Origin of the sequence: Terrimonas sp., assembly GCF_003075435.1 — a bacterium.
In the GTDB taxonomy this organism is placed as follows: domain Bacteria; phylum Bacteroidota; class Bacteroidia; order Chitinophagales; family Chitinophagaceae; genus Agriterribacter.
This window is the reverse complement of the sequence record NZ_QCZJ01000005.1, coordinates 57672-115342: the sequence shown is the minus strand read 5'-3', so window position 1 is coordinate 115342 and position 57671 is coordinate 57672. Positions and strand designations below refer to the sequence as shown.

General features: G+C 40.1%; 59 protein-coding genes (2 of these 59 cut by a window edge). 24 read left to right on the top strand and 35 right to left on the bottom strand.

Annotated elements, in window-relative coordinates:
- From map to rpsJ, 23 genes are all read right to left on the bottom strand, one after another.
- Window positions 1-778 carry the 5' portion of a type I methionyl aminopeptidase gene (map, locus tag DC498_RS07745; protein ID WP_116873586.1) on the bottom strand. It extends 23 nt beyond the left edge of the window, so only the first 778 of its 801 coding nucleotides appear in the window; its start codon is at window positions 776-778; its stop codon lies off the left edge, out of view.
- A gap of 7 nt (window positions 779-785) precedes the next feature.
- Complete coding sequence (secY, locus tag DC498_RS07740) at window positions 786-2126, bottom strand: preprotein translocase subunit SecY (protein WP_116873585.1); 1341 nt, start codon at window positions 2124-2126, stop codon at window positions 786-788.
- Window positions 2127-2198: 72 nt separating this feature from the next.
- Window positions 2199-2648 (bottom strand): 50S ribosomal protein L15, encoded by a 450-nt coding sequence (gene rplO / locus DC498_RS07735; RefSeq protein ID WP_116873584.1) that lies wholly within the window; start codon window positions 2646-2648, stop codon window positions 2199-2201.
- A 136-nt stretch (window positions 2649-2784) separates the two neighbouring features.
- Entirely contained in the window at window positions 2785-2967 is a 183-nt protein-coding gene (gene rpmD / locus DC498_RS07730; RefSeq protein ID WP_116873583.1) for a 50S ribosomal protein L30, read from the bottom strand.
- Window positions 2968-2971: 4 nt separating this feature from the next.
- Window positions 2972-3490 (bottom strand): 30S ribosomal protein S5, encoded by a 519-nt coding sequence (rpsE, locus tag DC498_RS07725; protein ID WP_116873582.1) that lies wholly within the window; start codon window positions 3488-3490, stop codon window positions 2972-2974.
- Between the two features lie 43 nt (window positions 3491-3533).
- A complete protein-coding gene (gene rplR / locus DC498_RS07720) occupies window positions 3534-3887 on the bottom strand; it encodes a 50S ribosomal protein L18 (RefSeq protein ID WP_116873581.1) in 354 nt (117 codons plus the stop codon).
- A gap of 45 nt (window positions 3888-3932) precedes the next feature.
- Window positions 3933-4487: a 50S ribosomal protein L6 gene (gene rplF, locus DC498_RS07715; RefSeq protein WP_116873580.1), complete on the bottom strand. Its 555-nt coding sequence runs from the start codon at window positions 4485-4487 to the stop codon at window positions 3933-3935.
- Window positions 4488-4584: 97 nt separating this feature from the next.
- Window positions 4585-4983: a 30S ribosomal protein S8 gene (gene rpsH, locus DC498_RS07710; protein WP_116873579.1), complete on the bottom strand. Its 399-nt coding sequence runs from the start codon at window positions 4981-4983 to the stop codon at window positions 4585-4587.
- A gap of 67 nt (window positions 4984-5050) precedes the next feature.
- Window positions 5051-5320: a 30S ribosomal protein S14 gene (gene rpsN, locus DC498_RS07705; protein ID WP_116873578.1), complete on the bottom strand. Its 270-nt coding sequence runs from the start codon at window positions 5318-5320 to the stop codon at window positions 5051-5053.
- Between the two features lie 65 nt (window positions 5321-5385).
- Complete coding sequence (rplE, locus tag DC498_RS07700; protein ID WP_116873577.1) at window positions 5386-5955, bottom strand: 50S ribosomal protein L5; 570 nt, start codon at window positions 5953-5955, stop codon at window positions 5386-5388.
- 50 nt (window positions 5956-6005) lie between these two features.
- On the bottom strand, window positions 6006-6341 hold the full coding sequence (gene rplX, locus DC498_RS07695; RefSeq protein WP_116873576.1) for a 50S ribosomal protein L24: 336 nt from the start codon (window positions 6339-6341) through the stop codon (window positions 6006-6008).
- 94 nt (window positions 6342-6435) lie between these two features.
- The gene (gene rplN / locus DC498_RS07690) at window positions 6436-6804 is read right to left on the bottom strand and encodes a 50S ribosomal protein L14 (protein ID WP_116873575.1); all 369 of its coding nucleotides are present in this window, start codon (window positions 6802-6804) and stop codon (window positions 6436-6438) included.
- 97 nt (window positions 6805-6901) lie between these two features.
- Window positions 6902-7159, bottom strand: coding sequence for a 30S ribosomal protein S17 (rpsQ, locus tag DC498_RS07685; RefSeq protein WP_116873574.1), 258 nt, complete (start codon window positions 7157-7159; stop codon window positions 6902-6904).
- Window positions 7160-7163: 4 nt separating this feature from the next.
- A complete protein-coding gene (gene rpmC, locus DC498_RS07680) occupies window positions 7164-7370 on the bottom strand; it encodes a 50S ribosomal protein L29 (protein ID WP_116873573.1) in 207 nt (68 codons plus the stop codon).
- Between the two features lie 34 nt (window positions 7371-7404).
- Window positions 7405-7827, bottom strand: a complete 423-nt coding sequence (gene rplP / locus DC498_RS07675) for a 50S ribosomal protein L16 (RefSeq protein WP_116873572.1) — start codon at window positions 7825-7827, stop codon at window positions 7405-7407.
- Between the two features lie 74 nt (window positions 7828-7901).
- Window positions 7902-8699 (bottom strand): 30S ribosomal protein S3, encoded by a 798-nt coding sequence (gene rpsC / locus DC498_RS07670; RefSeq protein WP_116873692.1) that lies wholly within the window; start codon window positions 8697-8699, stop codon window positions 7902-7904.
- 25 nt (window positions 8700-8724) lie between these two features.
- The gene (gene rplV / locus DC498_RS07665) at window positions 8725-9066 is read right to left on the bottom strand and encodes a 50S ribosomal protein L22 (protein ID WP_116873571.1); all 342 of its coding nucleotides are present in this window, start codon (window positions 9064-9066) and stop codon (window positions 8725-8727) included.
- Window positions 9067-9120: 54 nt separating this feature from the next.
- Complete coding sequence (rpsS, locus tag DC498_RS07660) at window positions 9121-9393, bottom strand: 30S ribosomal protein S19 (protein WP_116873570.1); 273 nt, start codon at window positions 9391-9393, stop codon at window positions 9121-9123.
- A 102-nt stretch (window positions 9394-9495) separates the two neighbouring features.
- Window positions 9496-10332: a 50S ribosomal protein L2 gene (rplB, locus tag DC498_RS07655; protein WP_116873569.1), complete on the bottom strand. Its 837-nt coding sequence runs from the start codon at window positions 10330-10332 to the stop codon at window positions 9496-9498.
- A gap of 55 nt (window positions 10333-10387) precedes the next feature.
- Window positions 10388-10687 (bottom strand): 50S ribosomal protein L23, encoded by a 300-nt coding sequence (rplW, locus tag DC498_RS07650; protein ID WP_116873568.1) that lies wholly within the window; start codon window positions 10685-10687, stop codon window positions 10388-10390.
- Window positions 10688-10745: 58 nt separating this feature from the next.
- The gene (gene rplD / locus DC498_RS07645; protein WP_116873567.1) at window positions 10746-11384 is read right to left on the bottom strand and encodes a 50S ribosomal protein L4; all 639 of its coding nucleotides are present in this window, start codon (window positions 11382-11384) and stop codon (window positions 10746-10748) included.
- A 50-nt stretch (window positions 11385-11434) separates the two neighbouring features.
- Window positions 11435-12055, bottom strand: a complete 621-nt coding sequence (gene rplC / locus DC498_RS07640) for a 50S ribosomal protein L3 (protein ID WP_116873566.1) — start codon at window positions 12053-12055, stop codon at window positions 11435-11437.
- A 295-nt stretch (window positions 12056-12350) separates the two neighbouring features.
- Window positions 12351-12656 carry a 30S ribosomal protein S10 gene (gene rpsJ, locus DC498_RS07635; protein WP_116873565.1) on the bottom strand — a complete coding sequence of 102 codons (306 nt, stop codon included), beginning with the start codon at window positions 12654-12656 and terminating at the stop codon, window positions 12351-12353.
- A 207-nt stretch (window positions 12657-12863) separates the two neighbouring features.
- Here rpsJ and DC498_RS07630 point away from each other — a divergent pair, with 207 nt between their 5' ends.
- The 5 genes from DC498_RS07630 to DC498_RS07610 all read left to right on the top strand — a co-directional run bounded on the left by DC498_RS07630 (window position 12864) and on the right by DC498_RS07610 (window position 16255).
- Entirely contained in the window at window positions 12864-13367 is a 504-nt protein-coding gene (locus DC498_RS07630) for an ORF6N domain-containing protein (protein ID WP_116873564.1), read from the top strand.
- Between the two features lie 215 nt (window positions 13368-13582).
- A complete protein-coding gene (locus DC498_RS07625) occupies window positions 13583-14344 on the top strand; it encodes a class I SAM-dependent methyltransferase (protein ID WP_116873563.1) in 762 nt (253 codons plus the stop codon).
- A 664-nt stretch (window positions 14345-15008) separates the two neighbouring features.
- The gene (locus DC498_RS07620) at window positions 15009-15485 is read left to right on the top strand and encodes a hypothetical protein (RefSeq protein WP_116873562.1); all 477 of its coding nucleotides are present in this window, start codon (window positions 15009-15011) and stop codon (window positions 15483-15485) included.
- The gene (locus DC498_RS07615; RefSeq protein ID WP_116873561.1) at window positions 15482-15682 is read left to right on the top strand and encodes a helix-turn-helix transcriptional regulator; all 201 of its coding nucleotides are present in this window, start codon (window positions 15482-15484) and stop codon (window positions 15680-15682) included. Before DC498_RS07620 ends, DC498_RS07615 begins: the two co-directional genes overlap by 4 nt.
- A 93-nt stretch (window positions 15683-15775) precedes the next feature.
- A complete protein-coding gene (locus DC498_RS07610) occupies window positions 15776-16255 on the top strand; it encodes a hypothetical protein (RefSeq protein WP_116873560.1) in 480 nt (159 codons plus the stop codon).
- A 62-nt stretch (window positions 16256-16317) separates the two neighbouring features.
- Here DC498_RS07610 and DC498_RS07605 read toward each other — a convergent pair whose 3' ends face one another.
- Together DC498_RS07605 and DC498_RS07600 are read right to left on the bottom strand one after the other, a co-directional pair.
- Window positions 16318-16872: a hypothetical protein gene (locus DC498_RS07605; RefSeq protein ID WP_133176785.1), complete on the bottom strand. Its 555-nt coding sequence runs from the start codon at window positions 16870-16872 to the stop codon at window positions 16318-16320.
- 251 nt (window positions 16873-17123) lie between these two features.
- A complete protein-coding gene (locus tag DC498_RS07600; RefSeq protein ID WP_240627920.1) occupies window positions 17124-18380 on the bottom strand; it encodes an MFS transporter in 1257 nt (418 codons plus the stop codon).
- Between the two features lie 136 nt (window positions 18381-18516).
- Here DC498_RS07600 and DC498_RS07595 point away from each other — a divergent pair, with 136 nt between their 5' ends.
- Together DC498_RS07595 and DC498_RS07590 are read left to right on the top strand one after the other, a co-directional pair.
- Window positions 18517-19044, top strand: coding sequence for a methylated-DNA--[protein]-cysteine S-methyltransferase (locus DC498_RS07595; RefSeq protein ID WP_206197550.1), 528 nt, complete (start codon window positions 18517-18519; stop codon window positions 19042-19044).
- 235 nt (window positions 19045-19279) lie between these two features.
- A complete protein-coding gene (locus DC498_RS07590; RefSeq protein ID WP_116873558.1) occupies window positions 19280-20500 on the top strand; it encodes a TCR/Tet family MFS transporter in 1221 nt (406 codons plus the stop codon).
- Between the two features lies 1 nt (window position 20501).
- On the opposite strand, the gene DC498_RS07585 is transcribed toward DC498_RS07590, so the two are convergent.
- Window positions 20502-21536, bottom strand: a complete 1035-nt coding sequence (locus DC498_RS07585; protein WP_116873557.1) for a LacI family DNA-binding transcriptional regulator — start codon at window positions 21534-21536, stop codon at window positions 20502-20504.
- 129 nt (window positions 21537-21665) lie between these two features.
- On the opposite strand from DC498_RS07585, the gene DC498_RS07580 reads away from it, so the two are divergent.
- The 9 genes from DC498_RS07580 to DC498_RS07540 all read left to right on the top strand — a co-directional run bounded on the left by DC498_RS07580 (window position 21666) and on the right by DC498_RS07540 (window position 34302).
- Window positions 21666-22358: an orotidine 5'-phosphate decarboxylase / HUMPS family protein gene (locus DC498_RS07580; RefSeq protein ID WP_116873556.1), complete on the top strand. Its 693-nt coding sequence runs from the start codon at window positions 21666-21668 to the stop codon at window positions 22356-22358.
- A 112-nt stretch (window positions 22359-22470) separates the two neighbouring features.
- Window positions 22471-23496, top strand: coding sequence for a zinc-binding dehydrogenase (locus DC498_RS07575; protein WP_116873555.1), 1026 nt, complete (start codon window positions 22471-22473; stop codon window positions 23494-23496).
- A 210-nt stretch (window positions 23497-23706) separates the two neighbouring features.
- Window positions 23707-24501 carry an SDR family NAD(P)-dependent oxidoreductase gene (locus DC498_RS07570; RefSeq protein WP_116873554.1) on the top strand — a complete coding sequence of 265 codons (795 nt, stop codon included), beginning with the start codon at window positions 23707-23709 and terminating at the stop codon, window positions 24499-24501.
- A gap of 647 nt (window positions 24502-25148) precedes the next feature.
- Complete coding sequence (locus DC498_RS07565) at window positions 25149-28295, top strand: SusC/RagA family TonB-linked outer membrane protein (RefSeq protein ID WP_165813784.1); 3147 nt, start codon at window positions 25149-25151, stop codon at window positions 28293-28295.
- 18 nt (window positions 28296-28313) lie between these two features.
- Window positions 28314-29963 (top strand): RagB/SusD family nutrient uptake outer membrane protein, encoded by a 1650-nt coding sequence (locus DC498_RS07560; protein ID WP_116873552.1) that lies wholly within the window; start codon window positions 28314-28316, stop codon window positions 29961-29963.
- Between the two features lie 34 nt (window positions 29964-29997).
- Window positions 29998-31161, top strand: a complete 1164-nt coding sequence (locus tag DC498_RS07555) for a hypothetical protein (RefSeq protein ID WP_133176784.1) — start codon at window positions 29998-30000, stop codon at window positions 31159-31161.
- Between the two features lie 171 nt (window positions 31162-31332).
- Window positions 31333-32778 carry a Gfo/Idh/MocA family protein gene (locus DC498_RS07550; RefSeq protein WP_116873550.1) on the top strand — a complete coding sequence of 482 codons (1446 nt, stop codon included), beginning with the start codon at window positions 31333-31335 and terminating at the stop codon, window positions 32776-32778.
- 61 nt (window positions 32779-32839) lie between these two features.
- A complete protein-coding gene (locus tag DC498_RS07545) occupies window positions 32840-33490 on the top strand; it encodes a 3-keto-disaccharide hydrolase (protein WP_116873549.1) in 651 nt (216 codons plus the stop codon).
- Between the two features lie 206 nt (window positions 33491-33696).
- Window positions 33697-34302 carry a transposase gene (locus DC498_RS07540; RefSeq protein ID WP_116873548.1) on the top strand — a complete coding sequence of 202 codons (606 nt, stop codon included), beginning with the start codon at window positions 33697-33699 and terminating at the stop codon, window positions 34300-34302.
- A 125-nt stretch (window positions 34303-34427) separates the two neighbouring features.
- Here DC498_RS07540 and DC498_RS07535 read toward each other — a convergent pair whose 3' ends face one another.
- Window positions 34428-37703, bottom strand: coding sequence for a PVC-type heme-binding CxxCH protein (locus tag DC498_RS07535; RefSeq protein WP_165813783.1), 3276 nt, complete (start codon window positions 37701-37703; stop codon window positions 34428-34430).
- A gap of 131 nt (window positions 37704-37834) precedes the next feature.
- On the opposite strand from DC498_RS07535, the gene DC498_RS07530 reads away from it, so the two are divergent.
- Window positions 37835-39001 carry a cysteine desulfurase family protein gene (locus tag DC498_RS07530; RefSeq protein WP_116873546.1) on the top strand — a complete coding sequence of 389 codons (1167 nt, stop codon included), beginning with the start codon at window positions 37835-37837 and terminating at the stop codon, window positions 38999-39001.
- 269 nt (window positions 39002-39270) lie between these two features.
- Here DC498_RS07530 and DC498_RS07520 read toward each other — a convergent pair whose 3' ends face one another.
- From DC498_RS07520 to DC498_RS07490, 7 genes are all read right to left on the bottom strand, one after another.
- Window positions 39271-41199: a M1 family metallopeptidase gene (locus DC498_RS07520; protein WP_116873544.1), complete on the bottom strand. Its 1929-nt coding sequence runs from the start codon at window positions 41197-41199 to the stop codon at window positions 39271-39273.
- Window positions 41200-41318: 119 nt separating this feature from the next.
- Window positions 41319-41765 carry a PepSY-like domain-containing protein gene (locus DC498_RS07515; protein ID WP_116873543.1) on the bottom strand — a complete coding sequence of 149 codons (447 nt, stop codon included), beginning with the start codon at window positions 41763-41765 and terminating at the stop codon, window positions 41319-41321.
- A gap of 126 nt (window positions 41766-41891) precedes the next feature.
- Complete coding sequence (locus DC498_RS07510) at window positions 41892-44390, bottom strand: cation-translocating P-type ATPase (protein ID WP_116873542.1); 2499 nt, start codon at window positions 44388-44390, stop codon at window positions 41892-41894.
- Between the two features lie 64 nt (window positions 44391-44454).
- Window positions 44455-45120, bottom strand: a complete 666-nt coding sequence (gene rsmI / locus DC498_RS07505) for a 16S rRNA (cytidine(1402)-2'-O)-methyltransferase (protein WP_116873541.1) — start codon at window positions 45118-45120, stop codon at window positions 44455-44457.
- Between the two features lie 113 nt (window positions 45121-45233).
- Window positions 45234-45479 carry a phosphoribosylformylglycinamidine synthase subunit PurS gene (gene purS / locus DC498_RS07500; protein WP_116873540.1) on the bottom strand — a complete coding sequence of 82 codons (246 nt, stop codon included), beginning with the start codon at window positions 45477-45479 and terminating at the stop codon, window positions 45234-45236.
- A complete protein-coding gene (locus tag DC498_RS07495) occupies window positions 45476-46243 on the bottom strand; it encodes a CDP-alcohol phosphatidyltransferase family protein (protein ID WP_116873539.1) in 768 nt (255 codons plus the stop codon). Before DC498_RS07495 ends, purS begins: the two co-directional genes overlap by 4 nt.
- A gap of 37 nt (window positions 46244-46280) precedes the next feature.
- Window positions 46281-47570 (bottom strand): aminopeptidase P family protein, encoded by a 1290-nt coding sequence (locus DC498_RS07490; protein ID WP_116873538.1) that lies wholly within the window; start codon window positions 47568-47570, stop codon window positions 46281-46283.
- 290 nt (window positions 47571-47860) lie between these two features.
- Between DC498_RS07490 and DC498_RS07485 the strand changes: the two genes are divergently transcribed.
- From DC498_RS07485 to trxA, 3 genes are all read left to right on the top strand, one after another.
- Window positions 47861-50206 carry a PDZ domain-containing protein gene (locus DC498_RS07485; protein WP_116873537.1) on the top strand — a complete coding sequence of 782 codons (2346 nt, stop codon included), beginning with the start codon at window positions 47861-47863 and terminating at the stop codon, window positions 50204-50206.
- A 640-nt stretch (window positions 50207-50846) separates the two neighbouring features.
- Complete coding sequence (locus DC498_RS07480) at window positions 50847-51497, top strand: acetyltransferase (protein ID WP_116873536.1); 651 nt, start codon at window positions 50847-50849, stop codon at window positions 51495-51497.
- Window positions 51498-51568: 71 nt separating this feature from the next.
- Window positions 51569-51871, top strand: coding sequence for a thioredoxin (trxA, locus tag DC498_RS07475; RefSeq protein ID WP_116873535.1), 303 nt, complete (start codon window positions 51569-51571; stop codon window positions 51869-51871).
- Between the two features lie 117 nt (window positions 51872-51988).
- Here the strand turns inward: trxA and DC498_RS07470 are convergent, their stop codons facing one another.
- Window positions 51989-53128 carry a glycoside hydrolase family 5 protein gene (locus DC498_RS07470; RefSeq protein WP_116873534.1) on the bottom strand — a complete coding sequence of 380 codons (1140 nt, stop codon included), beginning with the start codon at window positions 53126-53128 and terminating at the stop codon, window positions 51989-51991.
- A gap of 183 nt (window positions 53129-53311) precedes the next feature.
- Between DC498_RS07470 and DC498_RS07465 the strand changes: the two genes are divergently transcribed.
- The 4 genes from DC498_RS07465 to DC498_RS07450 all read left to right on the top strand — a co-directional run.
- Window positions 53312-54439, top strand: a complete 1128-nt coding sequence (locus DC498_RS07465; RefSeq protein WP_206197549.1) for a Gfo/Idh/MocA family protein — start codon at window positions 53312-53314, stop codon at window positions 54437-54439.
- Between the two features lie 433 nt (window positions 54440-54872).
- Window positions 54873-55565: an NUDIX hydrolase gene (locus DC498_RS07460; RefSeq protein ID WP_116873532.1), complete on the top strand. Its 693-nt coding sequence runs from the start codon at window positions 54873-54875 to the stop codon at window positions 55563-55565.
- Window positions 55566-55695: 130 nt separating this feature from the next.
- Complete coding sequence (locus tag DC498_RS07455) at window positions 55696-56493, top strand: ribose-phosphate pyrophosphokinase-like domain-containing protein (RefSeq protein WP_116873531.1); 798 nt, start codon at window positions 55696-55698, stop codon at window positions 56491-56493.
- A gap of 50 nt (window positions 56494-56543) precedes the next feature.
- Window positions 56544-57671 carry the 5' portion of a nicotinate phosphoribosyltransferase gene (locus DC498_RS07450; protein ID WP_116873530.1) on the top strand. Its footprint extends 378 nt past the window's final position, so only the first 1128 of its 1506 coding nucleotides appear in the window; it begins with the start codon at window positions 56544-56546; its stop codon lies beyond the right edge, outside the window.

Genomic DNA, 57671 nt, shown 5'->3' with positions numbered 1-57671 from the left:
TATTCGCCTTCTCGTTTGCTTCTATCGCTGTAAATGATGAAAGTAAATCAGGTTTATTTTTTTTAACACAAACATTATGTTCATAATGCGCAGCAGGCTTGCCGTCTTTTGTTCTTACCGTCCAGCCATCAGTGTCATAATATACGTCTTTCTTTCCCAGGTTGATCATGGGCTCAATGGCAATCACCAACCCTTCTTTCATTTTTAAACCGGTTCCCCTCTTACCAAAGTTGGGTACCTGGGGATCTTCATGCAAATGCCTGCCTAAACCGTGCCCTACAAGTTCCCGAACAACACCATACCCGTACTGACGTTCGGTATATTCCTGTACAGCAAAAGCAATATCGCCAATCCTGTTGCCGGCCACAGCTTTTTCTACTCCTTTGTATAATGATTCTTTGGTAACCCTGAGTAGTTTTTTTACTTCATCCGGAATAGAACCTAGCGCAAATGTATAGGCGCTATCACCGTGGTAACCGTTCATGAATACACCCAGATCAACCGAAACAATATCTCCATCCTTTAATTCAATATTATTGGGAAATCCATGCACTACGGCATCGTTCACAGAAATACAACTCGTAAAAGGAAAACCTTTATAATTTTTAAAAGAAGGTACGGCGCCATTATCGCGGATAAACTGCTCCGCCATAGCATCTACCTGCAAAGTAGTGATACCGGGCTTTAAAAATTTTGCCACCTCAGCTAAGGTGGCACTAACTAATAAACTACTTTTCCGGATCAGTTCGATCTCTTCATTCGTTTTATAATAAACCATGATATCTTTATAAGGAAACGGGAGAAGAAGTTTGTCTTCCCTGTATACGTCCGCTCTTCATCAATCCATCATATTGACGCATGAGCAAATGCGTTTCTATTTGTTGTAATGTATCAAGTATAACACCAACCATGATCAAAAGCGATGTACCACCAAAGAATGTAGAAAACTGTGGTGTAACACCTGCCCTTTGAGCAAGCCCTGGCAATATACCTACCACTGCAAGAAATATAGCACCAGGCAATGTTATACGGTCCATTATCTGTCCTATATAATCAGTTGTTGGCTGCCCGGGCTTAACGCCGGGAATAAAACCATTGCTTTGCTTCAGGCTATCAGAAATCTGCTTGGGATTAAATATAAGCGCGGTATACAGGAAAGTAAATGCTACCACCATTACGCCATATATAACCATATACCACACATTACTATGGTCTGAAAATATTCTTGCAATACCCTGTCCTGACTCAAGAGAAGTAAAAGAAAACAATGTTGGCAGGAACATGATCGCCTGTGCAAAGATGATTGGCATTACACCAGCCGCGTTCACCTTTAAAGGAAGAAACTGCCTTGCACCGGTAAATTGCCTGTTACCAACAATTTGCTTCGCATAGTTTACAGGAATCTTTCTTACACCCTGCACCAAAATGATCAATCCAAGAATAATAGCAATCAGTACAGCTATTTCAATCAGGAAGAAAATCAAGCCGCCACCGCCTCTTACATTTTTTGCAGCAAATTCCTGCATAAAAGATTGCGGAAGACGCGCAAGAATACCCACCATGATAATAATGGAAGTACCATTGCCCAAACCTTTATCCTGTATCTTTTCGCCCAGCCACATTACGAATAATGTACCAGCAGTAAGAATAATTACAGTTGAAATCCAGAAATAAGGTTGGTATGCCGGGATAAGTGCATCCCTGTTTTGATTGGTAAGGTATGCAACAAAGGTACCAGCCTGCAATAAAGTAACAGCAGCCGTAAGATATCTTGTCCACTGATTGATCTTCTTTCTGCCACTGTCACCTTCCTTCTGTATTTTTTGCATAGATGGGACCAGGATGGTCATCAATTGCATAAAGATAGAAGCAGAGATATATGGCATGATACCCAGTGCAAGAATAGATGCATTGGAAAATGCACCGCCTGCAAAAGTATCAAAGAGACCTAATAGTCCTTTTTGAGAATTTTGTGAAAAAGTATTAAGCTTATTAGGGTCGATACCTGGTAATACAATGTGAGCACCTAAGCGATAAATAAATACAAGCAATAGTGTTACAAGTATCTTGTTCCTCAGTTCTTCAATAGTCCAGATATTCTTCAGTGTCTGAATGAATTTCTTCACGAATAGTGTATTTTAGTTTGAGCCCAAAATGAAAATAACGCACTTTAAATGCGTTACGCAAGGTAAGGAAAATTACTTTACTAACTCAATACTTCCGCCGGCAGCTTCTATAGCAGATTTTGCCTTTTCGCTTGCAGCGTTTACTTTGAAAGTAAGTTTGGCTTTTAATTCACCATTACCAAGAATCTTCACTATGTCGGTCTTTTTAATCAGCCCGTTTACATACAGGGTTTCAGCAGAAACTTCCTGTATATTATATTTTTGTGACAGCTGTTCAATCTGACCGAGATTGAATACAGCATACTCAACACGATGCGGGTTTTTAAAACCACGTTTAGGTAAACGACGCTGTATAGGCATCTGACCACCTTCATGCGCCATTTTAGACTTATAGCCTGTTCTTGATTGCTGACCTTTGTTACCTTTTGTAGATGTACCGCCATGTCCTGATGCTTCACCACGACCAAGACGTTTTTCTTTATGAGTTGCTCCTTTTGCGGGTCTTAACTGATGCAGTTTCATTGTTTATCTTTTTTACTCAACGCCCGGAAAACTTCGGGCTCGCTTTATTAATTAAGAATCTGAAATTTGAAATTTGAAATTAAGTGATCGGCGATCATCCAACATTTTCAAATTTTCAAATTCATACATTTTCAAATTATTTCACTTCCTCCACCTTCACCAGGTGATTAACCTTAGTAACCATACCCAGTATTTGTGGGGTAGCTTCAACTTCTACAGTAGCGTTTAACTTTTTAAGTCCAAGCGCTTCAATTGTCTTTTTCTGACGCTCCGATCTGTCGATCACGCTTTTTACCTGTGTTATTTTAATCTTTGCCATGATGTTATCCGTTAAATACTTTTTTAAGAGCTATCCTTCTTTCTTTTGAAACAACAACCGGTTCGCGCAACAAGCCTAATGCCTTAAAAGTTGCTTTTACCACGTTGTGAGGATTAGCAGAACCAAGAGATTTAGCCAAAACGTCTGTAATACCGGCACTTTCCAATACCGCACGCATGCTTCCTCCGGCTATCACACCAGTACCATGTGCAGCTGGTTTGATCAATACTTTAGCAGCACCTTCTTTTGCCCATTGGTCGTGAGGAATAGTTCCTTTCATGACAGGCACTTTAATCAGGTTTTTCTTGGCATCATCAATGCCTTTTGAAATAGCCTGCTGAACTTCTTTAGCCTTTCCCAAACCATGACCAACCACTCCGTTCTCGTTACCTACAACTACCAATGCAGAAAAGCTGAAAGCACGCCCGCCTTTGGTTGTTTTTACCACACGGTTAATCGCAACCACTTTTTCCTTGAACTCTATTTCACCGGCTTTTACCTTGTTTAAATTTACTTTTGACATTATAATACTTGTTATTGGTATTTATGATTTGTTATCTCCAACATTAGAGTGTTAATCCACCTTCACGTGCACCTTCTGCCACTGCTTTAATACGACCGTGATACAAATAACCTCCACGATCAAATACTACCGTTGTGATACCAGCAGCGATCGCTTTTGCAGCAATTGCTTTACCAACCAAACCACTCAACTCTACCTTAGGAGCTTTCTGTGCTTTAATATCTTTATCTTTTGTTGAAGCAGACAAAATGGTTTCGCCTTTCTCATCATTAATAAGTTGGGCATATATATCAGTATTGCTTCTGAATACTGATAATCTCGGCCTTTGTGCCGTACCAGATACTGTCTTACGGATGTTGTACCTGATCTTTTGTCTCCTGATAACTTTTGCGTCCATGTTTCTTTATTTTTCCTTCCGATTCTGCCGGAAGTAATATTAAAATTATTTACCAGCAGCTTTACCAGCTTTACGACGGAGCTGCTCACCAGCGTATTTAACACCTTTACCTTTATATGGCTCTGGCTTACGAAGGCTGCGCAATTTTGCCGCTACCTGACCAAGCAATTGCTTATCTGTTCCTTCCAGTGTAATGGTAGGGTTCTGACCTTTTTCCTGGGCAGTAGCTACTTTCAGTTCTTTAGGCACTTCAAACATAATATTGTGAGAATACCCTAAAGTAAGATCAAGCATATTACCCTGGTTAGATGCTTTAAAACCCACACCCACCAGCTCTAACTGCTTTTTATAACCTTCAGTTACACCCTTAACCAGATTAGCTGTTAATGCACGATACAAACCATGCAATGCGCGATGCCTGATCTGGTCAGTAGGACGTGTGAAATTCACTTCCCCGTCCTTTACTTCCACTTTAATATCACGATCAATCTCCTGTTTTAATTCGCCTTTAGGACCTTTAACAGTAATTACATTATCGTTTCCTACTGTAACAGTAACACCTGCAGGAACTACAACCGGTTGTTTACCTATACGAGACATAATAATTTGAAATTTAAAATTTTATATTTATTGTTACCGGCTGAAGGTGTTCAGCTCCGTATAGAGAGCTTAAATTATCAATCAGCCTCTTGCTTAATTAAGAAATATAACAAAGCACCTCACCACCTACATTCTGCAGTTTCGCCTGCTTATCGGTCATCACACCTTTTGAAGTGCTCACAATAGCAATACCCAAACCATTCATCACTCTTTTAAAATCTGCAGGTTTTGAATACTGACGTAAACCCGGGCGGCTGATCCTTTCCAAAGACCTGATAGCAGGTTGCTTTGTCTGGGCATCATATTTCAACGCGATCTTGATCACGCCCTGTTTGTTATCATCTTCAAACTTATATTTCAGAATGTAACCCTGATCGTACAGTATCTCTGTAATACGCTTTTTTAGATTAGAAGCGGGAATTTCCACAATACGATGTCCAGCCATCTGGGCGTTACGCACTCTTGTGAGAAAATCTGCAATAGGATCTGTTACCATTTTTATGAATTAATCTGTTGAAAATTTAATTTATCGAATTTCAAATCTGAAATTTCAAATCTGAAATTTACCAGCTTGCCTTTTTTACGCCTGGTATTATACCATTTAAAGCCATATCACGAAAAGCTACCCTTGACAATCCGAAGTAACGGATATAACCTCTCGGGCGGCCTGAAACCTGGCAACGGTTTTTTAAACGAACTTTTGATGAGTTTTTAGGTAACGCATCAAGCGCTTTCCAATCGCCTGCAGCTTTTAAAGCAGCACGCTTTTCAGCATAAAGTTCTACCAGGTGTTCTCTTTTTCTTTGTCTGGCTTTTACTGATTCTTTTGCCATATTGTTTTAATTCAGATTATTGATTGTCATTCCGGCTTTATACCGGAGTGATAATATTATGTTGATTAATCTTTTTTAGTGTTTCTGAAAGGCATACCCAATTCCTTCAGCAACTCATACGCTTCTTCGTTGGTATTAGCTGAAGTAACAAAGGTTATATCAAGACCTGTGATCTTATTTACTTTATCAATATCGATCTCAGGAAATATGATCTGCTCAGTGATACCTAAAGTATAGTTGCCACGACCATCAAAAGCTTTTTCGTTGATGCCTTTAAAATCACGTACACGAGGCAGTGAAGCAGCAATAAGGCGATCAAGAAATTCATACATTTTTACACCACGCAATGTTACTCTTGCACCAATAGGTACACCTTTACGCAATTTAAAGTTTGATATATCTTTTTTAGATACAGTAGCCACCGCTTTCTGACCGGTAATATTTCCAAGCTCTTCAACTGCAATATCAACCAGTTTTTTATCGTTTACAGCTCCGTTAACACCGCGGTTGATACAAATTTTTTCCAATGCAGGAACCTGCATTATGCTTTTGTAAGCAAAGCGTTTCATCAATGCCGGTACAACATCTTTTTTGTACTTATCGGCTAACCTCGGAGTATATTTTGTAGTGCTCATCTTTTCAACTTTTAATTTCGTCCGGTATCTTTAAGGATACCAAAATTATTTTAGATTGTTGCGCCTGACTTTTTAGACACGCGAACTAATTTTCCGGTTTCCCTGGTGCGCTTTACTTTGGTAGCTTCACCTTTTTTTGCATCCCAAAGCTTTACATTACTGATGTGAATAGGCGCTTCTTTTTTTACAAGACCACCTTTGGTATTTTGCGCAGATGGTTTTGTGTGACGGGTAATGATATTTGCGCCTTCAACTACAACACGCCCTTTGTCAGGAAATACTTCCAGAACCTTACGTGGTTTTTTAACGTCTTTATCATCGCCGGCAATGATCACTACTGAATCGCCTTTTTTAATGTTAAACTTGGGTTTAAATCTTGTGCTCATTTTATTTCGCTTTTGGCTGTCAGCTTTCAGCTATCAGCCGTTTAAGTGTATGTTCTATATCCGCTGATAGCCGGTAGCTAACAGCTGAATGCTCTTATAATACTTCTGGTGCGAGAGATATAATTTTCATATATCCTTTGTCACGCAATTCTCTGGCTACCGGTCCGAAGATACGTGTGCCGCGCGGCTCATCTGCCTGGTTAAGCAACACTACAGCATTATCATCAAACCTGATATAAGAACCGTCTTTACGACGTAACTTATTTTTTGTACGAACGATCACCGCTTTGGTAACTGTTCCTTTTTTAATACCGCCGGCAGGAATGGCGTCTTTTACCGTAACTACTATTTTATCGCCAATCTTTGCGTAATCCTGACCGCTGTTTCCCAGCACACGAATACAAAGCACTTCTTTAGCACCGCTGTTGTCTGCTACGTTTAACCTGCTTTCTTGCTGAATCATCTTTTTTAGCTTTTGGCTGTCAGCTTTTAGCTGTCAGCGTTTATACAATTTAATAGTCTCCCGGCTAACAGCTGAAAGCTGATAGCTGGTAGCTTGATTATTTCGCTTTTTCTACTACTTCTACCAGGCGCCAGCGTTTTGTTTTACTCAACGGGCGGGATTCCATAATTTTTACGGTATCGCCTATACCACACTCGTTCTTCTCGTCATGAGCATGGAATTTGGTAGTTTTTTTCACGAACTTACCGTAGATAGGGTGCTTTACTTTTGTTTCAATTTCTACTGTAACAGTTTTTTCCATTCTGTTACTGGTAACCACCCCGATCTTTGTTTTACGCAAATTTCTTTCAGCCATTGTATTAGCTTTTAGCTTTTTTCTTTAATTCTGTTTTTAATCTCGCGATATCTCTACGCAATAATTGAATGCTCATTGGATTTTCCAATGGAGAAGTTGAATGCGCGAACTTTAATTTCTTAAGACGCACTTCATCTTCTTTAATGCGAGCCTGCAAATCAACCTCATTCAACCCAACCAGGCTACTTAAAAACTCAGATTTCTTTGACATTTCTTATCTGTTTGAAAATTAAGAACATTAGTTATTACGCCCCTGCATAATCACGGCGAACCACAAACTGTGTTTTGATCGGCAATTTGGCAGCAGCCAGTTCCATTGCTTCTTTTGCCACCTGCATAGGCACACCATCAGCTTCAAAAATAATACGGCCTGGTTCTACCACAGCAGCCCAGAATTCAGGGTTACCTTTACCTTTACCCATTCTCACCTCGGCTGGCTTACGCGTAATAGGCTTATCAGGAAAAATGCGGATCCAAACATTACCTTCACGTTTCATAGCACGTGTCATTGCCTGACGTGCAGATTCAATCTGGCGGTTGGTAAGCCATATCGGCTCTAAAGCCTTTAACGCAAACGAACCAAAAGATATAGTTGCACCACGTTTAGCCACTTCTCTGATCCTTCCTTTCTGTGCTTTTCTGTGTTTTGTTCTCTTTGGCTGTAACATTATATTACAATTTGAAAATTTTAAATATTATTCTTTACCCTTACACCCTATACCCTAATCCTTTTACCTTCTTCTTATCTCCTGTCTCCACCCCTTCTGTCTCCGCCTCTTCTGTCACCACCTCTCCTGTCTCCTCTGTCTCCACCACCTCTTCTGTCATCTCTCCTGTCGTCTCTTCTTCCTTCACCTACGCCGGCTTCACCCTTATTACCTTCAATGATGTTAGGATTAAGATCACGTTTGCTTAATACTTCACCTTTACAGATCCATACTTTAATACCGATCTTTCCGTATACTGTCAACGCAAATACATTGGCGTAATCAATTTCCATACGGAAAGTATGTAAAGGAACACGTCCTTGTTTGATCTCTTCTGTACGGGCAATTTCAGCACCACCCAAACGACCGCTCACTTTGATCTTGATACCTTCAGCACCCATACGGAGCGCAGAGGCTATTGCCAACTTGATAGCGCGTTTGTAGTTGATACGGTTTTCTATCTGGCGGGCAATAGTATCACCCACGATATTTGCATCAAGCTCAGGGCGGCGAACCTGGAGAATGTTGATCTGCACATCTTCCTTGCCGGTAAGCTTTTTCAATTCTTCTTTAATATGGTCAACTTCACCACCACCTTTACCAATGATGATACCAGGCTTTGAAGTATGTATGGTAACGATCAGCTTGTTAAGCGTACGCTCAATTACGATTTTTGAAATACCGCCTTTATTAATACGGGCGTTCAGGTAAGTTCTGATCTTATTGTCTTCAATCAGTTTCTTAGAAAAATCCTTTTTGTTTCCGTACCAGTTGCTTTCCCAACCGCGGATGATACCTAACCTGTTACCAATTGGATTTGCTTTCTGACCCATGTTTATTATTTGAATATTTTCACTTTTATTTCTGGTCAACAATTACTGTTACATGATTGCTGCGCTTACGAACCCTGTAAGCTCTTCCCTGTGGTGCGGGTAACATTCTTTTTAATACTCTGCCACCGTCAACAAAAACGGTTTTTACCAGCAACGCACTGTCAGCCGCACTTTTACCTTCATTCTTTTGCTCCCAGTTACTAACTGCACTTCTTACTAATTTATAGAGCGGTGTAGAAGAATGCTGTGGATGATGTTCCAATATTGCCAAAGCCTTCTCTACATCCATGCCGCGGATAACATCTGCCAGCAGACGCATTTTGCGCGGAGATGTAGGATAGTTTCTGAGTTTAGCTACTGCTTCCATTTTTTATAGTTTCTGGTTACAGGTTACACGTTACATGCAGCCTGCAACTGTTTATTATGCTATTTTCTTGCTTGAGTGTCCTTTAAAGTTTCTTGTTGGTGCAAATTCACCTAATTTATGACCAACCATAAACTCCGTTACATATACCGGAATAAACTTGTTGCCATTGTGCACCGCAAAAGTGTTCCCAACAAAATCTGGTGTAATGGTGGAACGACGGCTCCATGTTTTGATAACACCCTTTTTTGTTTTACCCTCATTCATAGCAAGTACTTTCTTCTCGAGGTAATCTGCTACGTAAGGTCCTTTTTTAATTGAACGAGCCATATCTAATTACTTAATTTGAAAATTTGAAAATTTGAAAATGTTCTGCTCTTTTTGTGTGATTGAAAACCATTTTCAAATTTTCAAATCAGCACATTTTCAAATTTATTTGGTTAACTTCTTCCCATTCTTACGCTGGATGATCAGCTTATCAGAACCTTTATGCTTACGTGTTTTTAAACCTTTAGCATATTTACCGGTTCTTGATCTTGGGTGACCGCCCGAAGCTCTACCTTCACCACCACCCATCGGGTGATCAACAGGGTTCATTGCAACACCACGCGTACGTGGGCGAACACCTTTCCAACGGTTCACACCGGCTTTCCCAGCTCTTTCCAGGCTATGATCGCTATTGCTTACCACACCTACGGTAGCATAGCAGTTGATCAATATTTTTCTTAACTCACCGCTTGGCATTTTTAATACACCGTATTTTTCTTCTTTGTTGCTCAACTGTGCAGAAGAACCGGCACTGCGTACCAGCTTACCACCCTGACCAGGCTGTAATTCTATATTGTGTACGTTGGTACCAAGAGGCATATTTTTTAACTGCAATGCATTTCCCACTTCAGGAGCAACGCTGTCGCCACTTACTACAGTAGCGCCAACCTGTAATCCCTGCGGAGCAATGATGTATCTTTTTTCACCATCAGCATAGCTTAGTAAAGCGATAAATGCTGTACGGTTTGGATCATATTCAATTGATACCACAGTTGCATTAATACCTTTCTTCTCTCTTTTAAAATCAACTACACGGTATTTCTTTTTATGTCCACCGCCAATATATCTCATTGCACGGCGACCCTGGGCATTACGTCCGCCCGTTCCTGATTTTTTTTCAAGAAGGCTTTTTTCAGGACTGTCGGTAGTAATTTCAGCATATGAATTACCTATTCTCCAACGTGTTCCTGCTGTAACCGGTTTATACTTTTTAACTGCCATTGTTTATTCTTTTTTGCGAATTTTTCAGCTCCGCTAACTATAATAATTTAATTTCTTACAAGCTGCCGTACAGATCAATATTTTCTCCTTCTGCTACGGTTACATAAGCTTTCTTGAAAGCTGGCTTACGGCCGGAGATCACTCCTGCTTTTGTAAACCTTGATTTGCTTTTGCTGGGAGCTACAACAGTATTCACATTTACTACGTTTACGCCGTAAAACTCTTCTACAGCCTTTTTAATTTCAAGCTTATTAGACTTGCGGCCTACGCGAAAAGCATATGTATTTCTTTTTTCAGAAAGCTTATTGCTTTTTTCGCTGATAATAGGTTTTATAAGAACCTCTGCTAATTTCATCTCTATCTAATTTGAAAATTTGAAAATTTGAAAATTTGAAAATGTTTCCAAATTTTAATTATGCTTCAGCCTCCTGAGCTTCTTCTGAAAAAATCTTTGCTGCATTTTCAGTCAATACCAACACATCGCTGTTAACAATATCATAGGTATTAATATCTGCCAGCAACACACCCAATACTGTAGGAATATTGCGAAGGCTCAATTGCACGTTTTCATTGTAATCAGGCAATACGAACAAAGTTCTTTTCTCCGCCAGGTTCAGATTCTTGATTACACTCGCAGCATCTTTTGTTTTAGGAGCATCAAGCTTTAAATCTTCAACTACTACTATAGCGTTTTCCTTTGCTTTATAAGAAAGCGCAGAAATTTTTGCCAGGTCTTTTACTTTACGGTTTAGCTTGATATCGTAACTGTGTGGTTTAGGACCAAATACAGTACCACCACCTTTATATAAAGGGTTACGGATATTACCCTTACGGGCACCACCGGTTCCTTTTTGACGATGCAGTTTGCGGCTTGCACCATGCACTTCAGCACGGGTTTTCACTTTATGTGTTCCCTGGCGCTGTGCCGCTAAAAATTGTTTAACGGAAAGATAGATCACGTGATCATTCGGCTCAATTCCGAAAATATCATCAGGCAACTCAGCAGTACGGCCTGTTTTTTTCCCTTCCTTATTTAAAATATCTACTTGCATTGTATAAAAATTTTGCCGGTACACAGCTTAACCGTGTACCGGCAGTGACATTACTTTTGAATTAAAACAATTGAACCATTATAACCGGGAACCGCTCCGCTTACAAGGATGTAATTCTTTTCAGGGAAAAGCTTTACTACCTTCAATCCTTTCACCTTCACTCTGTCGGCACCCATACGGCCCGCCATACGCATACCTTTAAATACACGCGAAGCATCTGATGAGTTACCAATAGAACCCGGAGCTCTCTGGCGATCATGCTGACCGTGTGACTGTTCACCCACACCATGGAAACCATGACGTTTTACAACACCCTGGAAACCTTTACCTTTTGTAGTACCAACTACATCAACTTTATCGCCTTCAGCAAAAATGTCGAGTGTAACTGTTTCACCAATATTTTTTTCGAGAGAAAAATCGCGGAATTCTTTTACGAATTTTTTAGCGGGAGTGTTCGATTTTGCGTAGTGACCAGCTTCAGCTTTTGTAGTGTGCTTGTCGTTTTTGTCGCCAAAACCTAATTGAACAGAACTGTAACCGTCGGTTTCTTTTGTTTTAACCTGCGTAACCACGCAGGGACCAGCTTCAATAATAGTAACGGCAGTTTGCTTGCCGTCGGCAGGATTGAAGATGCTGGTCATCCCGATTTTTTTACCAATAATACCTTTCATTGTTTTGTATTTATACCCTTTAGGTTAAAGAGACAGAACAGATATAAATATCTATGCTTCAATCCCCGTTTGCCACCGACCTTTTCCCGTATTTCTCCTTGCGAAAGAGGAAGTACCAGTGGTAAACTAACCTCGAAGGGCTAGTTCATATTTAATTCTCAAAATACCGAACCAATATTATTGGTTTTCTCCGGCTGTTCCAGCGCTGCTTTGTTCCTTTTTACAGGTTTTGGCAGATGGAGTATAGTAAGAACTAATTTCTTTTTGTTTGCCCCGAAATGCGAGGACTTTACTTTTACGCTTTGATCTCAACATCCACACCACTCGGCAAATCCAACTTACTCAACGCATCTACTGTGCGTGAAGAGGAAGTATAAATATCCAGCAAACGCTTGTGTGTAGCTAACTGGAACTGCTCACGACTCTTTTTGTTTACGTGGGGTGAACGCAATACCGTAAATATTTTCTTTTGGGTAGGTAAAGGAATAGGACCTGTTACCACCGCGCCGGTACCGCGTACAGTTTTTACGATCTTTTCAGCTGATTTATCTACCAGGTTGTGATCGTAGCTCTGTAATTTTATTCTGATTCTTTGAGACATACCGTAAAGTACCCTTTTGATTTTGGGAGTGCAAAGGTATGTGTATGATTATTTATTGCCAAATAGTTGGGAAAGAATTTTTAAAAATTTATAGCTGTGGGCATGAGGCTATGGGCTTTTAGCAGCTCGCTTTTGACCAAAAATTTTTGATATTTTATTAAATTTAAATATGTTTGAAACTATTAACCATTTAAAAAACACCAAGCAATGCAACTTACCATTATCCAGCAAAAGATATTCACTATAAGAGGCGAACGGGTGATACTTGATTTTGATATTTCCGGGATATATGAGGTAGAAACAAAAATTTTAAACCAGGCAGTTAAAAGAAATATTGACCGTTTCCCGGAAGATTTTATGTTTCAACTGACCGAAACAGAGTGGGAGAACTTGAGGTCACAATTTGTGACCTCAAGTTGGGGCGGCAGAAGATACCTGCCTTATGCTTTTACAGAACATGGCGTTACCATGCTTGCCAGCGTGTTAAAAAGCGAAAAGGCTATACAAATGAATATTGCTGTTGTAAGAGCATTTATTACACTCAGAGAGGCAGGGCTACAATATAAAGAGCTAAACAGAAAACTGTTTGAAATAGAACAATCCACTCAGAAACGTTTTAAGGATACTTATGAAGCGCTCAATTATTTACTTGATAAAAAGCAAAAGGAGGAGGATTTTAGCAATCGGGAAAGAATTGGATTTAAGAAATGATTAAGAACCGCCAGACATCGACATAGTAAGGAAAGTTTCCTGACCGGGATCTTAGCCGCTATCCAGATGATTTCATGTTTGAACTTACTATTGAAGAATAGCAAAACTTGAGGAACCAATTTGGCACCTCAAATTTGGGAGGTTTAAAATATCTACCCGAATACATGCTCTGACTTAACTTTGGTTCATCACTTTTTGCTATAAAATTCAGATCTATGCCAACAAACAGCACCACCCGGTTCAGCAACCGTGTTGAGAATTATGTAAAATACCGGCCCGGCTACCCGGAAGGACTTGTATTATGGCTGCAAACACATTATACATTTCCTGCTTCAAATGTGATTGCAGATATCGGTTCCGGAACAGGCATTTCTGCAGATCTTTTTTTAAAGAATGGATATACAGTATTTGGTGTAGAGCCCAATGCGCCCATGCGTAAGATGTCGGAGCACCTGCTAAAAGATCATACAAATTTTAAAACAATAAACGGAACTGCAGAAGCTACTACCCTCCTCGGCCAAAGTATAGATGCTATTGTTGCCGGGCAGGCATTTCATTGGTTTGATGCTGCCAAAACAAAAACTGAATTCCTGCGAATTCTTAAGCCGGGAGGTTTGGTTATATTAATATGGAATGAGAGGCTTACTCATTCCCCTTTTGAAGAAGCATATGACCAACTTATTGTCAGGCACGGCAAAGACTACGTGAAGGTTGACCACCGCAATATCAATACGGAAAATATTGAGCAATTTTTTCAACCTCAAAAATGCCGGTTACAAATTTTTTCCAACCGGCAGGTTTTCGATTTTGAAGGTTTAAAAGGAAGACTACTTTCTTCCTCTTATATGCCTGCTGAAGGCGATGAAGGATATGCTGCGATGATAGATGATCTACAGAAATTATTCAATAAATTCCATAGCAACGGTTTTATTACCATTCATTACGATACTAAACTGTATTCAGGAATATTCAAATGATCAGTATACTTTTCCCCGTTGAATCAAAAACAACAGCCTGACACAGCTCAGAAACCTGCACCAGGCAGTGAGGTAGGGTTCGGAACTTTAGTAAAGTTCCGAACCCATACCTGATAATATCGATCGTACCGACCTGGACAAAAGAACGCTTATTAAAAGATGATTTGTCTATTAATTATTGAATGAATACTACCATTTTATCATTAAGTCTAAATCAAGCCCTGTAAGGGCAATATTTTGGTAGAACCCAAGCCCATTTATCAAAGCCTCGTAGAGGCGACATTATCTTCCATAATCGGTAACAGGTCTTTCATAACTATATGTATAAAAAGGCATTCAACCGTCTAACTAAATCACATTGTCTTAAAGGATTTAACTACTTTATTCAACCCTTTCAGGGTTGTACCGTTCATTTATCCTTTTTATACCCTGAGTTGCACTCAGGGCTATGCACATTCAAGCCCTTCGGGCTTTCTCCCGCATCTCATTATTAATTAGTTCCATTACTCCTGTTCCCACCGCATAACATTAATCATTTCAACTTGAGGAGCCAATTTGGCACCTCAAAAGAATAAAATAGTAATGTATACATTACTTTATGTAAAGTTTATTTTACTTTTTGAAAACTATTCTTTACTTTAGCTTTTTCTTTCAACTCCTATTTATGCAAACAAAGTTTCTATTGCCGAATAAGTTCAAATTTTGGGGATGGCTGATTGCTCTTCCAGCTTTGGCACTAATGATATTAAATATACATTTTGATTTTACCTTCCCTTTTCTCAACTATGCAAAAAAAGGAATACACCATATCTCTTTTGATAATGGCTTTTTGTTCAACATCCAATATAACAATTTCACCGACGAAGTGGGAAGCATTTTGTTGCTGGCCGGTTTATTGATGATTGCCTTTTCAAAAGAGAAGGATGAAGACGAGAGAATTTCCAGGTTACGCCTGGAATCACTTTTGTGGGCCGTATTTGTAAATACCATATTTATAATTATATCTGTCATCTTTTTTTATAGCACATTATTCCTGAGCATAATGGCTTACAATATTTGCACTACACTTATTCTCTTCATCATAAGGTTTAACCTGGTGCTGTATTTTGACAGGAAAAACACTAACCAGAGTAATATATGAAGAATACAATACGTGTTGAACGGGCAATTCTTAATATAACACAGGCAGACCTAGCTGAAAAGGTAAAAGTATCAAGGCAAACCATTAATGCGATAGAAAGCAATAAATATGTACCCTCTACTGTGCTGGCGCTAAAGATTGCAAAGGTTTTTCAAAAAAGAGTAGAGGAAATATTTACACTTGAAGATGCAGATTAAAAAGCCTTCCGATGAATCGGAAGGCTGAAGTCCATACATCAATTTGCAGACATACAGACATTCTATTTTATTAACAAAAACAAATGTAGAAAAATGAAAACTAAAAATTCAAAGTTATACGGAAGTATTGTATACATAAGTATGATAACCGTGTTTATTGCTATTATACTTATCTCCTCATGTAAAAAAGAGGCTGCTAAAAATGCAGTGATTCAAAACGATATGATTGAAGCTGCCCAAAAAACAGGCAGTAAAATTCTTTCAGGAAATGTTGCTATTGAAAGTGATGACAGCGGAATTGTGCTGAATTATAACAACGGGAGCAAGCTGATCTTTATTGAAAAGATCCGGGGCACTAAAACGGTTGACATAAACAGGATACATTCTGCAGAAATAATCACATCTGACTACGGTGTAATCATTAAAAACCTGGACGATAAAAATGTATTTTTTCTTATAAATAATGATAGTGAAAGCCTGAAGATGTTTCAATCTATCAGCTCTTTTTTTGCTAACCGCTATCAAAGCTCAACAGTATTTGGTATTACTGTTGTAAATGCGGAAAAGGCATAAATCAATATGGCTGCAAATTGATTATCCCTAACCAGGGTCACCTCCGGTTAGGGATAATTGTATTATTTCACACCATTGCCCGAAACGCCATTTCCATTAGCGCTATGAGCTTTCTGTGCCAGGGTGCTTATTTCTGATTGTTCTGCTTTATTCTCCCTGTAAGCAGGAGTTTCATTGTAGTATTGTTCCGGCGTCATGGGCTGCCTTTCACCGGCTAAAAATCCAACCCGTAAAAATGAAGACTCGTGTCTTCTCGTTATTTCCTGAAGCCGTTGGGCGGCCCTGTACGCGTTTATCTTTCCGAAATCATAATCATTCTTTAATTCCTGCAATTCAATTTTGTACATAATCCCTGATGAAGATCTCCTGGCAAAATCAAAGGTTTTGTCCAGCAGCACTACTAACCCGGGAATACCTGCTACAATAGCCAGCCAGATATTATTTACAAAGATCTGCTGTCCTGAAGCAACCATAATAGCTGAAGCAAAGCTTGCAATAATGGAAACCCACAAGATAATGTGGGCCAGGCTGGAATCCCTGGCAATGTTCTTTACGCGCTTTTTTAATTCCTTCTGAATCTCCAGTTCAAGAGCTTGGGTGGCTTTATTTGTGTCCATAGAAACTATATTTATTGCTTGTGAAATTTTTTTAGATAACATTTGTGCATACAATTATTTCCCGGGCATCAAGCTTCAATGCTTGTTTCCTGTATTATTTAACTATTTAGTTTCAATAGTGTTTGCAGGTAATGGGCATCGGGTGTATCAGAAGAATATTCAGATTGGAGATAGTAAAAGTAAAAAGTTCCGGCGAATAAAAAAGAGGCGTACGGCTATTGCCGCCGGAAATTACCAATTGCTAATTTTTATCAGGTATATATTGGTTTATCAATTTTGAGCTGCTTTGTAGGATCAATTACCAGCCACAATAATCCACCTGCTATCATTACCATTCCCACCAAAAACAAAGGTTGGTTAAAGTTGTTGGTAGCATCGGCAATCTTACCAAATAAGAGCGACATAATAAATGCGCCCATCTGTCCGAAAAAATTCATCGCGCCGGTAACCGTGCCTGTATTGTTTCTCCCGATATCCGCACATACAGCATAAGATACCATTACGCCAAAAGCGAAACATCCGTTAGCCGCAATAAGACAAATAACAGAAAGCACATTCTGAGGTACGATGGCTGCCACAAAAATCAATAACCCGCAACAACACAGGCCTGTGAGTCCTACAAAACGGCGGCCGAATTTTAATCCCTTTTTCTTTGGCAGCCAGTCGCCAATAAATCCACCCACAAGAAAACCGCTTATGCCGGTAGTAAATAAAATGAAGGTTATTATTTTCATATCATTCTCAGAAAAATGTCTTCCTTCCTGTAAGTAAAGCGGCATCCATGCTACAAAAAAATAATTGCTCCACTGGCAGCAGAAGTACATCAGCATTAAAGCCCATAAAGTGCGGTTGCGAAAAATAATTTTCCATGAAACAAGATGCTGTTCTGATGAAAAACGGCGGTTGCTTTCAATCCACTGTAATTCTTTGGGCGAAATATCTTTCATCTGAGCGGGAAAATCACGAAACCATTTATAACAAATCCACACCCATATCACCCCGATAAAAGCATTCACAAAAAAAGGCATCCGCCAGCCATAATGCACTGCCAGCGGAACAATAATAAGTGGCGCAACAGCCGATCCTATCTGCGAACCAATACCCACCCAGGTAAGTGAGCGGCCGGTTTCCTGTGCCGGAAACCACCTGGATACAACCAATAACGCGTTGGGATAAGTGCCGGATTCTCCCATGCCAAAAAGAAAACGTATCACAAGTAAAAGTATAAGCCCGTTAACCATTCCTGTTAGTGCTGTGCACAACGACCAGAATAAAACAATGCGTATGAAAACAGCACGCGGTCCAATTCGGTCGCCCAGCATCCCCGATGGGATTTCAAACAATGCATATGCTAAAGTAAAGGCTGCCAGCACCCAGCCGAATTGTTCATTGTTGAGTTGCAGGTCGGCCTTCAGCCTTACACCAACCAGGGAAATACAGATACGATCGAGGTAAGTAAGCGTGGTTAAGGAACATAGCAATATTAAAACCCTGTAGCGATATGGCATGTTGTATAATATATTCCCGTCTTTAAGCAATTCGTTATTTACGGTGTTAAGATACGGGAAACTCTTACAAAAAGTTATCAACGAAGCTAAATCACATAACATAAACCGCTACATTTACCACTCCTAAAATGTTACCGTGGTAGAACAAGCTATATATACAACTTATTACTCCTCTCCTGTTGGCCTGTTAGAAATAAAGGTTAATGAAGAAGCAATAAATGCCATACTATTTGTAAATACCTGGAAAGGACCGAAACTGGATGAGTCTTCATTGCAACCCAATCCTGAAAAAAATACAATAGCTGAGCGTTGCACACAACAGTTGAGCGAATATTTTGAAGGAAAAAGAATGACATTTGATTTTCCTTTCAGGCAGGATGGAACAGCTTTTCAATTGAAAGTATGGAATGCACTGTTGGATATATCTTATGGCAAAACCATATCCTATCTCGAACTGTCAAAACGAACCGGTGATGTAAAGGCCATAAGAGCAGTTGGCACTACCAACGGCAAAAACCAATTGTGCATTGTTGTCCCCTGTCATCGTGTAATTGGCGCAAATGGTAACCTTGTAGGCTATGGTGGTGATCTGTGGAGAAAAAAGTGGCTGCTCGATCATGAAGCAAAATTTGCAAATGGGGTACAGACACTGGGGGGATGGTGAAAAAGCTGATAGCTAATAGCTGTTAGCAATCAGCTATCAGTTGTCAGTTGTCAGCAATCGACAATTCACTATTTATCGAAAAAGATGCTAACTGCTGACACTCATCATGTATTCAGCAAACACAAAAAATTATTTAACGCCTGACAAACATGGGTGATCATAAAAACAAATGATGATAGTCGACACAGCTGACAACTGATAGCTAATAGCTGACAGCTTATATCAAACCTTCTTTATGGCATCAAAACAAGCCGCACTAGGCTTCATTTTCGTAACGCTTCTTATAGATACTATTGGTTTTGGCATTATCATACCTGTTATGCCAAAATTGATCGAGCAACTTATTCATGGTAATCTCAGTGATGCCTCACGCTGGGGAGGGTGGCTCACTTTTGCTTTCGCCATCATGCAGTTTGTATTTGCACCTGTGCTGGGTAACCTGAGTGATAAATATGGCAGGCGTCCAATATTGTTATTTTCATTGTTTGGTTTTGGTCTCGACTACCTGTTGCTTGCCATTGCGCCAGATATTGGTTGGTTATTTATAGGAAGAATTATTGCCGGCATCACAGGTGCCAGTTTCACCACAGCCGCAGCCTATATTGCAGATATAAGCGCTCCCGAAGATCGTGCAAAAAATTTTGGCATGATAGGAGCAGCATTTGGATTAGGGTTTATCATAGGCCCTGTAATCGGTGGTTTATTAGGCAGTGTTGGACCAAGAGTTCCGTTTATTGCTGCAGCTATACTAACATTGCTCAACTGGTTATATGGATACTTTGTTTTGCCTGAATCTTTAGATAAAAATAACAGGCGTTCATTTTCCTGGAAACGGGCAAATCCAGTTGGTTCTTTATTACACCTGCGTAAATACCCGGCATTAAGCGGGCTTATTATTTCCCTGATGCTTGTATATATTGCTGTGCATTCCGTACAAAGCACCTGGGCATTTTTTAATATGGAGAAATTTAAATGGGATGAAAAAATGGTGGGTATTTCCCTTGGAATTGTTGGTCTGCTGGTAGGGCTTGTGCAGGGCGGTTTAATAAGAATAGTACATCCAAAACTTGGCAACGAAAAAAGTATTTATGTGGGTTTGGCGTTATACACTGTCGGTTTGCTATTATTCGCATTTGCTACGCAGAGCTGGATGATGCTTGTATTTTTAATTCCTTATTGCCTTGGTGGTATTGGGGGACCTGCATTACAGGCTGTTATTTCAAATCATGTTCCACCTAATGAGCAGGGAGAATTGCAGGGCGCATTAACCAGCATGATGAGTTTTACTACAATCATTGGACCTCCGTTAATGACAAATTTGTTCGCTTATTTTACCGGCAGATCTGCGCCGGTATATTTTCCCGGCGCACCTTTTTTACTCGGAGCTTTTATGATGCTGATAAGCACCATACTGGTTTACCGGATGTTTAGGACTGAAAAAGCAATAACAAAATGAATTAAACACTAATCATCCCTTCTTTGCAAGACTTCCCTGCAACTAAATCGGCCTTAAGTGTTATATGTTTTCCAACACCCCGTTTTTCTATCAGATTTACCAGGGTTTTAACAGCCAGTGTTCCCATTTCCTTGAGTGGCTGGCGTGAATGAGTAATAGAGCAATAAAAAATTTCAAATTCATCGTATTCATCAAAGCTCATTACTGATACATCATCCGGAATTCTGATTTGTTTTTCAATAAAATATTTCAATCCGCAAATAGCAAGATTATCCGAGGCAAAAAAAACGGCATCACATTCTTTTTTCTTTTCGAAAACATCATTCAGTCCATGAGTAACATTTTCATATCTATCTTCCGGAATGTTAGGAATTTCTATAAGCCAATCCGGTTTAAATTTTATTTTATAATCCAGCAAGGCTTTCTTATATCCGCGGTTGCGTTCCTGCAAGTGAAAAAGAGTAGTGTGATAATTACAAAAAAATATCTTTTTATGTCCCAGTTTTATGAGATATTCTGTGGCATTATAAGATGCCTGAAAATTATCCAATCCAATATAACTGGAATCAATATTTTTAAAAAGCCGGTCAACCAGCACATACGGAATACCATATCCCTGCAATAAATGCAACTGGTCTTCACATCCTTCAACCGGAATGATAATCAAACCATCTACTCTCCTGTTTGTAAAAACATTGATAAGTTCAACAAATGCATCCCTGCGTTCATTTGAACTACCATATATCACAGTATAGTTACATCTTTTTGCTTCCTCCTCAATTGCCTTTGTAATTCCTGATGTGTATCTGTAATCTATATCAGCCACAATTAAACCAATGCTATGAGTTTTACTCATTTTCAGGCTTTTGGCAATAAGATCCGGTTTATAATTCAGATTATTCGCCGCTTCAATTATTCGCTTAGCCGTTTCTTTCTTAACCTTTTTTTGAACCGCCTGCCCATTAAGAACATATGAAACAAGAGATATTGAAACACCGGCGCTGTTAGCCACATCCTTAAGCCCAATCTTTTTCAAAAAAGAAAAAATTATAGTTAGAAATTATGTTAGTGGGTAAATCTACAACAAATGCCAATAAAAAATTTAAACGTTTAAATAATTTATTTTATTAGATTTGCTACTAACTTAAACGATTGAATTTATTTTATGAAGCCCATAGTTCAGATTTCTCTCGATCTTACTAATATTGATGAAGCACTTGAAACAGCGGCGCTTGCTATGCGGGCCGGCGTTGACTGGCTTGAAGCCGGCACTCCACTGATACTTGCCGAAGGATTACATGGTGTTAAAAAATTAAGGGAGGCATTTCCGAAAGTTCCTATTGTTGCCGATCTTAAAACAATGGATGGCGGATATCTTGAAGCGGAGATGATGGCTAAAGCCGGCGCTACACATGTGGTGGTTATGGCAAGAGCGCATGAAGAAACCATTAAATGCGTGGTAAGCGCAGGAAGAGATTTTGGCGCTAAAGTAATGGGTGACAACCTCGGTTGCCCTGATATGGTTGCCGCGGCCAGATGGCTGGAAGATTTAGGATGCGACTATGTAATTCATCATATAGGATATGACGAACGCAGAGGTATAGCAGCACAGGGCAAAAGAATGCCAAGCCCGCTTGACCAATTAAAACAGGTAGTTGATGCCGTTAGTATACCTGTACAGGCTGTTGGGGGATTAACATTAGAACAAGCCATCCGCTGCCCTGAATATGGCGCCCCTCTGGTTGTATTAGGCGCACCACTCACTATAGATGCAGATGCTTTTAAAACAGCAGATGGTGACCTGGAAAGTTCACTCAGGCTGATATGTGATAAGATACATGCGTATGAGATGCCGTGAGCTATGGGCCATGAGCTATCAGCTAAATATTTATGGTTTGTGGTTTTGGGTTAATAGTTGACCGCAAATCCGAAATTATAAACTATAAAAGACAAACTATAAATAACTACATATGAAATCTGCAGCAGTTGTAAATTATGCACCGGAAAAAGGGTCAGTTGAAATACGGGAAATAGAAAAACCTGAAATAGGCGAAGATGATGTATTGCTCGAAGTTGCCAATGTAGGCGTTTGCGGCAGCGATTTGCATCAATGGACAGCCGATCATAGTTGGCCGGTAAATTACCCTGTAGTGCTTGGTCATGAATTTGGCGGACACATTGTTGCGCTAGGCAGCCGTGTTACCGGCTGGAAAGAGGGTGACCGCGTGGTTAGTGAAACAGCCGCAGTAATTAATCCCAACAGCCCGATGACAAGGAGTGGCTTATACAATCTTGATCCGGGCCGTAAAGGTTTTGGTTATGGAGTGAATGGCGCAATGACAAAATATGTGCGTGTACCTGCACGCTGTTTGCATAAAGTTCCGGACCAGCTTGCATTTGAACAAGCCTGTTTAACAGAACCATGCTGTGTTGCATTTAATGCTGTAGTAGAAAACGCAAGATTAAAACCAGGAGATCGGGTGATAGTAATGGGACCTGGCACTATAGGAATCTTATGTGCTGCAATGGCAAGATTATGCGGTGCGGAAGTAGCAATTGTTGGACTGGAAGCTGACCGTAACCGTATTGAGATTGCAAAACAATACGGCTGCGAAGGTATTATTGGAGATGCCATGCCCTGGGCTACAGCAAGAGATGGAATGGGCGCAGATTGTGTTATTGATGCTGCAGGCGCAAGCATTACTTTAAAAATGGCATTACAATTGGTTCGCCCTAAAGGTACCATATCTAAAGTTGGTTGGGGTCCTCAACCATTGAATTTTTCGCTCGACCCATTAGTTCAAAAAAATGTAACGCTGCAGGGAAGTTTTAGCCATAATTGGCCTATTTGGGAAAGAGTAATTGCATTACTCGCCAGCGGACAATTAGATGTTAAACCAATTATTGGCGGTGTGTGGCCTGTAACAGAATGGCGTGAGGCTTTTGAAAAAATGCACAAAGGAGAGGTAGTGAAAAGTGTGTTGAAACCTGTTTGATTAGAAGATTGGTGAGTTAGAAGATTTGAAAATGAGGGAAAGAATGTGAAAATGTGGAATTGAAATACAAACACAAGAATACAGTAAACTAAAGCTTGGATATATTCAAAAGTTAATATGGTAGTGATATAGTTTGGAATTGCTTCTATAGCTTCGCTCCCTCTTCATTGCATGGATAGGGAGCGAAGGTGAAGTTTAAAACTAATTCTTATGCGCTTAAAAAATAAAGTAATAATAATAACCGGAAGTTGCACAGGTATTGGAAAAGCCATTGCCTTGCGTGCTGTTGAAGAAGGCGCAAAAGTTGTTGTGCATGGTCTTGAAAAAGAATGGGGCGAAGAAGTTGTTGCTACTTTAGGAAAAGGAAATGCCATATTACATATAGAAGATATTACAAACGAAGGGGCAGCAGAACGCCTGGTGCAGCTTGCCGTTAAAACGTTTGGAAAGTTAGATTCTGTTGTAAACAATGCTGCCATTGTAGCATCTTCCAACCTGCATACTACAGATGCAACCCTACTGCGTAAAGTAATTGAAGTGAATACTGTTGCACCATTTGTTTTAATTAAAGCAGCTTTGCCGCATCTTAAAAAACAAAAAGGAAGTGTATTAAATATTGGCTCGGTAAATGCCTACAGCGGCGAACCGAACCTGTTTGCATATAGTGTATCCAAAGGGGCGCTTATGACGTTGACCCATAATCTTGGCGATACCTTATTCCGCGAAGAAGGAGTAAGAGTAAACCAGATAAACCCAGGCTGGGTACTTACTGAAAATGAAACCATCCGTAAAAAACAACATGGGCTTGCAGAAGACTGGTATAAAGATTTACCTACGGTTTATGCCCCAGCGAGAAGAATTATTTGGCCAGCAGAAATTGCTGCTGCCGCAGTGTATTTTTTATCTGATGAAAGTGGCCCCGTGAGTGGTCAGGTACTAACGATTGAACAATATCCGTCCAATAGCCGAAATCCACCAAAAGATACAAGTACCATACATAAGTAGAAGTTGAATAAAAACTTCAGGCAATAACCGTAACCCGCCTCTACCATTGAAAAAGTAAATAGGTTAACCGTAGAAAACGACATCCAACGTTTCGTCAATCCTAGTTTGTCATATGAATTACAACGTAACCAACCAAAACATGCGTTGCAGAAAAATGTTGTTTCATTCTTTTGCAATAAGAAAATTTATAGCATTTGAAATCTTACTCAATTGCTATTGGAACAGAATAAGTGAAATTGCAAATAAATCTGTCAGCTACAATCCCATCTCGTACAAAATTTCAATTATTAATAAGCTGCTTGTCTGCACCAGGCTTTAAAAGTAGTCAAAGATTTGCCAGCTTACATGTAGCCTTGTGCTTTAAAGGCAATCACCGCTGATATACATTCTAGCTACAAGTGAAGAACCTGTATTATTAATTTAAAAACTTAAACCAAAACCAAAAATGTACATGAAAAATTAACAATGCCAGCACCAAATATTAGTGACTGATATTTGGCTATTGCCGGCGGATTAAACCATGCCGGCAAACATTTTCGAGGAAACTAAACTATTTATTCATCCCAATTCACAGAATTATGAATGCTTATGCCAGGTACAAGCCAAAATTTTGTACCAACCAAAAACTCAACAAGTCGTTTCTTGCCATGAAACTAATTTTTGTCTTGTTTTTAAGCTTTTCACTTAATACACAAGCAGGAGAGCTTGATGGAAACAAATCAATAAACAACCTACCGCCGATAGAAATACGGGGTAAGGTTGTAGATAAAAACGGGCTACCGCTTGAAGGAGCTTCCGTAACTGTTGCAGGTACGTCGCGTGGTACTACAACAAATAAAGATGGTGTTTTTACCATTACCGTAGACTCAGATAAGAGAGTACAGTTGGTAATCTCCATCGTAGGATTTAAAACCCAAACCGTAGATGCCAAAAATAATATCACTATCGCCCTTGAAGACTCCGTTGAAGGATTGAGTGATATTGTTGTGGTAGGTTATGGTACTGCAAAGAAAAGCGACCTGGTTGGTTCGGTTGCGCAAATTAAAGCCGACAAGCTGGTTGACAGGCCGATTGCCAACGTGGGAAATGGGTTACAGGGAAAGATCGCGGGTGTGCAGGTAGTTAACCAGGGCGCGGGCGTTCCAGGCGGCAAACCTATGATCAGGATACGCGGTACAAACTCCATCAACACAAGCAGCGATCCGCTTTTTGTTGTTGACGGAATTATTGGCGTTGCCAACGCGCTGTCTACATTAAACCCTGAAGACATCGTGGCAATGGAAGTTTTAAAAGACGCTTCTGCTACCGCTATATACGGGGCACGCGGTGCAAACGGTGTAATTATGATCACTACCAAAAGAGGTGTAAACGGCAAAACACAGGTTGATTACAGTGGCAGTGTTTCACGTAATGTTTTACAACGCCACCTGTATGCCATGGATGCAGATCAATTAATGTATGTGTATGAACAGGCAATGGCAAATGGCGATAAATATGGTACTATTAACCGTGCTAAAGATTTTCGCGGTGCTACAGCTTCCGGTATTTCCTACTCTGAAATGCCCTGGTTATTTGAAAAAGTAGAAAAAGGCGATTATATATTAGACCTTGTAGGCAAAGATGGCAACTACTATAAACCCATTTATAATACCAATTGGGAGGATCTAGCATTTAAACCCTCTACTTCTAACAACCACCACGTTGATATCAGAGGTGGTGGTGAGAACGCTAAATACTCTGCTTCTTTAGGCTATACCGATCAGCGCGGTTTAATGACAAAATCATGGTTTAAAAGATATACCGGCAGAATTACCGGTGATGTAAAAATTACTAAATGGCTTGATATGAGCACTAATATCTCATATGCACGCAGCCAGGAAACCAATGATGACGGAATCACGCGTTCTACTGCAGAGGTTTGGAGTATATTGCCCGTACAATATCCGAATGATCCAAGCCTGGGTACCTATGCCAACAGATGGGGAACTAACGGAGATTTTAATGTTGGTGAACAATGGTACAATATCGTTTTCAGGAGATCACAGATATTCGCTTTTACCAACCGCGATCAAACTACAGGAAGCATCGCGTTGAATGCGAAGATCACTCCTGACCTGAGCCTTAAAACCGATTTCTCTGTTGACTATAATGCTTACAAGTATAATGGCTATAGTGGAAAATTATACGGAGGTAACGGAACAGCAACTATCAATACACAAAATACTTTTTACTGGCAAAACCAATACTATTTTAACTACGATAAAAAAGTAGGAGATGCACATAAAATAAATGCTATGCTGGGTTTAGCGTGGACACAGTTTAACTGGGAATACCTGAACACTTCCAACTCTGTATTCTTTTCCAATTTTTACGAATACCATAATATTGGCGCAGGTGCGCAAACACGTCCCGTACCTAGTAGCAGCGATGGTAAGAGTGCACTTAACTCATACTTTGCAAGGGTAAACTATACTTACAAAAACAAGTATTTACTCACGGCAACAGGTCGTATAGATGGTTCTTCCAAATTTGGTCCTAACAGCAAATACGGTTTTTTCCCTTCTGCCGGTGTGGCATGGAGAGTTTCACAGGAAAAATTCCTGGAAGATGTTAAAGGCATAAGCGAATTAAAGTTGAGAGCAAGTATGGGTAAAACAGGTAACCAGGAAATTGGTAGCTATGTATCTCAAACTTATGTTGGTGTTGGTAGCGTGGTATTGGGTGGCTCTTCTCAAACAGGTATTTATCCCAGCCAGATGGGTAACCCTGATCTGAAATGGGAATCAACCACGCAATATGATGGGGGTTTAGAATTAGGTGTGCTTGATGGCAGGATAAATCTTACACTCGATTATTATTACAAAGTAACCAAGGATATGTTGTTAGATGTGCCTTTGCCCCGTTCTACCACAACAGGTACAGCCAAAATGAACTATGGTTCTGTTGAAAACAAAGGCTGGGAAATTGGTTTGGGCGCTGCAATAATTGACGGTGCAAACTTTAAATGGAATACAGACATTTCTATAAGTCTTAACCAGAATAAGATACTGGCATTAGGACCAACCGGCGCACCTATATATGTGCAAACTGGCGCGGGTAACGGTACTTCTATCCTGAAAGTAGGAGAGCCGATTGGCGCATTTTTCGGGCTTACACGTCTTGGTACTTACAGCACAGAAGAAGCTTCTCTTGCCGCACGTTATGGCATGTTGCCGGGCGACCTGAAATTTCTTGACAGGAATGATGATGGTAAGATCGACCTGTATTCAGACGGTGGTATTATCGGTTACTCATTCCCGAAAGTATTGGGTGGTTTTAATAACTATTTTAAATACAAAAGATTTGATGCGAGCCTGAATATCCAGTTTGTGTCAGGCGTTAATAAAGCTTTTGTGCATGAATCTGCAGAAGACAGGCAATTGGTATCAGGTGGTTTGAACAGTACGTTGCAGGCATGGCGTCCAACCGCTCAAAATACTATGATAGCACAGATGCGGCCGGGTAATGGTGGCGCATACTATCAATCCTACCCCGATACGCATATGATCAGCGATGCTTCCTTTATAAGAGGCGGTTCTGCAACCATTGGCTATTCTTTTCCTGTGCAGGCATGGAAACTCCAAAAGATAAGAGCTTATATATCCGCGGCTAATTTCTTCTTAATTACCAATGTTGAAGGGTACGATCCTGAAGGAAGCTCGCTGGATAAACAGTATTCACTGGTGCCGAACGTGGATAAATACCAATATCCCAATCCTTCTATCTACAGCTTCGGCGTTAATGTTAGTTTCTAATTCTTAAAGCGTATTATCATGTGTTCAAATAAAAAAATCATACAATTTTTTAAATACCAGGCAATACTTACCCTTATTGTAATAATGACGGGTAGTTGTAAAAAATTCCTGGAAGAAGTGCCTACCGGCAACATGACAGATCAAACTGTTTTTACTACAGCTCAGGAGGGCGCTGCTCTTGTTATAGGACCTTACCGCTCTTTAGCATCATGGACAGGCGGTGCCGACGACTGGGGTAACTATCTGCCCGCTACATTGGAATATCCAACCGGTAAAGCCTATACATCTGATACACACGTGCAGATATGGAAATATCAAACCAACCAGATATCCGGCGATATGCTTGGTAATTTTAACAACCAATGGAATAACTGGTACCAGGGTGTAAGAGACTGTAACTTCTCCATTGCCAAAATACCCGGCATTACGGAATGGTCTGATGCTGACATTCAAAAAGCAATGGCTGAAGTAAGAACACTCAGGGCATGGTATTATTTCTGCCTTGTTCGTTATTTTGGCGATGTGCCTTTAACTACAACTGTAGTAAGCACGCTGGATAGTGTTCAATTGCCCCGTACTTCTCTCAAGCAGATATATGATGAAGTAATAATCCCTGATCTTGAATTTGCAGTTAACAGCCCCCTGGCTGATGCCCGTTCGACCAATGGAAGGGTTACCAAACATGTGGCCCGGGCAATACTGGCTGATGTATATTTAACCTGTGCCGGTTATCCTTATCAGGAAGTAGCCACTGCTCCTGAAAAAAACTGGTGTGTTGATGGATCATGGTCTGCAAGTACATATCCTGTAAATTCAGCTTCTGCTAAAGACTTTTTAAAGAAAGCCCAAACCAATCTAAATGTATTATATGGCGCTTATACTTTAGGTTCCTATGATGACCTGCACGACCCCGGAAAAAACAATGTGGGTGAAGCAGTTTTCCAGGCGCAATACCTGAGTGGTGTTACCAATAATAGCATTATTGCGGCATCATTGCCAGGACTTAGCCATGTATCTATGTTTGGTGATGAATATGGCACTTTCATCCCAAGTACTCCTTATTTTAAATCTTACGACCCCGCCGATAAACGTATACAGGACAGGCAAATGTTTTACTTTTCTGATACCAAGTCTACTAAATATGATCCTTCCCAGGGTCCTGCAGATAAATTTGGTATGGCTTACCTGTATAAATTTTACGACCAAAGTGCCATTAAGGTAACCGGCCAGTCAGGATTAAACTGGAGCTTCTATCGTTATGCAGATATATTACTGATGCTTACCGAGGTAAACTGGACATTAAGATCGCTGGGAGAAGCAGTGAGCGATGATGATATGATAAAAGGTATAAACCTGGTTAGAGCAAGAGCCCTGCTGCCTGCTTACAGGGCTACAGATATAAATCTCCTGGCAATAATGAGCGAGCGGGCTTACGAACTGGTATTTGAAAACAAAATGCTGTGGGATCAGCGCCGCACACGTATGTGTTTGGTTGATGGTGAAGGCCAGTTTGCCGCTATTGAATCATTCTTTGGCCATCGCCCGGTTGACTTCAGCTTCGAATTTGGACCAATGAACCTGTTGGCTCCTGTTTCAGGTACAGAAATCATCAATAATGCGCAGTGCCTGCAAAACTTCGGATACCTGCCCAAACAATCCGGACAGTAAGTAAATTGAATTGAGTATCTATAATTATCATACAATGAAGACATACATAAAAAATTTATTCATAATGGCAACTGCAGCTTCTTTATGGAGTTGCACTAAACAGCCTTATTATGAAATACCAACAGACGAAAACGGAAATGTTGTTATTACAGGGGTAGCCAAAACAACCTCTGACGGTATTACCACGCTTGATGATGGCTTTACCGTAACATCATACCTGCCTAATGCTAAAAGCGGTGATGTAATGAAAGTAGAATTATTGCAATTACAAACACCATCCGGCGGTGGATCGCAACAATTATTACCTATGGCAGGCACACAAAAAGAAATAACGCTGGGCGGTGATTTAACTGCTGTAGTTAGTTATACCAGAGCCGAAGCAAAACTGGTTAACGCAGGTGATTATGTTACGGTTACTTTTTCCGGCAAAACCGACGCCGCTACATTCCGGGTTAATCTTAAAGATGCGACTGTAGTATCTAACCCGCAGTATAACGGAAAAGATGTTGATGTGATCAGATCTGCCGGCACCGCAAGCTTTAAAGCAACCGTTGCGCCAGCTTCCGGAGCGTATGCAGGGAACGTAGTTGTAAAAAAGAAGAATGGAACAAATGAAGCATGGCAATCAGTAGGCACATTCTCACCCTCTGACGCCATTCCTGTTTCCGGAGATGACTTCGCTGTTGGTAAAGACACCATGATCTATTCTTTTGTGACTGCACAGGGAAGCTATACCAACGAGGTAATTAAAACCATAGTAGCCAGCAATCCTTATTTCTTCTTAAAAAAATCAGGCACGCTCAGTACAACAAACGATGGATTTAATTTACTCACCGGTGCAGCAGTTGCTTCAACCAATGCGAATGCAGTAATTACATTAGGTGCAAATCTTACCCTATCACAGGGCGCCGCATGGGCAACGGGTGGTAAGGGTATCAGTTTTGTCCCTTCTACCATAGCTACCTACAACCTTAACAGTGTAAATGATGCCAAAACAGCATTCGCGGCAGGTTCGCCTGTTACCAGCATTGATCCTTCTGCAGGCACAGGAGTATATGTGTTTAAACTGGTCAATGGTGGCACAGCATCTGATGTGATATATGGAATGCTGAAAGTAACCAAACTTACGCCGGGCGCTTCCGCGGAGTTTGAATACAGAATAGGCAATTTATATACGCACAATAGCGTAATACAATAATCCGGGTATTATAAACCATTAGGAAATTAAGACACTAACAAAAACGTTAATTAACCTTAATTTCTTAATGGTTTTTTTTAAATAATACCTGCATATTGAGTAGCTTGTAAAATACGCTGTCTCACGACAATAAGAAACCTCTCACAATTTTGATTGCTTAAACAAATACTTATGTCTAAGAAACTATTCAAATCCCGCAGAAATTTCATAAAAAATACCGCTATGGGTGCAGCGGGTTTTATGATCGTGCCCCGCAATGTTTTAGGTAAAGGTTATATAGCGCCAAGTGATAAACTGATTATTGCCGGCGTTGGAGCCGGTGGAAAAGGGCGTTCAGACATTGCTAATTTCTACAAAAGTGGTAAAGCTGAAATTGGTTTTTTGTGTGATGTTGATGATCGCATGGCTGAAGAATCAAGAAAAAATTTTCCTAAGGCCAAATATTATAAAGACTGGAGAGAATTATTTGACAAGGAAGCAAAATCATTCGATGCTGTTTCTGTGTCTACCCCTGACCATACACACGCTGTAGTAGCAATGGCTGCCATGCGCAGGAAGAAACACGTTTACGTGCAGAAGCCTTTAACTCATGATATTTATGAAGCACGTGTGTTAACTGAAGCTGCTGAAAAATACAAAGTAGTTACGCAAATGGGTAACCAGGGAGCTTCGGGTGATGGTGTACGTCAGTTGGTTGAATGGTACGATGCCGGTATTATTGGCGATGTACATTCCGTATATATATTTACCAACAGACCAATTTGGCCACAGGGCATTCCCTGGCCTACAGAAAAACCAGCAGTACCTGCCGGTTTAGATTGGGATTTATGGTTGGGTACAGCCCCTCAGAAAGACTACGTGGATGGTTTGATCCCAGGAAGCTGGCGTGGCTGGTGGGATTATGGTACTGGTGCCTTAGGCGACTTAGGTTGTCACCTTATGGAAGCACCTTTCAGAGTACTTGGTCTGCAATATGCACTGGATGTACAGGCTTCAGTAACCAGTGTATTTACTGCTTTTGGAAAAAGAGGTTATTTCCCTGATAGCTTTCCCCCTTCTGCCCATGCAACACTTACCTTCCCTAAAACAAATAAAACAAAAGGAGAAGTAATTATGCACTGGATGGACGGTGGTATAAAACCAGAACGTCCGGCTGAACTGGGTGCTAATGAAGTATTTGGAGATGGTAACAGCGGTATTTTATTTGTTGGAACAAAAGGCAAAATGATGGCCAGCGAATATGCAGCCAATCCACGCCTTTTACCGCTTAAGAGGAACGAAGAAGTAAAAGTTCCCAAAACTATTAAGCGTGTTCCCGGAAGTGCTGACGGACACTATGCACAATGGGTAGAGGGCTGTATTGCAGGGTATGGTAATATGGAATTAAGTGCTCCGTTTTCTAAATCAGGGCCGCTTACCGAAGCGATTTTAATGGCCAATTTAGGAATCAGGGCAGCAGATACACCAAAGCCAAGAGCTAATGGAAGAGGTAATGATTACCCGGGTGCAAACATGAAGTTGCTCTGGGATTATAAAAACATGAAAGTAACCAACCTCGATGAAGTGAATCAATTTGTGAAGAGAGAATACCGCAAAGGCTGGACACTCGATTTTTAATACTTTTGAAGTCCCGCACAAAAATGCGGGACTCTTTTTTTCTTTCATTTAAAACTATATCGTGAAAAATTTTCTTCTTATTGCTGCTATAACAATGCTTGCCGCATGCAGCAACAAAAAAATTAGTGGCAGTCATAATAACTCCGGCAGCGGAGAATGGATCAGTCTTTTTGATGGTAAATCACTGGATGGCTGGAAAGAAAGTGAAGGACCTTCCTTCAGTATTGAAAATGGTGCTATTAAAGTTGCGGGCAAACGATCGCATCTGTATTACGACGGACCTGTACAAAACCATAACTTCAAAAACTTTGAAGTAAAAATGCAGATCCTCACTAAACCGAACTCTAATTCCGGCTTTTACTTTCACACCCTGTTTCAGCAAAAAGGGTTTCCGGATGACGGATTTGAAGTGCAGGTTAACAACTCGCACAAAGACTGGAAAAGAACTGCGGGCTTGTATGATATCTCAGAAGCCAGGGAAACTTATGTAAAAGACGATGAATGGTTTGAAATGTCTATCAGAGTTGAAGGAAAACATGTAATTACTAAAATTAACGGACAAACGATCATTGACTGGACAGAGCCTGAAGGGGCGACTGCACCCAAAGGGCATCCGGGACGTTTAATAAAAAGCGGCACATTTGCTTTACAGGCGCATGATCCTAACAGTATTGTATACTTTAAAGATATTTATGTGAAGCCGTTGCCATAAGAAGCTATCGGCTATCAGCGTTCAGCTATCAGCTTTGGGCATTTGCAAGGGGTAGAGGTAAGAAGAACTTCTACCCTTTTTGATTTTAAATACGGCAAGCGTAATACATAATAAAAACATACATTAGCGTACTAAAAAACTGAACAAATTTTATAAGAGCTACCCCTACAATTGTGCCCGGAGTAATTCCAGAAATGTAAAAGAATATGAACAAACACCACCACCGCAGGTCTATCCGGTTGAAAGGATACGATTATTCAAAGGCCGGATTATATTTCATTACCATTTGTTGCCAACATAAAATTTGCAGATTTGGAGAAATAATAAACAAAAAAATGGTATTAAATGAATTTGGACAAATCGCCTACAATGAATGGATAAAATTACCGGAACGATTCCCCAATTTCGAATTAGACGTGTTCCAGATAATGCCCAACCACATGCATGGTATAATCGCATTGGTTGGGGCACCCCTCGCGGGTGCCCCGGATAAAAATACGGATGTCTGCACAAACGTACCCATTAACGATGATGGGAATGATACCGTGGTAGGGGCAGGGGCAAGCCCTGCCCCTACCACGGTTGGCAACATTATTGGCGCATACAAATCATTGGCGGCAAATGGATGCCTGGATATTGATAAATCGAAAAACGAAACGATGGGTAAATTGTGGCAACGCAATTATTATGAACATATCATCCGGGATGAAAAATCCTATCAAAACATTTCAAATTACATCATCAACAATCCTGCAAAATGGGCGGAGGATAAATTTTATGCGAACTATAATAAACCATATAAAAAATCATAAAATCATTCATGACATATAATCGTGGCTTTTGCTCCAAAGTACAAAAACTCCAATTAATAACTCGTTGTGCCTGGTAAGGCTATACATAACAAACATAATAACGAATTCTTCGCTCTTTGCTATTCCTATTCCACTCTCATTATTCCTTTCATTGTTTGCCAGTGACCGGGAAATGTACACACAAATGGATATGCTCCGGCTTTTGGGGGCGCGTTAAAATCAAGCCGGTAACTTTTGCCGCTTTGTATTAAAGGCGTTGAAAATAATACTTCGGGTATGGATGGAACAAAGTTTTTTTCATACCCGTTTTTTTGTGCAGCCATCGCGTCAGCAGCCTTGCCCACCTTTTCTATACTTCCGGGTTTGCCAATCACAATATTATGAGGCATGCCATCAGGATTTTCAAATATCAATGTTATCGCTTCACCAGCCTTAACAATAATCTCTTCTTTATTAAAAATCATTTTTGCAGGCACTGTACTTAACTCAATAACTGTTCTGCCAGATATTACCAAAGATTTCCTTTCCGGCTGCTGTTGCTGCTCTGCCGGCTTTGTAATACTATTTCTAAACCTTGTAACCGCAACAACATCTTTCAATGCATCATACTCTTTATCTGTCAGTCCAACCCTGTTATATTTTTTCCATTGCGGATCTTCACGAATAAAGCCCGGCGCTTCCAAAACCTTTGTATCGGTAACGGCGCCTAAAATAAAATCTGCAGCCGCAGTATCGTTTGAAAGAAAATTTTTATCCTTCCTGAACATTTCAACCCACACGGGTTTTAACTGCCTGAATGACTCTTTTAAAGCATAATCAATATAATAATCAACCGGCTTTGCAAGCGTTGCCAGCAAAGCTTTTACAGCAGCTTCCGTATTGAAATAGCTCAGCGAGATAATTGCCTGTAACCTCACTTTTGCAGAGCTGTCTCCCGACATATGGATCAACTGTTGCTCAACATCAGGCAACGCATCTTTCCAGTAAAACATTACTCTTGTTGCGGCAGTACGTATATGCTCATCCCTGCTTTTTAATAATTCATCAAGCAGATTTTTTTCAGGTTGATTGAATTGCTGGTAAACCCACAGCGCTTCCAACTTATGCTGTTCATATTCTTTATCATTTACATCAAGCGTCTTTATCCATTTTTGTAATGCAGGCAATACCTGGGTTGCAGGCAATTGCCGCAGTTGCGTACGTGTGGTATACCTGTGCCTGTCTTCATATACTTTTAACTGATCAAGCAATTGCTCAACAGGCATCGTTGAAAAATCAACCGGCTTCAATAACGCCTTTCTCTTGTATATTATACGCCATATTCTGCCATGCGTATGATCACGCAGCGTATCACGCAAAGCTCTTTCACCATGACTGATGATGGGATTATACCAGTCTGCCACATACAAAGCGCCATCAGGGCCGAAGCGCAAATCAACCGGGCGGAAATTGGGGTCTTTTGCCTGCAGCAATGGTTCAATTTCTTGTGCTATAATACCGCTCTCATTTTCGGTTACGCGATGCTGTTTTACGCCCAGAAAACCAATGAACGTATTGAAAAGCACATTGCCCTGCACTTCACCCGGAAACTGGCGGCTTGATATTATTTCGGTACCGCAAGTTTTGGGCTTCACATCTGTGGTAAGAAAATCTTTCATACCGGTATGCTTGCCCGGATAATCAATAGCAACAGTGAGCGGTGGCGCAAAATAATTCATGCCGGTTGAAACATCACTGATGATCTCGGTACCATTGCGTGTAAATACATGCCCCCAGGGATTGGCATAACCATAAGAAACATGCGTTTCAAGCTTTTGCGTGTGCGGCTCGTAACGAAAAGTAGTGCCATAATCATTTCTTACAGGTCCATACGGCGTTTCAACCTGTGTATGCAAAAACGTGCCCATATGCCAATACAATGCTCCGTCAGGGCCCCAGGTGAATGTATTTAGTGTATGATGAATATCTTCTGTTCCAAAACCATGCAGCACTATTTCCTTCCAGTCAGCTTTTCCATCGCCATCAGTATCTTTCATAAACCAAAGGTTAGGCGGCTGACTTACATATACGCCACCGTTACCAAATTCGAAGCTGTTTGGCATGTATAAACTATCTGCAAAAACAGTTTGCTTGTCTGCCTCACCATCACCATCCGTATCCTCAAGTATCAGTATTTTATCATCTGGCGGCGCACCGGGCAAATATTGCGGGTAGGAAGCCATATCCGCTACCCATAGCCGGCCTTTTGTATCAAACACTATTTTTACAGGATTTGTAAGATCAAAATCCGCTTCAGAAGCAAAAAGGTTTGCCTGGTAGCCTTCAGGCATCGAAAGAATATCTGCAGCCGGCTTTTTTATTGTTGATTTATCAAGCTGGGTAAATTGCACGGTATCCTTAATAATGCCATTTGCTTTAGCCAGGTTTTCCGGTACATCCTCTTTCGCGGTTTCCCAAACTACGCTATCCAAACGATTTACCATATCACCAAGTTTAGCCAACTCTCCCGGATATGAAATTGGCCCACCGGCAGGTTGCACCCAGGGTTCTTTACGCCTGCCAACAATATATTCACTGTTTACTGCGCGGTATAAATAAAAGAACTGCTGGTTTTTCTGGTCTATTATTTTTTTAAGATGGCGATTATATTGATCATCTTTCCAGGCAGATACATTAAATCCCAATGCGGCAGCCATCATTTCACTCACCGCCTTATAGCCTTTTTCATTCAGGTGAATACCATTGATGGTAATGGAATCTGTACTTTTTTCAAGCTGCCGGGTAGCATCAAACAAATCAATAAACGGTATATGCATTTCATCGCTCACCGCCTGCATTGCTTTTACATACAATGCAAGATCTTTATTGTGAGCAGCCGGGTCAGGTAAAAAGCCCCCAAGCTTTTCATGCGCAATGGGTGAAACAAGAATGAGTTGCGGATTATTCACTCCATCAAATTTCTGCTCACGCAGATGATGAAGATATTTTGCCAGTTGTTCTCTAAATGATTGCAGGCTGTCTTTTCCTTTAAACGCTTCATTTAATCCATAACACGCAAAAATGATCTGTGCTTTTTGCCGGGTAAGGTATTCATCCAGCGAAGGAAAGTTCATTGGGCGCGACTGCATATTAATCTCATCAGCGCTCCAGCCCAGGTTTCTCACCACCAGGTTTTTGCCAGGGAAACTACTGTATAACAACGGCTCAAAATAATTATAGTACTGCAATCGCTCCGCAAAAGTATTGCCTATAAAAACAATATGACTACCTGCAGCCGGGTCTAATATATGTACAGGTGTTTTCTTTTGCAAACAACTTGCGGCAAACAATACGCCGATAAATAACGGAAAAGTGAATATGCGGATTTTGATCATGCTGATTTCAACAATATTTTTATTCATATACATGCAAGCTTGGCTGCCTAAATTAACCATTCATCAGCATTAACTATCCTGCTCTATCATTGCTCATAATAATACAACTGAGAAAACATTTCTTTCTTTTACTCGTATCTTGCGTTATCAAATAATGTATGCCCGGGCTTCCCATATATCTTGATAATAATGCAACCACTCCCATTGATGCTGCTGTGCTTGATGCAATGATGCCTTACCTTACCAACCAGTTTGGCAATGCCTCAAGCAGGAGCCATAGTTTTGGCTGGGTAGCAGAAGAAGCGGTTAATTTGGCGAGAGAACAGGTTGCGGCATTAACCGGAGCTGACAGCAGTGAAATTATTTTTACTTCCGGCGCAACAGAAGCCGTTAATCTCGCCATTAAAGGAGTATTTGAAATGTATGGGGATAATGGCAAACACATCATCACCTGCGCTACTGAACATAAGGCAGTGCTTGATACCTGCAGGCATCTTGAAAAAAAAGGAGCAGAAATAACTATACTTCCTGTTCTGCAGAATGGCATTATTGATACAACGGCTATTAAGAATGCTATAAGAAAAGATACAGTACTCATTACTGTTATGTACGCCAATAATGAGACCGGTGTAATACAGCCTATCCGCGATATTAGTGCTGTTGCGAAAGAAAACAATATTTTGTTTTTTACTGATGCTACGCAGGCTGTTGGAAAAATACCTGTTAATGTTATTGACGACAATATTGACCTGCTCTGTCTTTCCGCACATAAAATATATGGACCCAAAGGCGTTGGCGCTTTATATGTAAGGAGAAAAAATCCGCGTGTAAGGCTATCACCTCAAATAGATGGTGGCGGTCATGAAAAAGGATTGCGCAGCGGCACATTGAATGTGCCTGGCATTGCAGCATTGGGAAAAGCAGCCGAACTATGCAGATTACAAATGCAGGAAGAAGCATTGCGCATAAAAAAACTGAGAGACAAACTTGAAGATGCATTACTTAACATCGGAGGAATAACAGTAAATGGTGATACTGAACATCGCTTACCTAATGTAACCAATCTTTCTTTTAATAACATAAAGGGAAACCAGTTACTCACTGCTATTACCAAAACCATTGCTGTTTCATCCGGCTCTGCCTGCACATCTGCCAATCCTGAGCCTTCGCATGTGTTAAAAGCAATGGGCGTTGCAGATGAATCCGCAAGAAACTCTATACGTTTTGGTTTGGGAAGATTTACAACCGAAGAAGAAATTAATTTTGCGATTGAGGAAGTGGGGAAGATAGTAAATGGGGAATCAATGTCGTTTCCTTTAGCATAAGAATCATCATAAAACTTTTAAATTATCAGCAACCCAGAGATTTATCGCACTGTTACCAGTAACCGGATAAGCCGCCTCTTTTTGTCTGGTCACGCCGAAGGTGGGATTGAAAAAATGCGGAGCATATTTTTTCAAAAGACAAAAAGCAGCGGCGTTCCGGTTACGAAGCCCGCCGGCTTGAGGCAATCAACAACTTGCCCTTAAAAACGCTATGCACTCTTAAGGAAACGACATTGATTCATTATTGATTATTCACCATTGCCCCTCCCCTACCAATTTAACTCCAGCTTATTATTCTTCCTGTTCACATCAGCCATCCGCTGCGTGGCGTCAATCTCAATAGACTTAATATTCATCAGCTTTTGATTAACCTCGAAAGTATAAACAGGATGCGTCCATTTCCAGGGTTCGCGTACTACCCTTGGCGTTGTATCCTCCTGCGGTTTTTCACCAAACATTATTAACTGCGGTATATAGGCGGTTTCTTTTGAGCCATCTTTAAATTGTAATGATACATCTACCGGCATCGGTATTTGCCCGATCATTTTTAGGCGGATATTGGTTTTACCATTCTGCTCCCACAAACTATCTATGGCATAATCAATGGTCTTGGTAGTATTTACCCAATATTCTTTATACCAGTCTAATTGTATGCCACTAACCTTTTCGGCTACACGAATAAAATCATTGGCATTGGGGTGTTTAAACCGCCATTGTTTATAATACTCCAGCAGGGTTTTATCTCTCAGCGAATCGCTGATAATATATCCAAGTTGTTCAAGAAATACGGCTCCTTTGGAGTATGCTGCGTTACTGTAAGCGTAATTAGTGTTGAAATGATCCGCATGAGTGGTTAACGGCTCTTCCAGCCCGCTCCTTACCAGATTAAAATATCCTGTATAAGAATCATCCTGGTATAATGGCAGATCTGCAGATTGACCAGCCTTTGCAGGGTCTGCAAGCAACTCAAGCCCGCTAATAAGCCCGGCTTTCTTTTGTTTGTAAAAAGCTGAAACCAATCCTTCCGCATAGCTGGTAAATCCTTCATCCATCCACGCGTACAATGATTCATTTGTTGCAAGCATCATCTGGTACCAGCTATGCATCCATTCATGAAAAACAGTGCCCAGGCTTGGCCCGGCAATCAATGTAGCCATCGGGTATTCCATACCGCCATCACCACCATGTATGAACGAATATTGCTTGTATGGGTATTCTCCGAAATGCTTCTCTATAAAAGGTAATGCAGTTACCGCAGCATCAGCTACTTCCTTCCAGGCAGCATCATTTGCTGCATCGTTTGGTTTGTTTTTATATAAAACATGAATAACCGGACCATTCGGAATATTACGGGTGAGGTGTTTGAATTCAGGATCAGCAGCCCACATAAAATCATGCACATTAGGCGCATTAAATTTCCAGGTAAGCGTGTTGCCGGAGGGGCGATTGACTTTCGTACCCGCGTCTTCGTAACCATAACCAACCTGGCTGGCATTCTGCAGATACCCTGTTCCTCCAATAATATAATTCTTATCAATAGTAATATTCACATCATAATCTCCCCACACACCATAAAACTCCCTTGCCACATACGGTGTAGGGTGCCATCCTTCGTAATCATACTCACACATTTTAGGATACCACTGGCTCATAGAATATCTTACGCCTGTACGTGGGTTATCTCTTCCTGAGCGACGTATCTGTAAAGGTACCTGCGCTTCAAAATCCATATCAAACACCACTTTCGATTTAGGAAGTATAGGCTTTGATAAATTAACCTCCAGGATGGTTTCATATATTTTGAACTGCTGGTCAACACCATTCAATTTTAATGTATTTATTTTCTGGTAACCGATCTCATCTGGTTTGAGGTTAAGGATGCGATTCTGCACTCTTGGATCCCAGTCTCCAACAGGGTTTCCATCTCTTCCGCGAAACTGAATTTTACCCAGTTCACGGCTCCTTGCATCCATCATACTATTAGGCTGAAATGCGTTCCAGTACAGATGGTAAAATACTTTGTATAAAGTATCGGGCGAATTATTCCAGTATTCCAGTTTTTGTTTACCGGTAAATCTATTGGTTTGCACATTCATATTAATATCCATCACATACTTCACCTTCTGCTGCCAGCGATCAGGCTGTGCAAAAACACTAATACTTATAAAACAAATAACCAGGGTCGCAAATATTCTCATGATTGCTATTTTTTAAACTGCCGCAAAGGTAATTAAAGCGTTCGTTACTATACCTGCCTAAAAAAATGGTGAGAAGTGAATATTTCACTCCTCACCAACACACTGAAAACCGGGAAATTTTATAGTGTAAGATTATCTTTCAGCAATTTACCATCAGCGTCAAACAAAAGTATTTTCTTTTGTACGCTCGATTTGGCAACATGTATTTTATATTCTTTTTTATCATCCGGCAATTCAACCTCGTATACTGTCTTTGTTTCCCAATCAGTATACTTGCTTTTACTGAATCCATCTTTTACGGCAGAGGGGAGATCATCTGCATTGAGCTCTTTTTCTGTTCCCTGCCATTCTCCTTTTTTATTAAATCTTGCTTCAAGCTTATCACCGTTCAATTCAAATGTAGCGGCAAAAGCACTGAGCTTATCTTTCCATTCTACATTTTTTGCATCAGCATATTTTTCAGAAAATGCATTGGTAACTTCAGCGGGTATTTTCCGTACCTGGGCATTGGCTGTAAATATTAAGCCGGCACATATAAGCAATACCACAAAATATATCTTTTTCATAAATTGTATTTATTGTTAACAGGTGCAATTTCGTGCCAGATGAGTGTGCGTGCAAAGAAAAGTTTGTAAAAATTTCTTAATATTAACTTCATCAAAAAACGTGCTCGCCGTGATTTTTACTTTTCTTTAGTTTCTTTTGATGAGCTTATACACTTCAAACCATACAACTGAAACCGTAGCAATAGCCAGGGCTGTGAGCAATTGTGCAGCATTTAAACAGGATACTTTAAAAAAAGCAGAGAAGGGCTTGAAATAAAGAATTAAAAAAAGCAGCACAAGTGTAATGGCATTTATGCCAACCAGCAATGAGTTGCGGTTTTTAAAACTATGCAGCATACTGTAATAAAAAGAACGGTTAGCAAGACTCAATAAAATATTTGAAAAAATTAAAGTAGAAAATACCATTGCTCTTGTTTCTGCTTCATTACCACCTTTCTGAACAGTGTATTGGTACACAAATAACACTCCGGCGGTAATTACCAATCCCTGGATTATACTGATAGTCAGCTCATGCCAGCTTAAAAAGGTATTCGTAATTACTCTTGGAGGTTGTAACATAGCGTTTTTTTCAATAGGTTCATTTTCATACACAATAGAGCAGGTTGGCCCCATTACCAGTTCCAGAAAAATAACATGAACCGGTGTGAATATCTGGGGAAATACCCAGCCCAGGAACAGAGGCAACGACACTGTGAGTATTATAGGAATATGGATAGATATAATATACTGAACTGCTTTTTTTATATTGGAGTAAATCCTTCTACCCGCGGCAATACCGGTGATCAATTTGCCTAAATCATCATTAGTAATAACCAATGAAGCTGCTGACTTCGCAATTTCAGTTCCTTTATTTCCCATTGCCACCCCGATATGTGCTGCTTTCAGGGCCGGACTGTCGTTTACACCGTCACCCAGCATTGCCACCACTTCTCCTTTTTTCTTAAGCGCATTCACAACAGCCAGTTTGGCTTCCGGAAACATCCGGGTAAATAATGTTGTACGTTCGGTAACCTGTATAAGTTCCTCCCCGGTATATCTTAGAATATCCATACCACTAACGGCCGGATAAGCGTTGATTATACCTGCCTGCTCAACAATGGCCTTAGTAGTTTCTGCATTATCGCCGGTAATAACTTTAACCTTAATGCCTGCATCATAAACTTTTTGAAACACTTCTTTAATTCCTTTTTTGGGTGGGTCGTAAAACACTACAAAACCCAAAAAGTCAAATTCAAATTCCTGCTGCTTTACGGGAAAATTGTTTCCATCAAAATTTGCTTTGGCAACGCCTAACACCCTGTATCCTTTTTGCCCCAATTGACCTGTTAGCTCATTCAGTCTTTTCTTTTGGGAATCAGAAAGCCGGCTGACGTTAACAATAGCCTCCGGCGCTCCTTTAGCCGCAATGATTCTCTCTTTTTTATCATTCTCAAAAAGATGTGTCATCATTGGAGGTTTGCCCTCAAGAGGATATTCATGAAACAATTGAAACTCCTTCCTCAAATCATGCCGTTGTGTTTTTTCATATGTATTGTGCAGCGTTTTTTCCATAGGGTCAAATGGAACAGGTTCGCTGCTCCACATTGCATAATCAATAAGTGTTGAAAGACTTGCATCGCCAAAAACATTTTCGCCTAATAGTTTATCCGTTTTAAAATCATAAAGGAGTTTCAACTGCATGGAATTTTCAGTGATAGTTCCTGTTTTGTCTGTGCAAATGACTGTGGTGCTGCCTAATGTTTCTACAATACTGCTTCTTTTTACTATTATACCTTCCCGCATCAGTTTCCAGGCGCCCAAAGCCATAAAAGTTGTAAAGGCAACCGGAATCTCTTCAGGCAATACCGACATGGCGAGCGTTAATCCATTTAGCAAGCTGTTTATAACATTGCCCGTTTGAGAAAAGCTGACAATACACACAAGTAAAAAAATAGTAAGTCCAATAATCGCCATCAATTTTACAAACCGCCGGATCTGCATTTGAAGAGGTGAGTCTTCCTCTTTAATATCCTTCAGTGATTCACCTATTTCCCCGATCTTGGTTTCCCTCCCGATTTTTTCCACTTCAAAAATAGCGAGACCAGAAACGGTAATAGTTCCGCTATATACTTTGTTATCTTCAGATCCGCTGTCTTTAAATACAGAAAAGCTTTCACCCGTAAGCGAAGATTCGTTAACGGAGAAATCATTGCTATGAATAATCGTCCCGTCAGCATTTATTATTTTTCCTTCTTCTGTTACACATAAATCACCAACAACAATTTCATAAGTGGGTATTTGTATAATTTTTGAATCCCGGATAACGGTGCTTAAAGGCTCATTCAGCTTTTCCAGTTCCTGTAACGCCTTTTTGCTGCGGTTATCCTGGTAAAAAGAAATTCCTGAAACAGCGACAATGGCTGCCAGCATAAATAAAGCTTCGCCATAATTACCTACAATTACATATATCACAGAAATAATGATCAGTAAAATGAGCATTGGTTCCTTCAGTATGTCTGCAAGCATACGCCACCAGGTGCTTTTGCCTTCTATATATACCTGGTTAAATCCAAATTTCTCTCTTGACTTCTTTATTTCGTCTTCTGTAAGACCTTTCAGATGATCGGGTATATTGTAAGAATACATAATCAAAAATCAGGATTAAACTGCTTCGCCCAGGTAATATTTGCTCAATTCAAAACATCAGCACTTACGACACGCCCTCAATAACCACTACAATCTCACCTTTTACGCCTTTGGCGATAAAATGATCGCAAACTTCGCGCAGGCTTCCCCGCTTGTTTTCTTCAAACATTTTGGTAAGCTCCCTGCTTACACAGCATTGACGTTCCGCACCAAAATATTGAATACACTCCTCTAATGTTTTTACAAGCCGCATGGGCGATTCATAGAAAACAATGGTGCGCTCTTCTTCAGCAAGTTTTTTAAATAAAGTCTGGCGCCCTTTCTTTAATGGCAAAAAACCTTCAAAACAAAAACGGTTAATTGGCAGTCCGCTGTTTACCAATGCAGGCACAAAAGCAGTGGCGCCGGGTAAACATACTACTTTAATATTTCTTTTTACACATTCCCTTACCAGTAAAAAAGCGGGATCCGAGATGCCCGGCGTGCCGGCATCGGTGAGTAATGCCATTGTTTTTCCTGCCTGCAACTGATCGGCAAGGTGAGATACTATTTTATGTTCGTTATGCTGATGATAAGGCGTGATTGGTTTTTGAATATTATAATGCTTAAGCAGCAGCGAGGATGTTCTTGTATCTTCCGCGAGTATAAGCTCAACCTGCTTTACTATTTCTACCGCCCTGAAAGTAAAATCAGCAAGGTTGCCGATAGGTGTAGGAACAATATATAACATTGCACATTGATTATGATAGATAAATTGTAGAATTGTAAGAAGTGAAACGTTAGATGTGAAAGTTCATCTCACCTTTGACATCTCACGTTTTACATAACACCAGGCAATGTCAATCAGTTAACCGTTATTTCAAAATATTCCATTACCTGGTTGGCCAGTAATTTTTGTGAAGCTTCTTCCGCTATCTTTCTGGCTTCTTCTTTTGAAGCGGCTTCAACCTGCAGTGTAATATGCTTGCCGATACGCACATCTTCTACCCCTTTTAAACCTAAATTGCTCAGGCCGCTCATTACGGCCTTACCCTGGGGGTCAAGCAGCTCTTTTAAAGGCATTACATTAATATGAACCGCGTATATCATGATGCTGTTTTATTTTTAAGCGGCAAAGATAACAGAATGTAGGCTATAAAAATAAACGGAACTGCCAGCCATTTGAATAAAATGGTCAATACGGCAGCTATTGCCAGCAATATCCATTTTGAGCCGTTATTTTTAAAAGAATAGTCTTTGAATTTCAGGCTCATAATGGGAATATTGGAAACCATCAGGTAACTGAGCAAAATAATTACGGCATACCATAGCCACTTATTTAAAAGCAGGTTAATTACAGTATCCGTACTGTTATGCCAGAATATAAGCGGAAAAGAGGCTATCAATAAACCAACAGCAGGTGTTGGCACGCCCCTAAAATGATAGGTTTGGGTTTCATCAATATTAAACTTCGCCAGTCGCCATGCAGCAGCCACAGGAATAAGTAATGCAGGTAAAAGCCATACTACAGAAGCATTCAGCCCATCTTCTTCCCGCGCTATTGACAGCCGTAAAAACTGGTAAATGATCATTCCCGGCGCCACGCCAAAACTTACCACATCACTCAGGGAATCCAATTGTTTGCCCATTTCAGAAGTAACTTTTAACAGCCGCGCCACAAAACCATCTAAAAAATCTACCACGCCTGCCAGCGCGATAAAAAGCGAGGCCATAAAAATTTGCTCCGGCATACTCAGCATCTGCGATCCTTCTTCTGTATTCAATAATACCACCCCGGTTTGCAATACGGCAATAATAGCCATACAACCAAAAGCCAGGTTGAGTAATGTAAAGAGGTTGGGTATATGCTTCATCTGTAGTATTGGTTTAAAAAGAAATGCACTGTATTATTTAACGTTTCATCAAAGTTTCTATTTCATCAACAGTGATAGGAATTTTCTTCATCAGATCTTTATTGCCATGCTTTGTGACCCAGAAATTATTTTCAATACGGATACCCATATGTTCTTCCTCAATATAAATACCAGGTTCAACAGTAAATACCATTCCTTCTTTTATCGGCTCCGTTCTTGTACCAAGGTCGTGCACATCTATGCCAAGATGATGGGAAATGCCATGATACAAATATTTACGGTAAGCCCTGTTGTCCTTATCTTCATTTTTCACATCTGATTTCTTCAACAAGCCGATTTTAATAAATTGTTTGGTTGCCTCCTCTCCTACTTTGTCAGTATATGCAAGAATAGAAATACCGGGCTTTAAAATAGATGCGGCATATTTATGCAAATGCAAACAGGCATTATATACTTCTTTCTGCCGCTTTGTAAATTTTCCGTTTACAGGCACTGTACGCGTAAGATCAGCACAATAACCGCCGTATTCCGCCCCAAAATCCATCAATACCAATTCTCCGGCTTTACATTCTTCGTTATTAGAAACATAATGAAGCGTTCTTGCCCTGTCGCCACTGGCAATAATAGAACCATAAGCCGGACCGGTTGCCCTGTTGATCAGGAACTCATGTAATATCTCAGCTTCAATTTCATACTCCATCACACCCGGGCGGATAAAAGAAAGCAGCCTGCGGAATGTTTTTTCCGTAATATCCATTGCTTTTTGCATCACCTCAATCTCAAACGGCATTTTTACAGCACGCAGTTCTTTTAAAATTTTGGCGCTGCGCATATATTTGTGCAATGGATATTGCCTGCGCATTTCTCCAGCATAACGGTAATCCCTAACCGCTACCTTATTCGCTTTGCGATCATTTTCATTTGTATTAAGATATATGGTATCTGCAAGATGAATCAGCGGTTGAAGAAATCCGTCTAAAGTATCAAGCCATATAATTGTTGAAATACCCGATATTTCCTGCGCTTCTTTTGCCCGTAATCTTTTACCATCCCATTTTTCTTTCAGCTCATTAGGACGAACCAGCACCAATACTTCCTTATACTTTTTATCAGGATTATCAGGAAATAAGATCAGCATAGTATCTTCCTGCACAATTCCGGTAAGCCAGTAGAGGTCAGCATTTTGCTTAAAAGGATAAAGCGCATCTCCATTCGTTGGCAGCTCATCATTGCTATTAAATATGGCAATGGCATTTTTCTCCATTTTTGCCACAAAGCGCTTTCTATTGGTAAAAAATATCTGTGGATTTAACGGCAGGTATTTCATCGTAAACAACTTTATTCAATTGAATAATGCTGCAATATCTGCATAATATGGCGGCCGGCAAAAAAAGGTACAGTATTAGATGAGGGAATATCGTATAAGGTATAAGCCATTATTTTATGAGACCGCAGTATTACTACTATGTAACTTCGTCGCACTCTTCAACTGTATCGCTATGGTGGGCATAGCGCAGCAGTCAATAAAATATGCTTTTGTATTAAAATATATACTGAATTTATAATGATAATTCAGGAAATTGGCAATTACATTTCTTCAGTACATAAACAGCATTCATGAAGTATTCACTTGTATTGTTAATTATTACGGTAAAGTTTAGCATAGCACAGGTAAAGTTTTTTGTTTCTCCCACCGGAAACGATCAGCACAAAGGCTCCATACAACAGCCTTTTAAAACCTTACAGCAAGCTATTAAGGTTGCTTCTACTCAAAAAGGAAAAAATGTAATAATAGTACTTAAAAAAGGCATATACTACCCGGGTAATACTATTACCATTCATACAGATAAATTCCTGCCCTCATCATTGCTGATTACATCTAATAACAACGAAACTGTAACCATCAGCGCCGGCAAACCACTTACTCCCAAATGGAAGCCCTGGCAAAATGGAATATATGTAACTGAAGTGCCTGCAGGTATTGCATTTGAAAGACTGTATGTAAATAATATACTTCAGCCACTTGCGCGTTATCCAAATTATGATTCATCTGCAAGAGTTTTTCACGGTACTGCTGCTAATGCCATTGCACCGGAAAGAGTAAAAAAATGGAAAAATCCAGTTGGTGGATATATACATGCTTTACATGCGCATGAATGGGGCGGGTTTCATTATCGCATAACCGGTGCCGATAGTTCAGGTGATTTACAAATGGAAGGTGGATGGCAGAATAACCGCCCTAACAAAATGCATGAACAATACCGGTTTGTAGAAAATATTTTTGAAGAGCTGGACGCGACAGGAGAATGGTGGCTCGACAGAAATAAAAACCTATTGTATTACTATCCGCCCAAAGCAATTGATATAGCAAAAGCAACCATAATAGTTGCTCGATTAAAAAACAGTATTGAGCTTAAAGGAACAGAAACAAAGCCTTTAAAAAATATCCGTATATCAGGTATTCATTTCACTCATAACGAAAGAAGCTTTATGGATACGAAAGAGCCGCTGCTGCGCAGCGACTGGACTATATACAGGGGTGGCGTTATATTAATGGACGGAACGGAGCATTGTAAAATTTCTGACTGTGTATTTGAAGGTATTGGCGGTAATGCTATAATGGTGAGCAATTATAATAAGCACGACACTATCACAGGTTGTCATATTTACAATACAGGAGCAAACGCAGTTTGTTTTATAGGTGATACAAAAGCCGTTCGCTCCCCTTCCTTCGGGTATGAAAATTTTATCCCCTATAACTTACTCGATAAAACACCAGGGCCACTAGCCAATAATTATCCGCAACAGTGTATCGTTACAGATAATTTATTTCATGATCTAGGCGACATTGAAAAACAGGCAACAGGGGTGCAGATACAGGTCGCGTCTGAAATTACGGTTAGCTATAACAGTATTTATCAAACTTCCAGGGCAGGAATTAATATAGGGGATGGTGCATTCGGCGGACACATCATTGAGTTCAATGATGTATTTAATACAGTAAGAGAAACAGGAGATCATGGTTCCTTCAATTCGTGGGGGCGCGACAGATATTGGGCACCTGACAGAAAGTATATGGATAGTTTAGCAGCGGCACATCCTGAATTGATTTTACTGGATGCACACAAGCAAACTATTATTCGCAATAACAGGTTTCGTTGCGATCATGGTTGGGATATTGACCTTGATGACGGTTCTTCTAATTATCATATTTATAATAACCTTTGTTTAAATGGTGGCTTAAAATTGAGGGAGGGATTTTATCGCATTGTTGAAAACAATATTATGATCAACAATTCTTTTCATCCGCATGTTTGGTTTAAAAACAGTGGTGATGTGTTTGAAAGAAATATCGTAATGAAAAAATACGCACCGATACAGGTGAGAGACTGGGGTAATAAAATTAATCACAACCTGTTTCCTGATACGGCTGCTTTGCATGATGCGCAATTGCATGGAACAGACAGCAACAGTATAGCTGGTGACCCACTGTTTATAAATCCTGCAAAAGGAGATTATACTGTTGCAGCAGGTTCTCCGGCTTTAAAAACCGGTTTTAAAAATTTTGAGATGCATGCATTCGGTGTACAAAAAGCCTCTCTCAAAAAAATAGCACAACAACCACAGATACCGGTGCTCATCAATGATGCAGGACTTTCTGACAAATCTGTTGCCGTTACATTTTTAGGAGGCACAATCAAATCGGTAGATGGATTGGGCGATCGTTCCGCTTATGGCTTGCCGGATGAAACCGGTGTGGTCATTTTATCTGCTGGGAATAATACTTTACTCTCACTTTCTGGTTTGCAGGATAAAGACGTAATCCGCACCGCTGATGGCAAAACCATCATTGATGTAAAACAACTGATGGATATTTATCAAACCTTAAACTGGACAGGCCGCATACCTATAACTGTTATGCGTAATCAGCAATTGATAAATACAGAGTTGAAAACGAAATAACTGATGACTTTCAACGGCCAGCCATCAGCTATTAGGCTTATTATATATCATATCCTTTTTTAAGGACCGGTTCCCGGATGGATTTAATGGCTTCTTCCAGGGTTATCTGTTCCGGGATTAGCCGTATGCTGTGCATCAAAATATTGTTGTTATTTTACGGAAAGCGCTGTAATTTCTTTTGAGATCATTTATCTTTCCTTGGCTTTTCAGTCACAAATACTTTCCATAATATTTGAATGCCATCCTCTCAGTTTCCCCAAAAAAACCATTTACAAAAACATCTTTACTAATAGCTTCAACAAGGCTTTCTTTATAACTGATATTACCCTGGTGAAGAAATTCTTACCCGCTGTATAAAGCAACTTCATATCAGGCTTTTCTTTTCCTTATGATAGCTTCTTAATATATAGCGCCACCAAACATATTATTATATAAACTAATACAAGTACTGCTTTTATAATACAGAACAAAATCATTGTTGTTAACAATTCATAAACTTATTCCCACCACCAGATATCAAAACTTTTTTGGGCTTTCACAAACTCATATATATTTGTATAAATTCAACTTGATAATCTTCGTAGAATTCTAATTTAAAATTTAAATAGCGCTTTAACTTGCTGTTTGATAAATTAACTGTATGATTAGCCTTGAAAAAAAGATTTGTATTGCTGGTGCGGGCGGCTTGGGAAGGGAGGTGCTTAGCTATATTCTGGATGAGCTTGATCCAAAAGGAATTAAAGCTGAGGATCATGTTTGTTTTATGCAAAGTGATGATCATATCAGGGAAACTCAAATCATGGGGATTAATGTAATTCCATTATCTAAATTTAACCCCTCCACTCACAATGTTGTTGTTGCCATTGGCAATCCACAGGTTCGCAAAAAATTCGTAGAAAATCTACCGGCAGATACAAAATATACAAGCATTATTCATCCAAGTGCAATAATATACAGATGGGTAGATATTGATGAAGGCTGCATCATAATGGCCGGCTCTATTATTTCCAGTAATATTAAAATGGGCAAGCATATTCATTTAAATGCTGCTACTACTATAGGACATGATTGTATCCTGGGCGACTACTTTACCACAGCTCCTGCTGTAAACATAAGCGGGAATTGTTTAATTGGAGAATGTGTATATTTTGGCACTAACGCTGCGGTAAAGCAGGGCATAACCATTTGCAATAATGTCACCATAGGGATGGGAGGTATTGTTGTAAAAAATATTACCGAAGAGGGTGTATATACCGGCGTTCCTGCGGCAAAGCTTATCAAAAAAAAATGATATTTTTCTAATCCCCATATCCGTAAACCACTCTACTGATTAAGTTTTATTATTCATAAGCCTCAAAATGTATGTCAAAATTCGGGGAACTTATCAACGGAGACAAACCAGTGCTGGTAGATTTTTTTGCGACATGGTGCGGTCCATGTAAAACGATGGCGCCTGTACTTGAAAAAGTGAAAGCCACCATTGGCGATACTGCAACTATTATTAAAATTGACGTTGATAAAAATCCGGCTGCCGCCGGCAACTATCAAATACAGGGAGTACCTACGCTTATTTTATTTAAGCAGGGAAAAATATTATGGAGACAATCTGGAGTTGTGCCGGGCGATCAATTAGAAAAAATCATACGCCGGTACACAGATAACTGAATATATAAATTCGATTTAGTATTTCCAGTGCAATGTTGCAACCAGATACTATTTTTCTAAAGCATTACCCGGTTTCATTACTGTTTTCAAACCCGGCAGATAAAAAACAACTTAATATTATTTTTTTTGTAACAGCGTAAGTAATTTTTTATCCAGCTTATGTCCATACCATTCTTTGTAATCAACATCGGTACGGCGTGAATCCATAATGCCAAAATCACCGATAAAATTCCATAATGCATAACCAATACCGGCATTGGTCAAAATATCAAGCAGATCATCAAACCAGGCAAGAAAAATTTCATGGGGCGTCTTGTTCCAGCAGCCACATTCTCCACAATGTACCCCAACTCCTTTTTGCATAATTTCTACCCAGGGCTTATAGAAACTTTCCAGCATTTCACGACTCAGGTATTGATTGCCAACCTGCCCCGGCCATTTTGGTTGAGGCAGGTTATTTATGTCTTTATTAGCCCAGGGCGCTTTATAATGAGAAATACTACCCGGATGATACCCCCTGCAGCTCTGCCCGATATTTAGATCAATTATTTCGGGAATGGGCTTTGTACCTACCTGGTTGCCATCTGCAATCACCAGGTGGTCCGGGTTCTCTTTACGGATAGCATCGGCGGCACCCTGTGCCACCCTACGATAGATATTCCCGGGAACAGCAGATGATTTAGAATGTTGATCGTTCATATCTTCCCTCATAGCAGGCTCATTCACCAGGTCAAAACTTATTTTCTTACGCGATATGTTCCTGTATCTTTTTGCCCACATATTCCAATGAAAATAAAAAGCATTTTGAGCAGCTTCATCCTTCCATAAATTATATGGTTCATAAAATCCCGCGTTGATACAATAGCCAGGCGCCCTATGAAGATTAAGACTTACATGCAGGGAATATTTATGAGCTTTGGTTACCAGTGCGTCTATCTTATCTACCGCTTCATTACTGATTTTATATACATCATCAGGCGTAATATTTTTTGTTCTGTCAATATTGAGGTATGAAGGATATGCAATGGGGATGCGGACAAAATCAAACCCCCAGTCACGCATCCATTTCAAATGGTCATCTGTGGTAATATTTCTGTTGTTCGCAGGATCAGGCGAAAAAAAATCAAGCAGGTTAAATCCTCTCCAGCGGGGCAACAGGTTTTCCCTGGTTTTGAAAACCGGTACATTTAATGTATTTCCAACGGTAATACCTGCAGCAGCTAAGCTAACTTGCCTGATAAAAGTTTTCCTTTTCATGTATATTAATACAGTTTACAATAATACATTATAAATTTAAAACTGTGCATAACCGTCCGGGCTCTTTTTGATACTTAACAGTTTAAGCATACATTTAGTTTATAAAACTAATCACAATTTGGTGACTATGCCTGTTTATTTCAACAGCTTATCCAGGCTTTTTTACATTTAAATTATTATCCGATGAAAATAAAAAACAACAAACTATTATTAGCAATGACCCGTTTATTTTTTTCTGTTACCTGCTTATTATTTTTCTGTGCGGTAAATGCCCAAAACAAACCCGTTCGCATAGCCGTTGCCGGTATAGCGCATGGACATTCCGGATGGATTTTAGGTCATAAGCCAGTGGGGTATATGACATTAACAGGTGTGTATGAAAAAGACCCGGTATTACTGAAAAAATCTGCACAGCATTTTAAACTGAATGATAACATTCTTTATAACGATCTTGAAACAATGCTGGATAAAGTGAAGCCGGAAGCAGTTGTGGCATTCGGCTCTATTTATGATCACCTTGCTGTAGTAAAAGCCTGCGCGCCAAGAGGGATACATGTGATGGTTGAGAAGCCTTTGGCTGTAAGCGTTAAAGATGCGCTTGAAATGGAGTCGTTTGCCAAAAAATACAATATACTGTTACTTACCAATTATGAAACCTCGTGGTATCCTGTCACTGCAAAGTCATACCAGTTAATATACGACAGCAGCTATATTGGAGAGATGCGCAAAGCAGTTTTTCATCATGGTCACCAGGGGCCTAAAGAAATAGGTGTGGGTAAGGAGTTTTTTGACTGGCTGACCGATCCCGTGCAAAATGGCGGCGGCGCAATTATTGATTTTGGGTGCTATGGCGCTAATATTATGACCTGGCTTACAAAAGGAGAAAAACCGGTATCTGTGAGCGCGGTTACCAGGCAATTTAAACCTGCTATTTATCCTAAAGTAGATGATGAAGCAACTATTATTGTTTCTTATCCAAAATCACAGGCAATTATACAGGCTTCGTGGAACTGGCCATTTAGCAGAAAAGATATGGAATTATACGGTAACACAGGCTATATTAAAACGGCAGACAATACACAAATGTATATACGCAGGGAAAACGATAAGTCTGACCAGTCAAGATCATACACTACTGCCGATATCAGGGTATATGAAGACCCGTTTGAATATTTTACGGATGCCATAAGAAAAAAGATACAGGTTGATGCCTATAGCTTGTATTCGCTGGAAAATAATATAATGGTTGTTAAGATACTCGAAGCAGCGAGGGAATCGGCTAAGAGTGGGAAAATTGTAGAGATGAAATAAAATCATTACCTATTCAATGTTGTTTCCTTAAAAGATCTATTATCAGGTTAATAAATACACGTTCCTGACTTCTTTTATATAAGAAGCTAACGCCGATGACGCATCATTGAAAATCGCCTGCTCGTTTGCAAACGGGTTGTGCCTATGGTATAAAAGCGCATTTTGCATTTTAATCCGGCAATCCACTGCATAAATATGTCGCATAGCGGCTACCCGCTTACAGCAAATGCGGCAATATTAAGAAAACTCAAGTTTTCTTTTCTCTCAGAAATATCAGGTGCAACATTGCTAAGCATTCGCTGAGGAACAGGAAAGACGGCTGATACATCGTCCATACATTATACCCCTGAATATATAACCACTAAGGAAATGATATTGATTGTCATATGCTGAATTGCCACGCAATTAATATTCCTATTTTTGCTTCATTTATATGCAAAATAAATCCACCGATATAAAAGTTGCTGTTGATGCTATAGTATTTGGCTATTCAAAACATGATGGCGTTTCTGTTTTACTGATTCAGCGCAAATATGAACCTTTTAAAAGCAGTTGGGCAATACCCGGCGGTTTCGTATTACAGGCAGAATCGCTGGAAGAAGCCGTCCGCCGTGAATTGCTGGAAGAAACCGGTATTGAAGTAAATTATCTCGAACAGCTATATACCTTTGGCGATCCCGGCCGGGATCCCAGACAAAGAGTTATTGCCATAGCTTATTTCGGTTTGGTAAAAGCCAGCCAGTTCCAGGAACTGAAAGCCAGCACCGATGCGGAAAACGCGAAATGGTTCAGTATTAAAAAGCTGCCATCTCTTGCATTCGACCATAAAAAAATATTAACCGCCGCTATTGAACGGCTGCGCAATAAAATCAGGTACCAACCCATCGGGTTTGAATTGCTTGATAAAAAATTCCCTTTCTCCGACCTGGAAAAGCTGTATACTGTCCTGCTCGACAGAGAGATTAACCGCCGCAATTTCAGCAAAAAAATACTGTCGTTTGGCTTTTTGGAAGAAACCGGTGAATTGGCTAAAACCGAAGCCAAAGGCAGGCCCAGCAAGATGTTCAGGTTTAACCAGGCACGCTATAAAGAACTCTTAAAAGAAGGTTTTCATTTCGAGATATAATTCCTACGGTATTTTGCGTTATTATATGATAATGCCTGCAGCATTGTAAAAATATTTTGCTTAATAATGAAGCAAAATTTGCAAAATTTAAAACCTGTAACTATATTTGCTTAATAAATAAGCAAAATGTATGAAAACAATTAACCTTAACATATCTGAAGGTATACAGCTTACCTTGTTCCCCGATAATCAGCCCCATGTAAACATTCAGGATATTAAAGAAGATGATGAAGTGAAAGTGATTTGCTCGCTAACTGATAGTATTAAAGTGATGCAATTACTGGAAACCGCTAATGCCCTAGATAATCTTTTCGCTAAAAAGAAATTACTGATTATTCCTTACCTGATGGCTGCACGATACGACAGGCTGATGCAGCATGGCGACAGCATAGATGTTAAAGTGGTGGCTGATATTATCAATAGCTGCGGCTTTTCCAAAGTATTGTTGTTTGATGTTCACTCTGATGTTTCCACACTGCTCATAAAAAACGCCGTGAATATTACCAACAAACAAATGGTTGAACAATACAAAATGGAAGAAGGTGTATTGATTTGCCCTGATGCCGGCGCGGCAAAAAAAGTGCCCCAATATTTTGAGTGGAATAAAAATTTAAAAGACATTGTATACTGCAGCAAAAACAGGAACCTGGCAACCGGTAAACTTACACTGGAAGTGCTGGAGCCGCAGGAGTGTGAAAACAGGAACTGCGTAATTATTGATGATATATGTGATGGTGGCGCTACTTTTCTTGCTATAGCGGAAAAAATAAAACCAAAACACCTCACTTTAATTGTAAGTCATGGTATTTTTTCGAAAGGCTTTGCGGTGCTCGAACAGAAATTTAACCAGATCATCGTGAGCAATAGTTTTAATAAAACCTATACATCGAGAATTGTAAAAGAAATACCGGCAATACTGGAAGGATAGCCGCAAGTTCAACCCATAAATGAATATACACTAACAAAAAATTTACTTACATGAAAACGAATCCTTTTCTACTCACCGATTATTATAAAGTGGGGCATATATTTCAATATCCACCGCATACTACACTAGTATACAGCAATCTTACTCCACGCAAAAGCAGGATGCAAGGCGTTGATAAAATGGTATTTTTCGGACTACAGTATTTTATCAAAGAATATCTTATTACATATTTCAATGAAAACTTTTTTAAGCAGCCAAAAGAAAAAGTGATCAGCGAATACAAACGCCGCATCCGCACTTCTATCGGCGATCTGCCCGATTATTCACATATTGAAAGACTGCACGACCTTGGTTATTTGCCTGTTGAAATAAAAGCTTTGCCGGAAGGTAGCCTTATACCGATGAGAGTGCCCTGTATTACGGTGGTAAATACACTGCCGGAGTTTTATTGGGTTACCAATTTTTTAGAAACGATTTTATCTGCTATTATATGGCAGCCATGTACCAGTGCAACCATTGCCTTTCAGTATAAAAAATTATTAACGCGCTATGCAGCAGAAACAGGAGTGCCTGCAGATTTTGTGCAATGGCAGGCTCATGATTTCAGTTTTAGGGGAATGAGCAGCTTTGAAAGCGCATTGCTGAGCGGTATGGGTCATTTAACCTCTTTCAGCGGCACCGATACAGTGCCTGCTATAGATGCGCTTGAGCAATATTATAGAGCAGATGCTGAAAAAGAACTGGTAGGTGGAAGTGTAGCCGCAACAGAACATAGCGTAATGTGCAGCGGCAGTAAGGATGGTGAACTGGAAACTTTCAAAAGGCTGATCACGGAGGTTTATCCTTCCGGCATAGTAAGTATTGTAAGTGATACATGGGATTTATGGAGAGTATGTACAGAATATCTTACAGCCTTAAGAGATATCGTGATTCAGCGCAATGGTAAAGTAGTGATACGCCCCGACAGTGGTGACCCTGTGAAAATAATTTGTGGTGATCCCCGGGGAAAAACAATAGCTGAGCAGAAAGGTGTGGTTGAGCTGCTTTGGGATATTTTTGGAGGCAGCATTACCGCCACAGGATATAAGCTGCTTGATCCGCACATCGGCGCTATTTATGGCGACAGCATCAATCTTGAAAGAGCTGAAGCCATTTGTAAAGGTTTACAGGAAAAAGGA

Coding starts and splice junctions, on each gene's coding strand:
- rplO (WP_116873584.1), bottom strand. CDS start 2,648: ATGAAACTGCATCAGTTAAGACCCGCAAAAGGAGCAACTCATAAAGAA.
- rpmD (WP_116873583.1), bottom strand. CDS start 2,967: ATGGCAAAGATTAAAATAACACAGGTAAAAAGCGTGATCGACAGATCG.
- rpsE (WP_116873582.1), bottom strand. CDS start 3,490: ATGTCAAAAGTAAATTTAAACAAGGTAAAAGCCGGTGAAATAGAGTTC.
- rplR (WP_116873581.1), bottom strand. CDS start 3,887: ATGGACGCAAAAGTTATCAGGAGACAAAAGATCAGGTACAACATCCGT.
- rplF (WP_116873580.1), bottom strand. CDS start 4,487: ATGTCTCGTATAGGTAAACAACCGGTTGTAGTTCCTGCAGGTGTTACT.
- rpsH (WP_116873579.1), bottom strand. CDS start 4,983: ATGGTAACAGATCCTATTGCAGATTTTCTCACAAGAGTGCGTAACGCC.
- rpsN (WP_116873578.1), bottom strand. CDS start 5,320: ATGGCAAAAGAATCAGTAAAAGCCAGACAAAGAAAAAGAGAACACCTG.
- rplE (WP_116873577.1), bottom strand. CDS start 5,955: ATGAGCACTACAAAATATACTCCGAGGTTAGCCGATAAGTACAAAAAA.
- rplX (WP_116873576.1), bottom strand. CDS start 6,341: ATGAGCACAAGATTTAAACCCAAGTTTAACATTAAAAAAGGCGATTCA.
- rplN (WP_116873575.1), bottom strand. CDS start 6,804: ATGATTCAGCAAGAAAGCAGGTTAAACGTAGCAGACAACAGCGGTGCT.
- rpsQ (WP_116873574.1), bottom strand. CDS start 7,159: ATGGCTGAAAGAAATTTGCGTAAAACAAAGATCGGGGTGGTTACCAGT.
- rpmC (WP_116873573.1), bottom strand. CDS start 7,370: ATGTCAAAGAAATCTGAGTTTTTAAGTAGCCTGGTTGGGTTGAATGAG.
- rplP (WP_116873572.1), bottom strand. CDS start 7,827: ATGTTACAGCCAAAGAGAACAAAACACAGAAAAGCACAGAAAGGAAGG.
- rpsC (WP_116873692.1), bottom strand. CDS start 8,699: ATGGGTCAGAAAGCAAATCCAATTGGTAACAGGTTAGGTATCATCCGC.
- rplV (WP_116873571.1), bottom strand. CDS start 9,066: ATGGAAGCAGTAGCTAAACTCAGAAACTATCCTACATCTCCGCGCAAA.
- rpsS (WP_116873570.1), bottom strand. CDS start 9,393: ATGGCTCGTTCAATTAAAAAAGGACCTTACGTAGCAGATTACCTCGAG.
- rplB (WP_116873569.1), bottom strand. CDS start 10,332: ATGGCAGTTAAAAAGTATAAACCGGTTACAGCAGGAACACGTTGGAGA.
- rplW (WP_116873568.1), bottom strand. CDS start 10,687: ATGAAATTAGCAGAGGTTCTTATAAAACCTATTATCAGCGAAAAAAGC.
- rplD (WP_116873567.1), bottom strand. CDS start 11,384: ATGCAAGTAGATATTTTAAATAAGGAAGGGAAAAAAACAGGCCGTACT.
- rplC (WP_116873566.1), bottom strand. CDS start 12,055: ATGAAAGGTATTATTGGTAAAAAAATCGGGATGACCAGCATCTTCAAT.
- rpsJ (WP_116873565.1), bottom strand. CDS start 12,656: ATGTCTCAAAGAATCAGAATAAAATTACAGAGCTACGATCACAACCTG.
- DC498_RS07630 (WP_116873564.1), top strand. CDS start 12,864: ATGCAACTTACCATTATCCAGCAAAAGATATTCACTATAAGAGGCGAA.
- DC498_RS07625 (WP_116873563.1), top strand. CDS start 13,583: ATGCCAACAAACAGCACCACCCGGTTCAGCAACCGTGTTGAGAATTAT.
- DC498_RS07620 (WP_116873562.1), top strand. CDS start 15,009: ATGCAAACAAAGTTTCTATTGCCGAATAAGTTCAAATTTTGGGGATGG.
- DC498_RS07615 (WP_116873561.1), top strand. CDS start 15,482: ATGAAGAATACAATACGTGTTGAACGGGCAATTCTTAATATAACACAG.
- DC498_RS07610 (WP_116873560.1), top strand. CDS start 15,776: ATGAAAACTAAAAATTCAAAGTTATACGGAAGTATTGTATACATAAGT.
- DC498_RS07605 (WP_133176785.1), bottom strand. CDS start 16,872: ATGGACACAAATAAAGCCACCCAAGCTCTTGAACTGGAGATTCAGAAG.
- DC498_RS07600 (WP_240627920.1), bottom strand. CDS start 18,380: ATGCCATATCGCTACAGGGTTTTAATATTGCTATGTTCCTTAACCACG.
- DC498_RS07590 (WP_116873558.1), top strand. CDS start 19,280: ATGGCATCAAAACAAGCCGCACTAGGCTTCATTTTCGTAACGCTTCTT.
- DC498_RS07580 (WP_116873556.1), top strand. CDS start 21,666: ATGAAGCCCATAGTTCAGATTTCTCTCGATCTTACTAATATTGATGAA.
- DC498_RS07575 (WP_116873555.1), top strand. CDS start 22,471: ATGAAATCTGCAGCAGTTGTAAATTATGCACCGGAAAAAGGGTCAGTT.
- DC498_RS07570 (WP_116873554.1), top strand. CDS start 23,707: ATGCGCTTAAAAAATAAAGTAATAATAATAACCGGAAGTTGCACAGGT.
- DC498_RS07565 (WP_165813784.1), top strand. CDS start 25,149: ATGAAACTAATTTTTGTCTTGTTTTTAAGCTTTTCACTTAATACACAA.
- DC498_RS07560 (WP_116873552.1), top strand. CDS start 28,314: ATGTGTTCAAATAAAAAAATCATACAATTTTTTAAATACCAGGCAATA.
- DC498_RS07555 (WP_133176784.1), top strand. CDS start 29,998: ATGAAGACATACATAAAAAATTTATTCATAATGGCAACTGCAGCTTCT.
- DC498_RS07550 (WP_116873550.1), top strand. CDS start 31,333: ATGTCTAAGAAACTATTCAAATCCCGCAGAAATTTCATAAAAAATACC.
- DC498_RS07540 (WP_116873548.1), top strand. CDS start 33,697: ATGAACAAACACCACCACCGCAGGTCTATCCGGTTGAAAGGATACGAT.
- DC498_RS07535 (WP_165813783.1), bottom strand. CDS start 37,703: ATGAATAAAAATATTGTTGAAATCAGCATGATCAAAATCCGCATATTC.
- DC498_RS07530 (WP_116873546.1), top strand. CDS start 37,835: ATGCCCGGGCTTCCCATATATCTTGATAATAATGCAACCACTCCCATT.
- DC498_RS07520 (WP_116873544.1), bottom strand. CDS start 41,199: ATGAGAATATTTGCGACCCTGGTTATTTGTTTTATAAGTATTAGTGTT.
- DC498_RS07515 (WP_116873543.1), bottom strand. CDS start 41,765: ATGAAAAAGATATATTTTGTGGTATTGCTTATATGTGCCGGCTTAATA.
- DC498_RS07510 (WP_116873542.1), bottom strand. CDS start 44,390: ATGTATTCTTACAATATACCCGATCATCTGAAAGGTCTTACAGAAGAC.
- rsmI (WP_116873541.1), bottom strand. CDS start 45,120: ATGTTATATATTGTTCCTACACCTATCGGCAACCTTGCTGATTTTACT.
- purS (WP_116873540.1), bottom strand. CDS start 45,479: ATGATATACGCGGTTCATATTAATGTAATGCCTTTAAAAGAGCTGCTT.
- DC498_RS07495 (WP_116873539.1), bottom strand. CDS start 46,243: ATGAAGCATATACCCAACCTCTTTACATTACTCAACCTGGCTTTTGGT.
- DC498_RS07490 (WP_116873538.1), bottom strand. CDS start 47,570: ATGAAATACCTGCCGTTAAATCCACAGATATTTTTTACCAATAGAAAG.
- DC498_RS07485 (WP_116873537.1), top strand. CDS start 47,861: ATGAAGTATTCACTTGTATTGTTAATTATTACGGTAAAGTTTAGCATA.
- DC498_RS07480 (WP_116873536.1), top strand. CDS start 50,847: ATGATTAGCCTTGAAAAAAAGATTTGTATTGCTGGTGCGGGCGGCTTG.
- trxA (WP_116873535.1), top strand. CDS start 51,569: ATGTCAAAATTCGGGGAACTTATCAACGGAGACAAACCAGTGCTGGTA.
- DC498_RS07470 (WP_116873534.1), bottom strand. CDS start 53,128: ATGAAAAGGAAAACTTTTATCAGGCAAGTTAGCTTAGCTGCTGCAGGT.
- DC498_RS07465 (WP_206197549.1), top strand. CDS start 53,312: ATGAAAATAAAAAACAACAAACTATTATTAGCAATGACCCGTTTATTT.
- DC498_RS07460 (WP_116873532.1), top strand. CDS start 54,873: ATGCAAAATAAATCCACCGATATAAAAGTTGCTGTTGATGCTATAGTA.
- DC498_RS07455 (WP_116873531.1), top strand. CDS start 55,696: ATGAAAACAATTAACCTTAACATATCTGAAGGTATACAGCTTACCTTG.